At 65.1% G+C, this 44,048-nt stretch carries 47 protein-coding genes (1 of these 47 only partly in view); 15 read left to right on the plus strand and 32 right to left on the minus strand.

Translation table 11 applies throughout. From position 1 onward, the window contains the following. On the plus strand, positions 1-691 hold the 3' portion of the coding sequence (locus A5906_RS06900) for a glutamate synthase subunit beta (protein WP_080134502.1). Its footprint begins 761 nt before the window's first position; 691 of the gene's 1,452 nt are visible here — the last part of the coding sequence; the start codon falls outside the window, past its left edge; it ends in the stop codon at positions 689-691. Between the two features lie 210 nt (positions 692-901). On the opposite strand, the gene A5906_RS06905 is transcribed toward A5906_RS06900, so the two are convergent. Further along, a complete protein-coding gene (locus tag A5906_RS06905) occupies positions 902-2,644 on the minus strand; it encodes an outer membrane beta-barrel protein (RefSeq protein WP_080134503.1) in 1,743 nt (580 codons plus the stop codon). Between the two features lie 193 nt (positions 2,645-2,837). On the opposite strand from A5906_RS06905, the gene A5906_RS06910 reads away from it, so the two are divergent. Further along, positions 2,838-3,845: a KpsF/GutQ family sugar-phosphate isomerase gene (locus tag A5906_RS06910; RefSeq protein ID WP_080134504.1), complete on the plus strand. Its 1,008-nt coding sequence runs from the start codon at positions 2,838-2,840 to the stop codon at positions 3,843-3,845. 109 nt (positions 3,846-3,954) lie between these two features. Here the strand turns inward: A5906_RS06910 and A5906_RS06915 are convergent, their stop codons facing one another. Then, a complete protein-coding gene (locus tag A5906_RS06915) occupies positions 3,955-4,512 on the minus strand; it encodes a carboxymuconolactone decarboxylase family protein (RefSeq protein ID WP_080134505.1) in 558 nt (185 codons plus the stop codon). Positions 4,513-4,583: 71 nt separating this feature from the next. Here A5906_RS06915 and A5906_RS06920 point away from each other — a divergent pair, with 71 nt between their 5' ends. Next, positions 4,584-4,922 carry a winged helix-turn-helix transcriptional regulator gene (locus tag A5906_RS06920; protein WP_080134506.1) on the plus strand — a complete coding sequence of 113 codons (339 nt, stop codon included), beginning with the start codon at positions 4,584-4,586 and terminating at the stop codon, positions 4,920-4,922. Between the two features lie 117 nt (positions 4,923-5,039). Here A5906_RS06920 and A5906_RS06925 read toward each other — a convergent pair whose 3' ends face one another. From A5906_RS06925 to hemH, 4 genes are all read right to left on the minus strand, one after another. Then, entirely contained in the window at positions 5,040-5,483 is a 444-nt protein-coding gene (locus A5906_RS06925) for an NfeD family protein (protein WP_080134507.1), read from the minus strand. Between the two features lie 53 nt (positions 5,484-5,536). Continuing rightward, complete coding sequence (locus A5906_RS06930; protein ID WP_080134508.1) at positions 5,537-6,535, minus strand: SPFH domain-containing protein; 999 nt, start codon at positions 6,533-6,535, stop codon at positions 5,537-5,539. Between the two features lie 241 nt (positions 6,536-6,776). Continuing rightward, the gene (locus A5906_RS06935) at positions 6,777-7,745 is read right to left on the minus strand and encodes an ABC transporter substrate-binding protein (RefSeq protein WP_080134509.1); all 969 of its coding nucleotides are present in this window, start codon (positions 7,743-7,745) and stop codon (positions 6,777-6,779) included. A 23-nt stretch (positions 7,746-7,768) separates the two neighbouring features. After that, positions 7,769-8,806, minus strand: a complete 1,038-nt coding sequence (hemH, locus tag A5906_RS06940; RefSeq protein ID WP_080134510.1) for a ferrochelatase — start codon at positions 8,804-8,806, stop codon at positions 7,769-7,771. An 82-nt stretch (positions 8,807-8,888) separates the two neighbouring features. On the opposite strand from hemH, the gene A5906_RS06945 reads away from it, so the two are divergent. Further along, the gene (locus A5906_RS06945) at positions 8,889-9,287 is read left to right on the plus strand and encodes an MAPEG family protein (protein WP_080134511.1); all 399 of its coding nucleotides are present in this window, start codon (positions 8,889-8,891) and stop codon (positions 9,285-9,287) included. 126 nt (positions 9,288-9,413) lie between these two features. Here A5906_RS06945 and A5906_RS06950 read toward each other — a convergent pair whose 3' ends face one another. The 3 genes from A5906_RS06950 to A5906_RS06960 are packed head-to-tail and all read right to left on the minus strand — an operon-like array spanning position 9,414 to position 13,245. Continuing rightward, on the minus strand, positions 9,414-10,529 hold the full coding sequence (locus tag A5906_RS06950; RefSeq protein WP_136615026.1) for a nickel/cobalt transporter: 1,116 nt from the start codon (positions 10,527-10,529) through the stop codon (positions 9,414-9,416). Next, positions 10,526-11,164: a DUF1007 family protein gene (locus A5906_RS06955; RefSeq protein ID WP_080134513.1), complete on the minus strand. Its 639-nt coding sequence runs from the start codon at positions 11,162-11,164 to the stop codon at positions 10,526-10,528. Before A5906_RS06955 ends, A5906_RS06950 begins: the two co-directional genes overlap by 4 nt. Continuing rightward, entirely contained in the window at positions 11,164-13,245 is a 2,082-nt protein-coding gene (locus A5906_RS06960) for a M3 family metallopeptidase (RefSeq protein ID WP_080134514.1), read from the minus strand. The genes A5906_RS06955 and A5906_RS06960 overlap by 1 nt, the downstream gene beginning before the upstream one ends. A gap of 137 nt (positions 13,246-13,382) precedes the next feature. On the opposite strand from A5906_RS06960, the gene A5906_RS06965 reads away from it, so the two are divergent. From A5906_RS06965 to A5906_RS06985, 5 genes are all read left to right on the plus strand, one after another. Further along, positions 13,383-13,637, plus strand: a complete 255-nt coding sequence (locus tag A5906_RS06965; protein ID WP_080134515.1) for a hypothetical protein — start codon at positions 13,383-13,385, stop codon at positions 13,635-13,637. 674 nt (positions 13,638-14,311) lie between these two features. Next, entirely contained in the window at positions 14,312-15,454 is a 1,143-nt protein-coding gene (locus tag A5906_RS06970; protein ID WP_080134516.1) for a type III PLP-dependent enzyme, read from the plus strand. Between the two features lie 133 nt (positions 15,455-15,587). Beyond that, positions 15,588-16,175, plus strand: coding sequence for a GNAT family N-acetyltransferase (locus tag A5906_RS06975; protein ID WP_080134517.1), 588 nt, complete (start codon positions 15,588-15,590; stop codon positions 16,173-16,175). A gap of 145 nt (positions 16,176-16,320) precedes the next feature. After that, positions 16,321-16,710 carry a RidA family protein gene (locus tag A5906_RS06980; RefSeq protein ID WP_080135204.1) on the plus strand — a complete coding sequence of 130 codons (390 nt, stop codon included), beginning with the start codon at positions 16,321-16,323 and terminating at the stop codon, positions 16,708-16,710. A 66-nt stretch (positions 16,711-16,776) separates the two neighbouring features. Continuing rightward, positions 16,777-18,219: a homospermidine synthase gene (locus A5906_RS06985; RefSeq protein ID WP_080134518.1), complete on the plus strand. Its 1,443-nt coding sequence runs from the start codon at positions 16,777-16,779 to the stop codon at positions 18,217-18,219. 79 nt (positions 18,220-18,298) lie between these two features. On the opposite strand, the gene A5906_RS06990 is transcribed toward A5906_RS06985, so the two are convergent. From A5906_RS06990 to A5906_RS07040, 11 genes are all read right to left on the minus strand, one after another. Then, positions 18,299-18,631 (minus strand): hypothetical protein, encoded by a 333-nt coding sequence (locus tag A5906_RS06990; RefSeq protein ID WP_080135205.1) that lies wholly within the window; start codon positions 18,629-18,631, stop codon positions 18,299-18,301. A 91-nt stretch (positions 18,632-18,722) separates the two neighbouring features. Next, positions 18,723-19,439, minus strand: a complete 717-nt coding sequence (locus A5906_RS06995) for an MgtC/SapB family protein (RefSeq protein WP_080134519.1) — start codon at positions 19,437-19,439, stop codon at positions 18,723-18,725. A 30-nt stretch (positions 19,440-19,469) separates the two neighbouring features. Then, positions 19,470-20,489 carry a WD40 repeat domain-containing protein gene (locus A5906_RS07000; RefSeq protein ID WP_080134520.1) on the minus strand — a complete coding sequence of 340 codons (1,020 nt, stop codon included), beginning with the start codon at positions 20,487-20,489 and terminating at the stop codon, positions 19,470-19,472. After that, complete coding sequence (locus A5906_RS07005; protein WP_080134521.1) at positions 20,489-21,538, minus strand: CobW family GTP-binding protein; 1,050 nt, start codon at positions 21,536-21,538, stop codon at positions 20,489-20,491. Before A5906_RS07005 ends, A5906_RS07000 begins: the two co-directional genes overlap by 1 nt. A gap of 57 nt (positions 21,539-21,595) precedes the next feature. After that, positions 21,596-22,459, minus strand: coding sequence for a metal ABC transporter substrate-binding protein (locus tag A5906_RS07010; RefSeq protein WP_080134522.1), 864 nt, complete (start codon positions 22,457-22,459; stop codon positions 21,596-21,598). Positions 22,460-22,461: 2 nt separating this feature from the next. Then, complete coding sequence (locus tag A5906_RS07015; protein WP_080134523.1) at positions 22,462-23,331, minus strand: metal ABC transporter permease; 870 nt, start codon at positions 23,329-23,331, stop codon at positions 22,462-22,464. A gap of 6 nt (positions 23,332-23,337) precedes the next feature. Then, positions 23,338-24,090, minus strand: a complete 753-nt coding sequence (locus A5906_RS07020) for a metal ABC transporter ATP-binding protein (RefSeq protein ID WP_080134524.1) — start codon at positions 24,088-24,090, stop codon at positions 23,338-23,340. A 2-nt stretch (positions 24,091-24,092) separates the two neighbouring features. Next, complete coding sequence (locus A5906_RS44000) at positions 24,093-24,335, minus strand: hypothetical protein (RefSeq protein WP_080134525.1); 243 nt, start codon at positions 24,333-24,335, stop codon at positions 24,093-24,095. A 96-nt stretch (positions 24,336-24,431) separates the two neighbouring features. Then, complete coding sequence (locus tag A5906_RS07030) at positions 24,432-24,932, minus strand: hypothetical protein (RefSeq protein ID WP_080134526.1); 501 nt, start codon at positions 24,930-24,932, stop codon at positions 24,432-24,434. Then, positions 24,929-25,540: a permease gene (locus A5906_RS07035; protein WP_080134527.1), complete on the minus strand. Its 612-nt coding sequence runs from the start codon at positions 25,538-25,540 to the stop codon at positions 24,929-24,931. The genes A5906_RS07030 and A5906_RS07035 overlap by 4 nt, the downstream gene beginning before the upstream one ends. Before the next feature lie 255 nt (positions 25,541-25,795). After that, positions 25,796-26,392, minus strand: a complete 597-nt coding sequence (locus tag A5906_RS07040; RefSeq protein ID WP_026312923.1) for a superoxide dismutase — start codon at positions 26,390-26,392, stop codon at positions 25,796-25,798. 242 nt (positions 26,393-26,634) lie between these two features. Here A5906_RS07040 and A5906_RS07045 point away from each other — a divergent pair, with 242 nt between their 5' ends. The 3 genes from A5906_RS07045 to A5906_RS07055 all read left to right on the plus strand — a co-directional run bounded on the left by A5906_RS07045 (position 26,635) and on the right by A5906_RS07055 (position 29,161). Continuing rightward, on the plus strand, positions 26,635-27,162 hold the full coding sequence (locus tag A5906_RS07045; protein ID WP_080135206.1) for a GNAT family N-acetyltransferase: 528 nt from the start codon (positions 26,635-26,637) through the stop codon (positions 27,160-27,162). A gap of 83 nt (positions 27,163-27,245) precedes the next feature. After that, positions 27,246-28,631, plus strand: coding sequence for an MATE family efflux transporter (locus tag A5906_RS07050; RefSeq protein ID WP_080134528.1), 1,386 nt, complete (start codon positions 27,246-27,248; stop codon positions 28,629-28,631). Positions 28,632-28,726: 95 nt separating this feature from the next. After that, a complete protein-coding gene (locus A5906_RS07055; RefSeq protein WP_080134529.1) occupies positions 28,727-29,161 on the plus strand; it encodes a DUF2147 domain-containing protein in 435 nt (144 codons plus the stop codon). 168 nt (positions 29,162-29,329) lie between these two features. Here the strand turns inward: A5906_RS07055 and A5906_RS07060 are convergent, their stop codons facing one another. After that, on the minus strand, positions 29,330-30,475 hold the full coding sequence (locus A5906_RS07060) for a DUF3095 domain-containing protein (protein WP_080134530.1): 1,146 nt from the start codon (positions 30,473-30,475) through the stop codon (positions 29,330-29,332). Between the two features lie 204 nt (positions 30,476-30,679). Between A5906_RS07060 and A5906_RS07065 the strand changes: the two genes are divergently transcribed. After that, positions 30,680-31,069 carry a hypothetical protein gene (locus A5906_RS07065; protein WP_080134531.1) on the plus strand — a complete coding sequence of 130 codons (390 nt, stop codon included), beginning with the start codon at positions 30,680-30,682 and terminating at the stop codon, positions 31,067-31,069. Here A5906_RS07065 and A5906_RS07070 read toward each other — a convergent pair. The 5 genes from A5906_RS07070 to A5906_RS07090 all read right to left on the minus strand — a co-directional run bounded on the left by A5906_RS07070 (position 31,066) and on the right by A5906_RS07090 (position 35,698). Next, complete coding sequence (locus A5906_RS07070; protein WP_136615029.1) at positions 31,066-31,275, minus strand: hypothetical protein; 210 nt, start codon at positions 31,273-31,275, stop codon at positions 31,066-31,068. The genes A5906_RS07065 and A5906_RS07070 overlap by 4 nt on opposite strands. Positions 31,276-31,401: 126 nt before the next feature. Further along, positions 31,402-32,124: an SDR family NAD(P)-dependent oxidoreductase gene (locus A5906_RS07075; RefSeq protein ID WP_080134532.1), complete on the minus strand. Its 723-nt coding sequence runs from the start codon at positions 32,122-32,124 to the stop codon at positions 31,402-31,404. Next, the gene (locus A5906_RS07080) at positions 32,117-33,499 is read right to left on the minus strand and encodes a class I adenylate-forming enzyme family protein (RefSeq protein ID WP_080134533.1); all 1,383 of its coding nucleotides are present in this window, start codon (positions 33,497-33,499) and stop codon (positions 32,117-32,119) included. Before A5906_RS07080 ends, A5906_RS07075 begins: the two co-directional genes overlap by 8 nt. Then, positions 33,486-33,731 carry an acyl carrier protein gene (locus A5906_RS07085; protein ID WP_080134534.1) on the minus strand — a complete coding sequence of 82 codons (246 nt, stop codon included), beginning with the start codon at positions 33,729-33,731 and terminating at the stop codon, positions 33,486-33,488. The genes A5906_RS07080 and A5906_RS07085 overlap by 14 nt, the downstream gene beginning before the upstream one ends. 152 nt (positions 33,732-33,883) lie before the next feature. Then, on the minus strand, positions 33,884-35,698 hold the full coding sequence (locus tag A5906_RS07090) for a long-chain-acyl-CoA synthetase (protein WP_080134535.1): 1,815 nt from the start codon (positions 35,696-35,698) through the stop codon (positions 33,884-33,886). Between the two features lie 387 nt (positions 35,699-36,085). Between A5906_RS07090 and A5906_RS07095 the strand changes: the two genes are divergently transcribed. Both A5906_RS07095 and A5906_RS07100 read left to right on the plus strand, forming a co-directional pair. Continuing rightward, the gene (locus A5906_RS07095; protein WP_080135208.1) at positions 36,086-37,066 is read left to right on the plus strand and encodes a Bug family tripartite tricarboxylate transporter substrate binding protein; all 981 of its coding nucleotides are present in this window, start codon (positions 36,086-36,088) and stop codon (positions 37,064-37,066) included. Positions 37,067-37,150: 84 nt separating this feature from the next. Further along, on the plus strand, positions 37,151-37,855 hold the full coding sequence (locus A5906_RS07100) for an SGNH/GDSL hydrolase family protein (RefSeq protein ID WP_080134536.1): 705 nt from the start codon (positions 37,151-37,153) through the stop codon (positions 37,853-37,855). A 42-nt stretch (positions 37,856-37,897) separates the two neighbouring features. On the opposite strand, the gene A5906_RS07105 is transcribed toward A5906_RS07100, so the two are convergent. The 6 genes from A5906_RS07105 to yut all read right to left on the minus strand — a co-directional run. Next, positions 37,898-38,164, minus strand: coding sequence for a DUF3551 domain-containing protein (locus A5906_RS07105; RefSeq protein ID WP_080134537.1), 267 nt, complete (start codon positions 38,162-38,164; stop codon positions 37,898-37,900). Between the two features lie 27 nt (positions 38,165-38,191). Further along, a complete protein-coding gene (locus A5906_RS07110; RefSeq protein ID WP_080134538.1) occupies positions 38,192-38,470 on the minus strand; it encodes a DUF3551 domain-containing protein in 279 nt (92 codons plus the stop codon). 118 nt (positions 38,471-38,588) lie between these two features. Beyond that, entirely contained in the window at positions 38,589-40,463 is a 1,875-nt protein-coding gene (gene htpG, locus A5906_RS07115) for a molecular chaperone HtpG (RefSeq protein ID WP_080134539.1), read from the minus strand. A 126-nt stretch (positions 40,464-40,589) separates the two neighbouring features. Next, positions 40,590-41,003, minus strand: coding sequence for a hypothetical protein (locus A5906_RS07120; RefSeq protein WP_080134540.1), 414 nt, complete (start codon positions 41,001-41,003; stop codon positions 40,590-40,592). 520 nt (positions 41,004-41,523) lie between these two features. Continuing rightward, positions 41,524-42,969 carry a GntP family permease gene (locus tag A5906_RS07125; RefSeq protein WP_080134541.1) on the minus strand — a complete coding sequence of 482 codons (1,446 nt, stop codon included), beginning with the start codon at positions 42,967-42,969 and terminating at the stop codon, positions 41,524-41,526. 22 nt (positions 42,970-42,991) lie between these two features. After that, a partial coding sequence (yut, locus tag A5906_RS07130; protein WP_245326620.1) for an urea transporter occupies positions 42,992-44,048 on the minus strand: 1,057 nt, incomplete at its 5' end.

Raw genomic sequence — 44,048 nt, forward strand, 5'->3', positions numbered from 1 at the left:
CCTGCCGATCCCCGGCCGCGATCTCCAGGGCATCCACTACGCCATGGACTTCCTGCCGCAGCAGAACCGCCGCGTCTCCAGCGAGCCCCTGAACGGCGTCCAGGAGATTCTGGCCGGCGGCAAGCATGTCGTCGTCATCGGCGGCGGCGACACCGGCTCGGACTGCATCGGCACCTCGCTGCGCCAGGGCGCGCTGTCGGTGACCCAGCTCGAGATCATGCCCGCGCCGCCCGAGCGTGAGAACAAGGCCCTGACCTGGCCGAACTGGCCGCTGAAGATGCGCACCTCCTCCAGCCAGGCCGAAGGCGCCGTCCGCGAATACGCCGTGCTGACCCAGAAGTTCTCGGGCGAGAACGGCCAGGTCAAGAAGCTGCACTGCGTGCGCGTCGACGACAAGTTCAAGCCGATTGCCGGCACCGAGTTCGAGCTCGATGCCGAGCTCGTCTTGCTCGCCATGGGCTTCGTCCACCCCGTTCACGAGGGCCTGCTCAAGATGCTCGCGGTCGAGCTCGACCCGCGCGGCAACGTCAAGGCCAACACGCTGGACTACCAGACCTCGCGCCCGAACGTGTTCACCGCCGGCGACATGCGCCGAGGCCAGTCGCTGGTGGTCTGGGCCATCCGCGAGGGCCGGCTGTGTGCCCGGTCGATCGACACGTTCCTGATGGGGAAGACGGATCTGCCGCGCTGAGCGAGGCACTCGGCTCGCACCGCTGCTAGTTCAACAAACGGTGTCATCGCCCGGCTTGACCGGGCGATCCAGTATTCCAGAGAAGTCAAACGTATCCGGATAGGCCACGGCGTACTGGATGCCCCGGGCAAGCCGGGGCATGACAGCGGAGTGAGCAGAGAGAGCTGAGCCAACTAGGCCATACGCTCGAGCGCGCCTCAGCGTTGCCCCTCAATTCTGCAGCCTCACGCCCAGCATCACCACAGTCCCCTGCGAGCTTGACCCCGCCTGATTCGAATCAAGGATGTCGTGCCGCAGCGTGCCCTTGATCCAGACGTTGCGGTTTAGCTTGTAGATCAGATTGCCTTCGAGCGAGTAGGTTTTGTCGTTGCGGCCCTGGTTCTGGTAATCGTAGGTGCCGTAAGTGAACTTGCCTATTGCCGTGAGCCAGCGGCGGAAGTCGTGATCGACTTCGGCGGCGTAGGTGTGCACGAGCACGCCGGATGAGCCGGGGATCGTGGTCTCGTTGATCTGCGTGTCGGTGAAGAGTTTCACCGTGGTGAGGCCGCTCGCATTCCAGATCAGCGAGCCCGCGGTGAGGAAGCCGGAGAGCTGGCTGAGGCGCGGATCGGTATAGTTGCGTGCGGAGTAGCCGACCGAGATCTCGCCGGTGAGGATGCGCGAGAATTCGAAGGACGAGCCGACCTTCGCATAGCCGCCGTTCGAATCGCGCAAGAAGCCGTTGCGGTCGGCGGCCTGGTCGTGGACGCGGGTGTCGCCCTGGATCTCGACGAACGGCTTCAGCCCCGGCTTCAGCTCGTAGGAGAAGCGGCCGACGCCGCCATACTGGTTGAAGTCGCGGTCGTTGTTGCCAGAGGTCGAGCCGTCGGTGAGCTTCGAGTCCGTGTAGGCGGTGCGATCCACGGTGGCGCCGGCGGCGACCTGGAAGCGGTTGAAGGTCTGGTCGAAGCCGATCGTCGTGCCGTAGGCGGCGTAGACAGGATATTTCTGCAGGCCGGCCTGCACGTTGGGGCTGCCGGGATTGTCGGTGGCGAGCCGCAGACGGAGCTGCGAGGTCAGCTTGAGATCGCGGTCGACGTCGAGGCGGCCGTCGACATGGCCGGTGAAATCAGGACGGTCGATCTCGACCGGCGAGGGCGAGGCGAAGCCGTCGATGGTCGCCGGCATGTTGTTGGTGTAGCCCGAGAACGAGCCGCGCAGATCCGCGACCAGCGCGTGGCGCTCCCAGTCGGACGCGACAAGGAGATCAGGCGCGACGACATAGACCGGCGAGCCGACCGGCTTGTTCAGGCGCGCCGGGTTGGTGTCATAGCCGGCGGAGAGCTCGAGCCCGCCCTTGATCAGGAAGCTGCCGGCATAATCGCCGACCGCGCCGAAGGCGTCGTCATCGGCCTTGAGGCGGCGGCGCAGCGGCTGGCCCGGCACGTTGCCGGCCATCGCCGGGGCGACCGGCGTCTTGTGCGCATTCTCGGACGGCGGCGGCGCGATGCGCGGCGGTCCCAGCGTCCTGACCGGCGTTGCCGGCGGCGGCGGCGAACCCGGGCCGAGCGGGCGCTTCGGCTTCGATTGGCCAGGATAGAGTTTGGGCTGCTGCCGCTTGCGATTCAGCGAGTCGTAGCCGGAGCCGCTGGCCCCGTTGGCGGCTGGCAGGCCGTAGGTCGGGATCTGGCCGACACGGGAGGTCGCGGGCGCCTGCTGGCTCTTGCGCGGGTCGGCATTCGGATCGGGCAGCGTCGGCAGCGCATCCGAGGGCGCCTGCGGCACGGCCGCGGTACGGCGCGTCGGCAGCGTGTCGGGTGAGGCAAAGCCGCCGCGGCTGGGATTGAAAAGGTCGGGGGTGAGGCTCTGGGCGGCCGCCGGGGCGCTACCGAGGGCCGTCAGCGCGAAGCACGGCAAAGCGGCGCGCAGGAAATGCGCGCGTTTGCTCCGGCCCCTGCCTGGAGACGACCCCACGATAAAATAACTCCAACGAAATCAAGCACTTTCACGACGGCCTCCGACCGGCTGGCGGGAACCCATCGTTAATGGAGTTAAAACAATTATGGTTAATGACCGGTTGAGGGCATTGGCGCGCTCGTCGCCTCAAACGCGGCGGCGTGCTAAGCAGGCGCCAACGGGCGAACGCCCCTCCTCCCTGGACCTGAACATGCCGAGTTCGAAACCGCTGATGACCCAATCATCCGGCTCCATCCCTGACAGCGTCGTATCCGCGCTCCGCACCTTGGAGACGGAGAGCGGCGGTATCAACGCCCTCGCCGCCGCGCTGCGCGGCCCGCTGGGCGCGAGCTTCGCCAAGGCGGTGGACCTGATCCGCAACGCCAAGGGCCGCGTCATCGTCACCGGGCTCGGCAAGTCCGGCCACATGGCGCGCAAGATCGCGGCGACGCTGGCCTCGACCGGCACGCCGGCCTTCTTCGTCCACACCGCGGAGGCCGCCCATGGCGACCTCGGCATGATCACCACCGATGACGTCATCATGGCGCTGTCCTGGTCCGGCGAGCAGCCGGAGATGAAGACGCTGGTGAACTATTCGGCGCGCTTTGCGATTCCCATGATCGCGGTGACGTCGAACGCTGCGTCCTCGCTCGGCCAGGCCGCCGACATCGTGATCGAGCTGCCCAAGGCCCGCGAGGCCTGCCCGCACAATCTGGCGCCGACCACCTCGACCATGATGCAGGTGGCGATCGGCGATGCCATCGCGATCGCGCTGCTCGAAGGCCGCGGCTTCACCGCGCTGGAATTCGCCCATTTCCACCCCGGCGGCAAGCTGGGCGCGATGCTGAAATTCGTCCGCGACTACATGCGCACCGGCGCGGAGATCCCGCTCAAGCCCGAAGGCACCAAGATGTCGGACGCCGTCGTCGAGATGTCGGCGAAAGGCTTGGGGTGTGTCTGCATCGTCAACGACGCGGGCGAGGCCGTCGGCATCATCACCGACGGCGATCTGCGCCGCCACATGCGGCCCGACCTGCTGACCGTGACGGTCGACGAGATCATGACCAGGCAACCGAAGTCCGTGCCGCCCTCGATGCTGGCGAGCGAGATGATCGAGGTGCTGAACACCCGCAAGATCACCACGCTGCTGGTGACCGAGGCGAACAAGGTGGTGGGCATCGTGCATCTGCACGATCTGCTGCGCGCGGGTGTGGCTTAAGGCACGCTATTTCCGCCTCGTCATTGCGAGCGTAGCGAAGCAATCCAGATTGCCGCCGCGGAAGCACTCTGGATTGCTTCGTCGCAAGAGCTCCTCGCAATGACGGCGGTTAGAGCGGCGCCGAAAACCGCGCCGCCTTCTCCTCCAGCGGCAGCCGCAGCCCGTTCGCGAGATACGACACCGTGCGGTAGAAGCCGCACAAGAGCACGATCTCCAGGATCTGCGCCTCGTCGTAATGCGCCGAGAGTGCGGTGAACTCCTCGTCCGCGAATGTCGCGCGGTGATGCAGCGCATCGACGGCCGCGATCAACGCCTGCTCCGCCGGAGACCAACAGGCCGATGTCGCATCGCCCTGCACGGTGGCACGGACCTCCTCCTCGGTAAGCTTGGCCGGCCCGGCGAAAATCGCGACATGCACGCCCCATTCATATTCGCAACTGTTGAGCGCGCAGGTGCGATCGATGACGATCTCGCGCTGGCGCAGAGACAGCGGCCCGGGATCGAGCAGTCCGCCGGCGCGGAACTTGTCCCAGGCGCGACTGTGACCGGCGATCACCCGGAACAGCACCAGCGGCGGCGCGCCGCGCATGATGCGGTCGAACTGCGCCTGGATCTCCGGGGGATAAGGCGGAGTGAGCGGGGCAATGCGCGGCATGGCTTCGGACATGGGCCAATTCCCTTGCTACATTTATCGTAGCAGCACGCTACATTATATGTAGCACGACGCAAGAGGCGACGATAGTGAAACAGGCAAGCTCCAAGACACGCAGCGTCCGCGGCTCGCGCACGGGCCGGCCGATCATGGCGCTGCTCGACCTGCTCGGCCGGCGCTGGAGCTTGCGGATATTGTGGGAGTTGCGCGAAGAGCCCCTCACCTCGCGAGCCCTGCGCGCCGCCTGCGACGAGGCTTCGCCGACGGTGCTGCAAGCGCGGCTGACGGAGCTGCGCGAAGCGGGATTCGTCGAACTCGGCGACGGCGGCGGCTATGGGCTGACGGTACTGGGGCGGGAGTTGTGCGAGACGTTCATGCCACTGCACCGGTTTGCGGAGAGGTGGCGCAGCAAGAGCGGTGTCTGAATTTCGCGATGTCGCCTCAACAGACTCGTCATCGCGGGCGAAGCGAAGCAATCCAGAATCTCTCCGCGGAAGCAGTCTGGATTGCTTCGTCGCAAGAGCTCCTCGCAATGACGGCGGCTACGCCGCCGCGACCGTCAGGTTCGCGCCATCCACCTGCACCACCTTGACCCGCGTGCCCGCCGGCGTATCCGGGCCGGCAACGCGCCATACCGTATCGCCGATGCGCACGGTGCCGTTGCCGTCGATGATCGGCTTTTCCAGCGTGAACTCGCGCCCGAGCAGCGCCTCGGTGCGCTTGTTGAGGAACGGGCTTGCGCTCTCATCCACCTTGGGCCGCGCGAGGCGGCGCCAGACCGGGACGGCCGCGGCGGCGAACACCGCGAACATCACGAGCTGGATCTGCCAGGACAGATGGACGGCGAACGAGATCAGGCCCACCAGCAAGGCAGCGAGCCCGAGCCAGAACAGGAAGACGCCCGGCGCGATCGTCTCCAGCGCCATCAGGATGAAGCCGAAGATCAGCCAGTTCCAGGTGCCGAGCGATACGAACATGTCGGACATGACACGACCTCTTTGAAATGACGCAGGCCCCTTTTTGGCCGGCGCATCATCCGTTACTGCTGCGGCACGGACGGCGGTGTCGGGCCGGACGACGGCACCGAGCCGCCGCGGCGAGCCGCGGCTGCGGCCGAAGCCGCGCTTTCGCCGAACGTTGCCTTGGCGATCTCGCCGATGCCGGCGAGCGAGCCGAGCATGCTGGTGGCTTCCATCGGCAGCATGATGATTTTCTGGTTCGGCGCGTCCGCGAACTGACCGAATGCCTTGATATACTTGTCGGCGATGAAATAGTTCAACGCGGCAACGTCGCCCTTGGCAATGGCTTCCGACACCGCCTGCGTCGCCTTGGCTTCGGCCTCGGCCAGACGCTCGCGCGCCTCGGCGTCGCGGAAGGCGGCCTCGCGGCGGCCTTCGGCCTGGAGGATCTGGCCCTGCTTGGCGCCCTCGGCGCGCAAGATCTCCGACTGGCGCTGGCCCTCGGCGGCGAGGATGTCTGCGCGCTTGACGCGCTCGGCCTTCATCTGCCGGCCCATGGCCTCGACGAGATCGGCCGGCGGCACGATGTCCTTGATCTCGATGCGGTTGACCTTGACGCCCCAGGGCGAGACCGCGGCATCGACCACGCGCAAGAGGCGCTCGTTGATCTCGTCGCGGTGTGACAGCACCTGGTCGAGATCCATCGAGCCCATCACCGAGCGGATGTTGGTCATGGTCAGCACCGTGATGGCCTGGTTGAGATTGGCGACCTCATAGCTCGCTTTCGCGGCATCGAACACCTGGAAGAAGGCGACGCCGTCCACCGTCACCGTGGCGTTGTCCTTGGTGATCACCTCCTGCTCGGGAATGTCGATCACCTGCTCCATCATGTTGATCTTGCGTCCGACGCGATCGAAATAAGGCACGATCAAATTGAGCCCGGGGCTCAGCGTCTGGGTGTATTTGCCGAACCGCTCGATGGTCCAGTCATAGCCCTGCGGCACCGTTTTCACGCCGGCAATCAGCGTGACGATGACGAGCAACACCAGAACAATCGCAAAAATATCGAAACCGCTCATAACTCCTCCAAGGCGGAAAGGAAGCCGGGAAAAAGCCCTTTCCGGCGCTGTCATTGGTCGGGATCACGACCCTACCGGTTCAGCGGTCGCAATTCACGTCGGTATCAGCGCAATTCTGCACAAGACGTTGGGGAAGAGGATGGACACGATATGTATTTGCCGGCAGCTCTTGAAAGCGTGTAGCCGCAGACCTAGCAGCGGAAATTAACGAATTCGGACCTGACGTCGGCCGCGAACAGCTTCACTCGATGACCTCGTTCGCGACTGCGAGCAGTCCCGGGGAAAGTGTGACGCCGAGCGCCTTGGCCGCCTTGAGGTTGACCGCGAGCTCGAACTTAGTGGGGTTCTGGACTGGCAGGTCGGCTGCCTGCGCGCCCTTGAGGATACGGTCGATATAGCCCGCGGCGCGCCGCAGCTGCTCGGCGCTGTCGGTGCTGTAGGACATCAGCCCGCCCTCCTCGACGAAGGTGCGGCTCCAGAACACCGCCGGCACGCGCGCCTGCGCGATCGCCGCGAGGAGCTGCGCGCGGTTGGCCATGGTGAAGAAGTCCGGCAGGATCAGCAGCCCGCCGTCCTGCCGCGACGCCAGCGCCGCGATCGATGCGGCGCCATCGACCGGCGCAGGTTCGACCGCCACGTGAAGCGTCCGTGCAGCATCCTCGATCGTGCGCAGCATCAGGGGGGCGAACGGCGCGGTGGCGGGATTGTAGACAACGGAGACGCGGGACAGTTTCGGCGTGACCTGGGTCAGCATCTCCAGCCATTTGCCGGCCAGCGGGCCGTCGTAATCCGTAAAGCCGGTGATGTTGCCGCCGGGATGCGCGAGGTTTTTGACAAAGCCCTGGCTGACGGGGTCGGTGACCACAGCGAACACGATCGGGATCGTCGTGGTGCGCCGGCGCAGCTCTTCGACCGAGGGCGTGCCGACCGCGAGCAGGATGTCGGGCTTCAGCGCGATCAGCTCATCGGCGAGCTCGGCGATCCGCGCACGGTCGCCTGCGCCGCTCCGCCAGTCAACCTTGAGATTCGCGCTCTCCTTCCAGCCATGGGCCGCGAGCGCCTCGACCAGGATGGCGCTGCGCGTCTGCCCGATGGCATCGTCGGCGGCAGTGACCGAGAGTACGCCGAGCCGGCGTGCGGGCTGCTGCGCCAGCACCGATGACGGCAGCGCCGCGGCCATCCCAAGCGCCAGGAGCTCGCGGCGATTCACGGGCACTCTCTCCTCCAGGCTCGTTAGATCCAGCCCTGGAGCTCGCGCAGCACCAGGGAGCGGATCACGTCCATGCCTGGTTCGCTGTCGTTGAGACAGGGAATCGCGGAAAACTGTTCACCGCCATTGTGCTTGAAGATCTCGGCGTTCTCCTGCGCGATCTCCTCCAGCGTCTCCAGGCAGTCGGCGGAAAAGCCCGGCGTCACCACCGCGATGCGGCGCACGCCTTCCTTGCCAAGCCGCTCCATGGTCTTGTCGGTATAGGGCTGCAGCCACTCGTCATTGCCGAAGCGCGACTGGAAGGTCAGCAGCAGTTTTGTTGCATCCATGCCGAGCCGGCGGCGCAGCGCCTCGGTGGTGGCAATGCAGTGCTGCTGATAGGGATCGCCCTTGTCGACATAGGATTTCGGCATGCCGTGAAAGGAGGCGACGATCAGCTCGGGCTTGAACGGAAGCGTTGCCAGATGCGTCTCGATCGAGATGGCGAGCGCCTCGATATAGGTTTCGTCCTCGTAGTAAGGCGGCGTCACCCGCAGGGTCGGCTGGTTGCGCAGCCGCGCGAGCACGCGGAACACCTCGTCGCAGACGGTGGCCGAGGTCGAGGCGGAATATTGCGGATAGAGCGGCGCGGCGAGAATGCGCTCGCAACCCTCAGCGATCAGCGCGTCGATGCCCGCCTTGATCGAGGGATTGCCGTAGCGCATCGCCCAGTCCACCGCGACGTTGCTGCGATCCGACAGCGCGGCGGCAAGCTTGTGGGCTTGCGAGCGCGTGATGGTCTTCAGCGGCGACTCGTTCTTCTCGGTGTTCCAGATCTTGCGGTAGTCGAGCGCCTTGGTGCGGGGACGGCTGCGCAGGATGATTCCGTTCAGCACCAGCTTCCAGATCAGGCCCTGGTCCTCGATGACGCGGGCATCCGAGAGGAACTCCTTGAGGTAGACCCGGACGCCGGGGGCGTCAGCCGTATCGGGCGTGCCCAGATTGATCAGGAGCACGCCGACGCGCGGCAGGGCGGATCGGGTGGCCGGGTTCGCAGTCTCGAGGGGGACGACGCTGTTCATGGCTCGTTGGGTCGCGCGTTGGTCCGAACTTGTCAAGATGAGGGCGGTTTCGCTAGGGTCGCACCCAAGCGGGGGAGGGACGATGACGCTCGCGGAATGGTGCGTATTCGGGGCGCTACTGCTCTATCTGTCCACGATCGCCTCGATCAAATGGATCAGGTTTCGCCGCTTCGACAATTCACGGCCGCGCGATCCCGCCTTCTATGAGGACGCTATCGCACAGCGCGCCCTCGGCGCCCACCAGAACGGCATCGAGACCTTCCCGTTCTTCTCCTTCGCGGTGCTGCTCGCCGAATTCAGGGACTCGCCGCAACGCCTGATCGACGAGCTCGCCGCGTTGTTCCTGATCGTGCGCATCGCCTATGTGCTGACCTATCTCGGCAACCGCCCGACGCTGCGCTCGATCCTCTGGAGCATCGGCTTTGCGATCAATCTCGGGATCTTCTTCATGCCGCTGCTGAAGCGGTTTCTGCCGATGTGAGACAGTGTGTCCCGGACACGGTACAGCGCGCTTGCGCTGCTCCGCAGAGCCGGGACCCAGAAGGCCGGCTCTGCAGCGCACCGTCGAAGGGACGCTGCGCTGCGTCCGGGGCACGAGACCTTCGCCTCAAAAACACGTCGTCCGTTCGGCCGCGATGTAGCCGAACAAGAGGCCCGCGCCGAACAGCAGCACCAGCGCGGCGGCACCGAATTCGATGCCGCGCATGAACAGCGCGCCGCCGCCGTCGCGGCCGGCGCTGAGGCGCGCGGCGACGTCCTTGGCGGAGACGGCGATAACAGCGATGGCCGCGACCGTGATCGCGGTGCCGAGCCCCATCAGGAAGGTCGCGGCGATGCCGGCCCAGAACAGCCCCTGGGCCAGCGCAAACACCAGCACCAGGATCGCACCCGAGCAAGGGCGGATGCCGACGGTGAGGATGGCGGCAAAACCGCGCCGCCAGCCGCCGGGGCCGGCCAGCTCGCTCGGGGTCGGCCCATGGGAATGGCCGCAATGCTCCTCATGGACGTGGTCGTGCCCGTGATGGTCATGGGCGTGAGCATGATCGTGGTGGTGGTGATCATGGCCATGATGATCATGCGCGTCGTGATGATGGTGATGGCCGTGATCGTGGTCATGCGGCACGCCCGCCATCGCCGGCACCGGCTGGACCGCCTGCAGCGCGCGGAGGAAGGTGCGGCCCTTGACCCAGACGAGGCGCAGACCGAACAGCGCGATCAGGGCGTAGCTCGCGATCTCGATCACGCTCTCAGCCTTGCACATCGTCTTTGCGGTCGCATTCAGGATCCAGGCCGAAATGCCGACGATCAGGATCGCCACCAGCGACTGCATCAGCGCCGAGGCAAAGGACAGCGCGATGCCGCGCCGCGCGGTCTCGCGGTTGGCGACCAGGTAGGAGGCGATCACCGCCTTGCCGTGGCCGGGGCCGGCGGCATGGAAGATGCCATAGGCGAACGAGATGAAGAGCAGCGTCCACACCGCCGAGCCGTCGGACTTCGCCGCGCGGATGGTCGACGACATCTGCCGATAGAATTCGGACTGCTTCGCCAGAAGCCAGCCGATGAGGCCACTCGCTTCAGGCTCGGCCGCCTGCCCGGGCCGCGGTGCGCCGAACGGATTTTGCGCGAAGAGATCGTGAAACGCGGCATCGGCCACGATCACGACCAGCAGAACGGCGGCGCAGGCGATCAGCCCGCGGGTGAGCGGGGGGAGATGCTGCTTCAAGGGCAATCCACCGTGATCTTGTTGGCGAACATCATGCCGAAATTGCTGTTCTCGCCGTTCAGGAAGGTCTGCTCGTTGAGCTTCTGGGCGGTGGCCGAGCCGTCGCTGGGACGATCGAGCTTCATCTGGCAGCCCGCGGGCGCGCCGACCAGCTTGACCGGATTGTCCTTGGCCATCTGGAAGTCGATGAAGAACGAGCGGTCGAACACTTCGAGCACCAATTGCCTGGGCTTGACCGGGTTCTTCAGCGGCAGCGTGAAGTGCAGCGTCAGCACCGTGTCCTTGTAGTCGAGGAAATAGTCGACCGGCTCGTTGAACCGCTCCTTCTTGCCGTCAGCCTTGGCGAAGGTGAAATAGGCATATTCCTTCAGCGACTCGACATTGGTCTGCGCCAGCGGCCCGAGCTCCTCGCGCGTATAGGTGCCCTTGGTCTTGCTCTCGAGCCCCTGCACCGCATAGGCAGAGAACATGTCGTCGAAGGTCCAGGCGTGGCGCACACCGGTGATGCTGCCGTCCGGAGCGTAGACCAATTCGCTGGTCGCGGTGATCCAGACGTGCGGGTGCGCCTGCGCCGCACCCGCCGCGAGCGTGAGGCCGGCGGCAAGCAGCCATCCGAACAGGGCGCGCATCCGCATCAGGCCGCCTTGGCGTCGTCGAGCAGGCCGCGGCGGCGCAGCAGCGCGTCCGGCTCCGGCGGACGGCCGCGGAAGGCCTCGTAGGCCGCCTCCGGATCGACCGATCCGCCGCTCGAATAGATGTCGTCATGCAGGCGTTTGGCGACGGCCGGATCGAAGATGTCGCCGGCTTCCTCGAACGCGCCGAAGGCATCGGCGTCCATCACCTCCGACCACATGTAGCTGTAATAGCCGGCGGCGTAGTGGTCGCCGGTGAAGATGTGACCGAACTGCGTGGGACGGTGACGCAGCGCGATCTCCTCGGGCATGCCGATCTTCTCCAGCTCCTTTTTCTCGAAGGCCCGGACATCCTGCGCCGCGGCGGCCGGCTGGGTGTGGAATTCGAGATCGACCAGCGCCGAGGAGACGAACTCGACCGTGGCAAAGCCCTGGTTGAACTTTCGCGCGGCCAGGAAGCGCTGCAGCAGGTCGTCGGGCAGCGGCTCGCCGGTCTGGTAGTGACGGGCGAACTTCCGCAGCACCTCGGGCCGCTCCTGCCAATGCTCGTAGAGCTGGGACGGCAGCTCGACGAAGTCGGTGAACACGGATGTGCCCGACAGCGAGGGATAGGTCACGTTGGAGAGCATGCCGTGCAGGCCGTGGCCGAACTCGTGGAACAGGGTGCGTGCGTCATCGGGCGACAGCAGCGCGGGCTCGCCGTCGGCCCCCTTGGCGAAATTGCAGATGTTGAGAACCAGCGGCGTAACGTCGCCGTCGAGCTTCTGCTGGTCGCGCAGCGAGGTCATCCAGGCGCCGGAGCGTTTCGAGGGCCGGGCGAAGTAGTCGCCGTAGAACAGCGCCTTGTGCTTGCCGTCCGGCCCCTTCATCTCCCAGACCCGAACGTCGGGGTGCCAGACCGGGACGTCCTTGCGCTCCTCGAAGGTGACGCCGAACAGGCGCGTGGCACAGTCGAAGGCCGCGGCGATCATGTGGTCGAGGGCGAGATACGGCTTGATCGCGGAATCGTCGAAATTGGCACGCCGCAGGCGCAGCTTCTCGGCGTAGAAACGCCAGTCCCAGGGGGCGAGCTTGAAATTGCCGCCCTCCTCCGTGATCAGCGCCTGCATCTCGTCGCGGTCGGCGAGCGCCCGGGCGCGGGCCGGCTTCCAGACCCGCTCCAAAAGGCTCCGCACCGCCTCCGGCGTCTTGGCCATGGAATCCTCGAGCCGGTAGGCGGCGTAGGTCGGGTAGCCCAGAAGGTTGGCGCTCTCCTCGCGCAGCTTCAGGACCTCGACGATGGTCGCGTTGTTGTCGTTGGCATTGCCGTTGTCGCCGCGCGCGATGAAGGCCTTGTAGACCTTCTCGCGCAGGTCACGCCGGGCCGAGCTCTTCAGGAACGTCTCGACCGAGGAACGCGACAGCGTGACGATGGCCTTGCCGGCCATGCCGCGCTCTTCCGCCGCAGCCCTGGCGGCGGCGATGAAGCTCTCCGGCAGGCCCTGGCGGTCGGCCTCCCCGAGCTCCATGAACCAGTCCTGTTCGTCGCCGAGCAGATGATGGCTGAAGCCGGTGCCGAGCTGGGCCAGCCTCTCGTTGATCTCGGCCATCCGGGTCTTGGCCTCCTCCGAGAGGCCGGCGCCGGCGCGGTGAAAGCGGGTGTAGGTGCGCTCCAGCAGGCGGAGCTGCTCGGGCGTGAGGCCGAGATTGGCGCGGTTCTCGTGCAGCTGGGCGATGCGACCAAACAGCACGGCGTTCATCATGATCGGATTCCAGTGCCGCGCCATCCGCAAGGAGACCTCCTTGTCGATCTCCAGGATGGCCGGGTTGGAATGCGCCGAGACGAGGTCATAGAACACCGCCGCGACCTTGCTCAGCAGCTTGCCGGAGCGCTCCAGCGCCGTGATGGTGTTGGCGAAGTCGGCCGCAGCGGGATCATTGGTGATGGCCGCGATCTCGGCGGAGTGATCGGCGAAGGCCTGCTCGAAGGCCGGCAGGAAGTGCTCCGGCTTGAACTCGTCGAAGGGCGGGGTCGCAAACGGCGTCACCCAGGCCTTCAGCAGCGGATTGGTCCCGGAGTCCGTGGTTTGGCGGGGTTCTGACATCGCAAGTCCCAGTTTTTGTGGCTCGATTGTTGCGGCCAGCTATAGCACGCGATGGGGCTTTTTTGGGCCATTTGGCCTTGCTCCCGGCCGCCTTTTCGGAGAGATTGCGGCCCTCGAAGACAGGACCCCCGAGCCCCATGAACGCGCCTTCCTCGTCGTCCCGCCGGATCGTCTGGCCCAGCGTCATCACCGTCATCAGCGCCGCCATCCTGATCGGCGCGGAGGTGTTCGGCGCGGCCTTTGCCGGCGGCTGGGCGCTCGCGATCCTGTTCGGTCTCGGCGATCAAGGCGCCCACATCCTGCAGGCCGTGCTGTTTGCGCTCGGCGTGCTCGTGATGACCGCGTTCATCCGCGGCGCTCAACGCGTCGAGCCCTTCACGAAGCGCGGCTGACCCTCCACGCGCGTGAGCATCACGCGCAGCGCAGCGAAAACTTAACGCCCGTTCATCTTCCGCGTCGCTCGCGCAACACTGCGCAAGCAGATGTTAGGCAATTCTGTCCGCAGCCTAAAAAAATTCTTGCGAAGCAGAGTCAAAACGCTTATGTGCGCTCTTGCCCAATTTCGCACGTGCCTGTGGTCGTGTGTCAGTCGGTAGGTATCCGGACAAGAGGCCGGACAGCCGCCAAGGGGTGAAGAAGCCGAGGGGCTCTTCGGAAGTGCGGACGTCGAGGACTGAAAGGTCGAGCGACCGAAGCAAACCCGGAGCGTCCAGCATCTCTCTCAAAGAGATGCCTTGTCGAAGGTGACTTTGCTCTTTGCAACCGTGACTGGCAGCCGGAGGCGAACCGGCGCACCCCGCTCTCAACGGGGGACGCGACTTAAAGCAACGACGGATCGGGCTTTTTTGGTCTCTACCGGCAGTCCAACGCCGGCGCGGGCTACTGAAAAGGCTTGTCCTTCATTGCCAGGTGAGCGGGCGGGAAACTCTCCCAACCAATCCACGGCAGCACAGTCTGGTTTGAGTTTTTTGGCCTCAGCGCGCCTCCATCGCGCGATGTGGCCGAAGCACTCTCATCAGACGTCACGTTGATACGGCTCCCGTCGCTGGGACCGTTGGAGAGTGCCATGACCGAACGCATCCAGGAATTCCTGCGCAACCGCCGCAACGAAGGCCTCGACACCGAGCCGTGCCTCGTCGTCGACCTCGAGGTCGTGCGGGACAATTACCAGAGCTTCGCCAAGGCGCTGCCCGACAGCCGCGTGTTCTATGCCGTCAAGGCGAACCCGGCGCCGGAAGTGCTGGCGCTGCTGGCGTCCATGGGCTCCTGCTTCGACACCGCGACGGTCGCCGAGATCGAGATGGCGCTGGCCGCGGGTGCGACGCCCGACCGCATCTCCTTCGGCAACACGATCAAGAAGGAGCGGGACATCGCGCGCGCCTTCGCGCTCGGCATCCGGCTGTTCGCGGTCGACTGCGCCGCTGAGGTCGAGAAGGTCGCCCGTGCTGCCCCCGGCGCGAAGGTGTTTTGCCGCATCCTCTATGACTGCGCCGGCGCCGAATGGCCGCTCTCGCGCAAATTCGGCTGCGACCCGGAGATGGCGGTCGAGGTGCTCGACCTCGCCAAGCGCCTTCGCCTGGAGCCGTGCGGCATCTCCTTCCATGTCGGCTCGCAGCAACGCAAGGTGAAGGCGTGGGACCGTGCGCTGGCGATGGCCTCGCAGGTGTTCCGCGACTGCGCCGAGCGTGGCATCAACCTCACCATGGTCAACATGGGCGGCGGCTTCCCGACCAAGTACCTGAAGGACGTGCCGCCGGTCGTGACCTACGGCCGCTCGATCTTCCGCGCGCTGCGCAAGCACTTCGGCAACCAGATTCCGGAGACCATCATCGAGCCGGGCCGCGGCATGGTGGGCAACGCCGGCGTCATCGAATCCGAGGTCGTGCTCATCTCGAAGAAGAGCGACGAGGACGAGGTGCGCTGGGTGTATCTCGACATCGGCAAGTTCGGCGGTCTCGCCGAGACAATGGACGAGTCGATCCGATACGCCATCCGCACCCGTCACGACGGCGCGGACATGACGCCGTGCGTGCTCGCGGGTCCCACCTGCGACAGCGCCGACGTGCTGTACGAGAAGAACCCGTATCCGCTCCCCGTCACGCTCGAGATCGGCGACAAGGTTCTGATCGAAGGCACCGGGGCCTATACCTCGACCTACTCGTCGGTGGCGTTCAACGGCATCCCGCCGCTAAAGACGTATCACATCTGACCTGCCTCTTTGTCTGAGGCCTGACGAACCCGGGAGCCGGTCCGCCGGCTCCCTCCCTGACATCTACGATTTCTGACGACGTCTTGGACAGGCGTGCTGCTCGCACGCCGGTTCAAGCGGGGACTGATGTGCCATGACTGCTTTTCGGAAGTCACAGATCGCCCTCACCTCGAAAGCCGCTCCGTTCGTGATCCGTGCGGAACGTGCTGTCGACGTCGCCGCCCGTGAAGCGCTGCTGGATGCCAGCTTTGGCGAGGACCGCCATGGCCGCACCTGCCAGCGCCTGCGCGACGGACGTGCACCTGCCGCGGGCCTTGCCCTGTCGGCCGTGCGCGAGGGCAAGCTCGTGGGAACCGTGCGGCTGTGGCATGTCAGCGCCGGAGGCAGGCCCGCTCTGGTCCTCGGACCCCTGGCGGTGGACCCTGCCTGCCGCGAGCTCGGGATCGGCGCCGCGCTGATGCATCAAGCGCTGGCCGCCGCCCGGGCGCGCGGGCACGCCGCCGTGGTCCTGCTCGGCGATGCCCCCTATTACGCCCGGTTCGGCTTCTCGGCCGAGAAGACGGCCGAGCTCTCGCTGCCCGGCCCGTTCGAGCGCGACCGCCTGCTGGCGATCGAGTTCGCCGAAGGCGCGCTCGACGGCGCCGAGGGGATGATCGTCCCGACCGGCGCGGCCCTGCCCAAACGGAGGTCGGTTCGCGCCCTCCAGGCGCACGCGGCCTAACGGATCGCTCTGATAGCGAAGACCAAATCCGCATCGAGCGGCAATGCCCGGCCGCCTGCGCCAAGCCCGTTCCTTTGGGGTTGCGCAGGCGCCGGAAACACCCTTTAACCCCGCGAAACATCCCCTTCAGTCGAGGCCCATGACCATGTCCCGTCGCCTGATTTCCACCGGCTCCCCGCTCGAGAAGACCGTCGGCTACAGCCGCGCCGTGATCGACGGCGAGTTCGCCTTCGTCGCGGGAACCACCGGCTATGACTACACCACGATGGCGATGCCGGCCGATGTCACGAGCCAGTCACGCAACTGCTTCAAGACCATCGCAGCCGCCCTGAAGGAGGGCGGATTCGAGATGGCCGATATCGTCCGTGCGACCTACTACGTCACCGACGCCAGCTACATTGACGCCCACTTCGCCGTCTGCGGCGAGGTTCTCGGCGACATCAGGCCAGCTGCGACGTTGCTGGTCGTCACCGCTCTCGCCAAGCCCGAGATGAAGGTCGAGATCGAAGTCACCGCCAAGCGCCGCAGCGTCTGACAAGCGCCGCAGCGCCTGATCACCCCTCACCAATTGTCCGCCAGCACGTTCCGGAGAAACCATCCCATGAGCCCTCCCTCGCAGATCTACGCGAAGATCACTGGTCCCATCGTCATGGTCGGCTTCGGCTCCATCGGCAAAGGCACGTTGCCGATGATCGAGCGGCACCTCGATTACGACAAGTCGCGCATCACCGTAATCGACCCCAAGGACGAGGGCCGCAAGGCGCATTGCGAGAAGCAGAATGTGCGCTTCATCCAGAAGGCCGTGACCAAGGACAATTACCGCGAATTGCTGACCCCGCTGCTCACCGAAGGCGGCGGCCAGGGCTTTTGCGTCAATCTCTCTGTTGACACCGGCTCGACAGACATCATGGAGCTCTGCAACGAGCTCGGCGCGCTCTATATCGACACCGTCAACGAGCCCTGGCTCGGCTTCTACTTCGATGCCTCCAAGGGCCCGGAAGCGCGCTCCAACTATGCGCTGCGCGAAGTGACGCTGGCCGCCAAGCGGGCGCGCCCGGCCGGCTCGACCACGGCGGTCTCCTGTTGCGGCGCCAATCCCGGCATGGTCTCGTTCTTCGTCAAGCAGGCGCTGCTCAATGTCGCCGCCGACCTGAAGCTCAATGCCCCCCGGCCGAAGACCAAGGCCGAATGGGCGGACCTGATGCGGCAGGCCGGCATCAAGGGCATCCACATCGCCGAACGCGACACCCAGCGCGCGAAGAAGCCGAAGGAGCCCGACGTCTTCGTCAACACCTGGTCGGTGGAAGGTTTCCTGTCGGAGGGCATGCAGCCGTCAGAGCTCGGATGGGGCACCCATGAGAAGTGGATGCCCGAGAACGCGCATACCCATGAAGCCGGCTGCGGCGCCGCCATTTATCTGATGCAGCCCGGCGCCAACACGCGCGTGCGCACCTGGTGTCCGACCCGCGGCGCGCAGTACGGCTTCCTCGTCACCCACAACGAGTCGATCTCGATCTCCGATTACTTCACGGTGCGTGACGCATCGGGCAAGGCGATCTACCGTCCGACCTGCCACTACGCCTATCATCCGGCCGACGACGCCGTGCTGTCGCTGCACGAGCTCTTCGGCCGCGCCGGCAAGATGCAGGAGAAGCACCACATCCTCGAAGAGGACGAAATCGTCGACGGCATCGACGAGCTCGGCGTGCTGCTGTTCGGCCACGACAACAATGCCTATTGGTATGGCTCGCAGCTCTCGATCGAAGAGACCCGTGAGCTCGCGCCCTACCAGAATGCCACCGCCCTGCAGGTGACCTCCGCCGTGCTCGGCGGCATGGTGTGGGCGCTGGAGAACCCGAACGAGGGCATCGTCGAAGCCGACGAGATGGATTTCGATCGCCTGCTGGAAATCCAGCTGCCGTATCTCGGCCCGGTCAAGGGTTTCTACACCGACTGGACGCCGCTGACGGATCGTCCGGGACTGTTCCCGGAGGATATCGACACCAGCGATCCCTGGCAGTTCCGGAATATCCTGGTGCGGTGAGGTAACTCGTCATTCCGGGGCGAAGCGTAGCTTCGAGCTTCCGGGCTCGCGCTGCGCGCGCCCGGAATGACGGCGAAAACTACTTCTTCTCAATCGGCGGCGCGATCTTCTCGGCCGGTGCCGGCGGCAGCGCCGGCTTGGTCGCCGCGCCCTGCGTCTGCGGCTCAGGCCGCGCCGGCTCGGGGGCAGGCGTGGTCGGCCGGTCGCCGCCGGGCTTGGCTTCCGCGGGCGTCTTGCTCTGCTCGTCGGACGGGGTGCCCTGGAGCGGCTGCGTCGCCTGCGCCAGCTCGGTCCGGCTTTCCGCTCGGATCTGAGCCAGGGACATCACCGACACCACAACACCTGCTGCGAACAGCAAACCGGCAATTGTCAGGTCGAGCTTCAATCTGCGCTTGTCGTTTGGGCCGGGCATGTCGATCACCGCCTTTATCCGCGGGATCAACGAAACTGGGGCGCGCCGGTTCCGCGACGGGTAGGCCGGAACCGCCCGATCACGCACCCAATCACTCCGTCGTGCTGACTTCCCACGTGGCGTGACGCACGCCGGGCAGATGCTGCAAATCCGTCGCCACCGCGTTCAGCTCGTTCGGATCGACCGCAGTCGCGACCAGCTTTGCGACGATCTCCAGATTGTCCTCGCCGATCTCGGCGACCTCGACATCCGCGACCGGATATTTCGCAGCCTCGAGCTTGTCGACGAGGCTGTCGCGCATGTCGGGCAAGGCGTCGGTCGCGACCGCGAGCTTGAAGTAGTAGGTCGCCTCCAGCGCCTTCTCATTCAGCGGGATGCGGTTGATGGCGTTGACCAGCGGGCGCAGCATGGTGTTGCCGGCGATGACGAACACGGTCAGCACCGCGGCCTGGGCGACGAGGTCGGCGCCGGCGCAGGAGCCGACCGCGGCCGAGGCCCACAGCGTCGCCGCGGTATTGAGCCCGCGGACGTCCATGCCCTGCTTCATGATGACGCCGGCGCCGAGGAAGCCGATGCCGGAGACGACGTAGGAGATCACCCGCACCGCGCCATCGGCGCCGGTCAGATGCATCGCGAGATCGACGAAGGCGGCCGCGCCCACCGCGACCAGCACATTGGTGCGCAGGCCCGCCGTGCGCTGGCGATATTGCCGCTCGGCGCCGATCAGCGTGCCCAGCACAAAGGCCGTGGTCAGGCTGACCAGCGTGTCGGCGAAATCGGCAAGCTGGAAGGTCGTGAGAAACCGCATGGTCCCCTATACGGCGGGAACCATGACAGATTAAAGCTCCAGCAGGCCGCCATCCCCATTTTCGTCGGCGAACGCCAGCAGCGTGCCCTTGGCGTTCCAGGCAAGCGCGGCCACCGATGGCGTGCCGTTGCGGCGGACCAGGATCTCCGCGCCGTCTTCCAAACGCACCATCAGCACGGTGCCGTCGCTGTAGCCGGCAGCGAGGATATCGTTCTTCGGATGGCAGGCGACCACAGAGACGCGTGCCTGCAGCGGCGCGAGCATCGCGGGCTCCTTGCCCATTGGCCCGTCCTTGCTGGCGAACGGCCAGATGATGACGGTGTCGGCGCCCGAGGTCGCGAGCCCCTTGCCGCCGGCGCTCCAGGACATCGAGCGGACCCGGCCGGGATAACCGGTCATGCGCATGTGCCTGTTGTCTGCGAGCCGCCAGCCATGCAGCGCCGGCTCGTGCATCGCCGTGACCAGGAATTTGTTGTCGGGACTGAAGGTGACCGCGTGATGCGAGCCGGCCCAGGGCAGGAATTCGGCCGAGCCCTCCATGTTCGGAAACCACAGCGTCGCGCCGTTGTAATGCGCGATCGCCAGCCGCAGTCCCTTCGGCGCGAAGGCGAGACCGCCGACGGTCGAGGGCACCTCGAGCGACTTTTCCTCGCTCTTGCCGATCTTGACGGTTGCCGTCTTGCCGGCCGACCAGGCGAACGCGCCCTCGGCATGCAGTGCCACCGCGTCGATCCAACGCCGTTTCGGATCGGTGGCGAGCAGCGTCACCTCGCCCTTGGCGTCGATCGAGACGACCTTGCCGTCGTCGCCGCCCATCACGATGCGTTTGCCGTCGGAGGCGGTGGAGAGAATGCCGCCGCTGTGCACGGCGACCGTCGTGATCTCGCCCTCGCTGTCGACGAACTTGACGTTCTCCTCACCGCCGACGAAGGCGGCGCGGGGGCCTAGGAAATGCACGGACGTAACCGCCATGCCGAGCGCCACCTGTTTGACACGGTCGGTGACGGAGACGATCGAAGCGGAATCGGGGGGCGGCGTGAACTCTTTCATCACGAGACGATGCAGCTCTCGAAACCCTTCCGGATCGCCTCTTCCGGCAATTCGCGGCCGATGAAGACGAGGCGGCTCTCGCGCGGCTCGCCGTCCTTCCACTTCCGCTGGTGGTTGCCCTCCAGCATCATGTGGACGCCCTGGAAGACATAGCGGTCGTCATCGTCGTGGAAGGCGAGGATACCCTTGGAGCGCAGGATCTTGCCGCCCTCGACCTGCACTAGGTTCTGCAACCAGGGCATGAACACGTTGGGATCGAGCGGCTTGTCGGTCTTGAGCGAGAGCGACTGCATGTCCTCGTCGTGATAGTGCTTCAGGCCGTGACCATGTTCATGGTGGTGATGATCGTGGCCGTGATGGTGGTGATGATCATGGTCGTGGTCATGATCGTCGGCCTCCAGGAAATCCGGCTCGATGTCGAGGATGCGGTCGAGGTCGAACGCGCCGCGGTCGAGCACGTCGGCCAGCGCGACCGAACAGCGCTCGGTGCGATGGAGCTTCGCATAGGGGTTGATGCCGCGGATGCGGGCCTCGACCTCGGCAAGCTCGGGCTTGGTGACGAGGTCGGTCTTGTTGAGTACGATCACGTCGGCGAAGGCGATCTGGTTCTTGGCCTCGGGCGCGTCCTTGAGCCGGTCGGACAGCCATTTGGCGTCGGCGACGGTGACGACCGCGTCGAGACGGGCATTCTTTTGCACGTCCTCGTCGACAAAGAAGGTCTGGGCGACCGGCGCCGGATCGGCAAGGCCGGTGGTCTCGACGATGATGGCGTCGAACTTGCCCTTGCGCTTCATCAACCCGTCCATGATGCGAACGAGGTCGCCGCGCACGGTGCAGCAGATGCAGCCGTTGTTCATCTCGAACACTTCCTCATCGGCGCCGATGATGAGGTCGTTGTCGATGCCGATCTCACCGAATTCGTTGACGATGACGGCATATTTCTTGCCGTGGTTCTCCGACAAAATGCGGTTCAAAAGCGTGGTCTTGCCGGCGCCGAGATAGCCGGTCAGGACGGTCACGGGAATTTTCTGAGAGGTCGCTTCAGACATAACAACTCCGGACTATAAGGCTTTTTTCGCGCGACGCGAGGCGGGGTGGCCCCTGCCCTAATGGTCAAGCGCACTGGTCAGGGCCTTTATATTGTGCCTGACCATGTCAATGTAAGTGGGTGCAGGCCCCTTTTCGCCGGTCAAACCGTCCGAAATCAGGGTCCCGCCGACCCTGGCGCCGGTCTCGGCGGCGATCCGGCGGATCAGGCGGTCATCGCTGATATTTTCCAGGAAGACGGCCGGGATTTTCTGGGCCCTGATCTGGCCGATGATGGCCGCAATGTCCCGCGCGCTGGGCTCGGTTTCAGTGGAGACGCCGAGGGGGGCGATGAACTGGATCCCGTATTCGGCGGCGAAATAGCCGAACGCATCGTGGGTGGAGATCACCTTGCGCCGCTCCGGCGGGATTTTGCCAACGGTCTCGCGGACCTCGCGGTCCAGCGTTTCGAGCTTTTCCAGATAGGCTTTGGCCTGGGCGCGGAAGAAGTCAGCATCATCCGGGACGGCGGCAGCCAAGGCATTGGCGATGTCGGTCACGTAGATCCTGGCGTTGGGGACCGACTGCCAGGCATGGGGATCTGCGGCCGAGCCGAGTTTGAGCGGCGCAATGCCCGCGCTGGCGGTGACCACCTGGGCCTTGCTACCTGCGGACTGTACGAGGCGCGGCAGCCAGCCCTCCAGCCCAAGTCCGTTGACGATGACGAGCTTTGCCGCCGCGACCCGCTTCGCATCGGCTGGCGCCGGTGTGTAGACATGGACGTCGCTGTCGGGCCCAACCAGCGTGGTCAGGTTGATGCGGTCGCCACCGACATTGCGAACGAAATCGCCAAGGATCGAGAAGCTCGCAACGACGTTGAGCCGCTCCGCGGCGTGCAGCGGCGAGGCGATCAGCAGGAGCACGCAAACCAGGATACGCCGCATCGTCACGCTTCCAGATGCCGGCCGGGAAACAGCTGCCGGACGATGCCGCCGACGCGGCCGAACAGGACCGAGATGATGTAGAGCACCGTCGCCACCAGAATGATCGCCGGGCCCGAGGGCACCCGGGTCTGGAACGAGAGCACGAGGCCGGCATAACCCGCAACGGCGGCGGCGATAACCGCGATGCAGATCATCGCGGTGAGATCGCGCGACCAGAACCTTGCGATACCGGCCGGCAGGATCATCAGCCCCACCGCCAGCAGCGTACCCAGCGCCTGAAAGCCATTGACGAGGTTGATGACGACCAGCGCGAGGAAGGCGAGATGCGCAGGGCCCCCGGCGCGGCTCACGGTGCGCAGGAACAGCGGGTCGACACTCTCAATTACCAGCGGGCGGTAGATCACCGCGAGCACCAGCAGCGTCACCGTGGCGTTGAAGGCGACCACCAGCAGCGTCTGGTCGTCCATCGCGAGGATGTTGCCGAACAAGACATGGAGCAGGTCGATATTGGTGCCCTTGATCGAGACGATGGTGACGCCGAGCGCCAGCGAAGCCAGATAGAAGGTGGCGAGCGAGGCGTCCTCCTTCAGCCCGGTCGAGCGCGCGACGACGCCGGCGAGGATCGCGACCGCAAAGCCGGCGATCAGGCCGCCGGCCGTCATCGCGAACAAATTGAGGCCGGAGAGCAGGAAGCCAACAGCGGCGCCGGGCAGGATCGCATGCGCCATGGCATCGCCGACGAGGCTCATCCGCCGCAGCATCAGGAACACGCCGATCGGCGCGCCCGCCAGCGACAGCGCGATCACGGCGGCAAGCGCCCGCCGCATGAACTCGAACTCGGTGAAGGGACCGATCAGCGCGTCATAGACCATCTGGTGTCACGCCGCCTGCGAGCGCCCATCTTCGCCACAGGCCGCAGCACTATCGTCGAAGGCCTCGCACATCCGCATCGCGACCATCAGGTTCTCCGGCGTCAGCACCTCCGCCGTCGGCCCCCAGGCCACGGGACCGCGCGCCAGCACCAGCGTCTCGCTGAAATGGTTGCGCACCATCTCCATGTCGTGCAGCGCGGCGAGCACGGTGCGGCCCTCGCCGTGCCAGAGCTTGACCAGCGCGAGCAGGTCGGCGGTGGTCTTGCCGTCGATGGCGTTGAAGGGCTCATCGAGTACGATCAGGCTGGCGTCCTGGAGCAGCACGCGCGCGAACAGCACGCGCTGCATCTGGCCGCCGGAGAGCGTCCCGATCGGGCGGTTCTCGAAGCCATTGAGACCAACCGACGCGATCGCGCGCAGGATCTTTTCTCGCGCCGCCTTGCCGATGCCGCCGAACAGGCCCGTACCGCGCCACAGCCCGGTGCCGACGAAATCGAACACCGAAATCGGGAAGCTGCGGTCGATCTCCGCGCTCTGCGGCAGATAGGCGATGTCGCGGGCATCGAGCCCGCCGAGATGGATGCTGCCGTCGAGCGGCTTGAGGATGCCGACGATGCCGCGCAACAGGGTGGATTTGCCGGCACCGTTGGGGCCGATCACGGCGACAAGCGCGCCGGGAGCGACCTCGCCGCTGAGATGATGCACGGCGGGGTGCCGGTCATAGCCGAGCGTGACGTTGTGGAAATGCAGCGCCGCCATCCTCACCTCATCGCCAGGAAGACCACGCCCCAAAGCACGGCGCAGACGGCGAGCGCGGCCGTGAGGCGGCCGGCCATGGTCATCCGCAGGATCGACCAGGGCGCCGCCTGGGCCGGATGCGGCGAGGCTGCATCATGGACATGGGCGTGGGCGTGGGCGTGCCCATGCGCGTGGTCATGGGAATGGCCACGAGAGTGGCCATGGGCATGGTCGTGCTGGTGGGCGTGGGAGGCGGCGGGAACCATTTTGGAATGTTATATTATAACATCACGACTGTCCACGGCCGGGAGTGTCATTCCGGGGCGGCTCGAAGAGGCGAACCCGGAATGACGTCCGAATGCTCACGGTTTCCCAATCACCATGGCGATGGCGGCCGCCACGAACGGGAACGGCACCGAGACGGCGCAGCGAAACCAGACGAAACGGGCCGGCATGAACGGGATTTTCCACAGAATCACCCGCTGGAAGGCAAACAGCGCCCAAGCGACGACATAGGCGACCACCTGGGGCACGCCACCGCCCGACTTCAGCGCGACGGTCCCGATGGAGAAGCCGATCACCGGGCCGCCGGGGGTGGCCGCCCCAGCGACCACGGCGGTGGCAACCCCAAGCCAGCCGCTGTCCGGGCCGAGCCAGCCGGTGATGACTTCCTGCGGGATGATCGCGGCGATGTAGCCGGAGCCGATCACCCCGAGCGCAATCCGCGGCACGATGTTGATGAAGTCCATCGCGCCTTCGCGTAAGGACGCCTTGAACACCGGTGGGCCGCGGCGGAACGCGATCAACCCGACGCCGAACACCGAGCCCCACAGCAGGATGTCGATCAGGAGCGCTGCGCTCAACTCTCGTCGTCCTTCGCGAGCGGCTTCGAATAGAGCCGGACATAGACGAAGCGGCCGAGGGCGCCTGCGAGCACCGGCAGCGGCAGCGAGATCACGATCCGCCACAGCGTGAAATCGGTGCCCATGATCGGGATTTCCCAGGCGACCGCCCGGCCATAGCCGATCAGGGTCCAGCTCACGACCATGGCGATGGTGGCGCCGAAATCGGCGCCGACCGCGAGCAGCGCACTCGCCACCGGGTAGGCGGTGAAGGGACCGCCGGGCAGGACCGCACCGAAGGCGGTGCCGATCAGAAGCCCCATCAGCCCGGATTTCGGCCCGAGTGAGCGCGAGACTTTTTCGTGCGGCAGGATCTCGGAGATGAAGGCCCCTAACAGGCAGCCGGCCAGCACGCGCGGCAGGATGCCGCCGAACAGCGACAGATCGTGGGTGAGGATGTCGAGAACGCCGGCGCTGCCGTCGCGCTGCCAGACCAGGCCTGCGCTTACTGCCACCAAGGCCGCGATGATGATGGTCGACCAGCCGATCGGCTTGCGCACGCGCCCAGGCCGCGGCTCGGACTCCGCGTCCTCGGCAGGCGCCGGGGCTTTCGAGGGAAGTTCTGACAACGGCTGTGGAGCGGCTCGAGGGTGATGCCCATCCTGATTAAGGGCGCCGCCAGGGCGATGCAAACGGTACGATCACAGGCCGATGCGCGCAGCACGCAGGGCAATTCCGCACAGCAAAAAGGCGGCCGCGCATGCGACCGCCTTGTCTGTCATTCCGGGACGGCGAAGCCGAACCCGGAATCTCGAGATCCTCGGGTGCGCAACTGCGCACCATAGTTCGCTGCTGCGCATCGCCCCGGGATGACGGAGCAGAACTTACGCCTTGTCGAACAGCGACTCGACGTATTCCCAGTTCACGAGGTTCTCAACGAACGCCTTGAGATAGTCGGGACGGCGGTTGCGGTAGTCGATGTAGTAGGAGTGCTCCCAGACGTCGCAGCCGAGGATCGGGGTGGCGCCGTGCACCAGCGGATTCTCGCCGTTCGGGGTCTTGGAGATCTCGAGCTTGCCGTTCTTGACCTGGAGCCAGCACCAGCCGGAGCCGAACTGGCCGACACCCGCCGCCTGGAAGTCGGTCTTGAACTTCTCGAAGCCGCCGAGGTCCTCGTTGATCTTCTTCTCGAGCTTGCCCGGCAGCTTGGTGCCGCCGCCATTGGGCTTCATCCAGCTCCAGAAATGGATGTGGTTGTAGTGCTGGCCGGCATTGTTGAACACCGCGGGGTTCTTGCCGAACGAGCCCTTGACGATCTCTTCAAGGGACTTGCCTTCCCATTCGGTCCCCTTGAGCGCGTTGTTGCCGTTGGTGACGTAGGCCTGATGATGCTTGTCGTGGTGATATTCCAGCGTTTCCTTCGACATATACTGGCCGAGGGCGTCATAGGCGTAAGGGAGTGGGGGCAGCGTAAAGGTCATGGCTTCTTGTCCGCAACTGGTGGGGAACGTTTTAACGGTCACCCCTTATAGAAGGTTCCGCCGCTATTAAATACCTCTGAATTTGCGAAAAGGCGTGATGGTGGCGCCTTCCCCGAATGCACAAATTCGACGCAACGGGCCGCGGTCAATCAAAGCTGCGGTTCGCCATAAAATATTATTGCCTTTGAAGCGCTTAAGACAGACCAAACGCGCCACGAAGCGGAGCTGTGAAGGACGACGCCATGAGCATCGAAATCGACATTTTGAACGGCGAGGCTTCGTGGCCGATCGCCGAGCCGCTGCATCAGGCGGTCTGGGGACCGCAGTTGATCGCGGGCAAGCCCTGGGCTCACGTCAAATGGGCCAATGCCGACCTTCGCGTGCTGCTCGAGACGCCCGAGGACGGCCTCGTCTGCCATGTCGGCATCTACTTCCGCACCGTCACCTGGAACGGACAGAAGGTTCACGTCGGCGGCATCGGCGGCGTCTGCACGCGCGAGGACCAGCGCGGCCGCGGCTATGCGACCATCGCCATCGACGCGGCGGTGCATACCATGCGCGCCAACGAGGCGGTCCGCTTCGGGCTGCTGTTCTGCGAGCCGCACAATTTCGCGTTTTACGAGGCCCGCAAATGGCAACCCTTCAAAGGCGACGTCTATTGCGAGCAGCCGGAGGGACGCAATCGCTTCGACTACATGGCGCCGTACGTCTTCGAGATCGTCCGGGCGCCGACGCTGGGCACCATCGACCTATGCGGGCTGCCCTGGTGAGCCCTGCGTGAGATGAGGGCTGGCGCGGGCCTCGCGCGCCCTATAAGATGTCGAGCATCATTCAATATTCCGCACCGTGGCACATGACGATCGACGCCCCGATAGACGCCGTGCCGCCCCTGGCCCCGGTCGCCTCCCCCATCGCCGGCCTGCTGACGGCGCCGATCCTGCCGACGCTGTTGCGACTCGCGGTCCCCAACATGGTCGCGATGGTCGGCAGCACGCTGGTTGCGATTGCCGAGACCTCCTATATCGGCCGGCTCGGCACCATCCCGCTGGCCGCAATCGCGCTGGTGTTTCCATTCGCGATGCTGACGCAAATGATGAGCGCTGGCGCGATGGGCGGCGGCGTCTCGTCGGCGATCAGCCGCGCGCTCGGCGCCGGGAATCGCGAGCGTGCCGCGACGCTGGCACTCCATGCCGCCATCATCGGTCTCTGCGGCGGACTGTTCTTCACGGTGATGATGCTGGTGTTCGGCCGCTCGTTCTTCACCTTGCTCGGCGGCCGCGAGCGCGTGCTGGAGGAAGCCAGCGGCTATTCGCAGGTGCTGTTCTCCGGTGCGGTCGCGATCTGGCTCGTCAACACGCTGGCCTCCGTGATCCGCGGCACCGGCGACATGCGCCTGCCGTCGATGATTCTGATCGGGGCGAGCGTGCTCCAGATCGCGCTCGGCGGAACGCTGGGTCTCGGCCTGTTCGGCGTCAAGCAGTTCGGCATGCCGGGCGTTGCGAGCGGCCAGCTGATCGCATTCAGCTGCGCCGCGATCTTCTTCCTCTGGTATCTCCTGTCCGGCCGTAGCCGGCTGCAACTCGACTTCCGCACCTTCCATTTCGAGCGCGCAATGTTCCTGGACATCCTTAAAGTGGGTGCAGTCGCCTGCCTGTCGCCGCTCCAGACCGTGCTCACCATCCTCATCTTCACGAAAATTCTCGCGACCTTCGGCACCGAGATGCTGGCGGGCTACGGCATCGGCTCGAGGCTGGAATTTTTGCTGATCCCGATCACCTTCGCCTTCGGCATCGCATCGGTGCCGATGGTCGGCATGGCGATGGGCGCCGGACATGTCGCGCGCGCACGGCACGTGGCGTGGACGGCCGCGGCGGCCTCGGGGCTCACGGTCGGCACGATCGGCCTCATCGTCGCGCTCGATCCCGCGCTGTGGGTGTCGCTGTTCACGCGCGATCCCGGCGTCACGGCGGCGGCGCACAGCTATTTCCACTGGGCAGGTCCCGCCTTCGTGTTCTTCGGTATGGGCGTATCGCTGTACTTTTCCTCGCAAGGCGCGGCACGCGTCGGCGGCCCGGTGCTGGCCTCCACCGCGCGGCTATTGATCGTCGCGATCGGCGGTATCGGCCTCATGACGGCGCAAGCACCGGCCTGGACGTTGTTCGCGCTGGTCGGCGGCGCAATGGCCGTGTTCGGGCTCTTGACCGCAGCCTCGGTCGCGTTCGTCCGCTGGGGCAAATGAGCGCAGGCCAATCGCGCGCAGGAATGTGATTCAATCCGGCGTTGCACTATGCTGCCGGGCTGCTATGGAGGCGCTCCATTTTCGAGGTTCCCTCCATGACTTCCAGATTCGCTGCTCTCATCGTCATCCTGACTGCGCTGCTCGGCGCGACAGCCGCTCATGCGCAGAGCGCCGACGGGACCTGGCTCACCCAGGCCGGCGATGCGCGCGTCAAAATCAGCAAATGCGGCGGCGGCATCTGCGGCCACATCGTCTGGCTGCGTGAGCCCATGGACACCAATACCGGCCAGCCCGCGACCGACAGCAAGAATCCCAATCCCGCGCTCGCCAAGCGGCCGATGATCGGCCTGGCGCTGTTCAGCGGCATGCAGCCGGCAGGGCCAAGCAAATGGTCGGGCCAGATCTACAACGCCGATGACGGCAACACGTATGCGAGCAGCGTCTCGGTCACGGGTGCGGATTCGCTGCGGGTCGAAGGCTGCGTCGGCGCCCTCTGCGGCGGCGAGACCTGGACGCGCGCGGGGCGGTAAGATCGACGAACTCTCGTGCCCCGGACGCAGCGCAGCACAAAGTGATACGCTGCAGAGGCGGGGCCCATCGCGGTCTGGGTCGCGGCTCGGCGCAGCCTCACCATAGCGCGTCGAAAACGCGCGTGAACGCGCTTTCGGTGCCGCAGCGCGTCCGTGACACCAAATCTTTCACGCCATCATCGCCTTCAACGCCGTCGCCGCCGAGGCGTAGCCGCCGCGCGCGCCGTCGATGAAGTGCACGTGATCGCTGCGCAGCGCCGAGGGCGTGAAGCAGGTCATCATCGCGGCGTCCTGCTGAAAGAGGCCGTAGCGCACGATGCCGTCGCGCGCAGCGGCGGCGAGACGATCGCTCAGCGCGCGCTCGAGCTGCGGCGTGCAGTCGAGGATCATGCGCAGGCCGTCGTCATATTTGCGGAAGTCCGAGTTCTCGACCACCTGGCGCTTGTAGAGGCCGGGCACGAAGCCGCCGACCTTGAGGTCGAAACGCATGATCAGATAGACGAACAGCGTATAAGCCAGCACGCTGGCTCTGCGCGCGAGCAGCGGACCGCCGCGCTTGGTGCGGGCTTCGAAGTCCAGCCCCTGCGGCGGCCATTTCAGCGGCGGCCCCTGCGGCGGCACCGGGCGGCCGCCCTCCGGGCTGCGCTCGACGAGATAGATGACGTCCTCGATCACCTTGCGGAAGGCGTGCGGATCGGCGCCGCGCGCCGGCATCACCAACACGGACAGAATCAAACCGCGCGCGGACGGCATCACCTCGAAACGGCAGGACAAGCCGGAGAGGTCCGGCTGGGTGCCGGCGGGCGCTTCCGAGACCGCGAACTCGCCGCGCTTCATCGCGGCATCGGCCCAGGCTAGCCCGCCGCCGGAGAACATCGCGTAGGACAGGTTCGGCGACGGACCAAAGCGCGCGACGCGCACGTCGAGGCCCTGCGCCCGGACAGCACTCACCGGCACCAGCGCGACGCGCATCTTCAGATCGAGATCCTCCCGCACCCAGGTGGCGGTCGCCGCCAGCGCGTCGCGCGCCGCATCGAGATCGCCGGGCGCAACCGCGAAGCTCGCGCCGTCGCCGCCGAACACGAAGGGGAATTCCCGCCCCTCCAGCGCATTGGTCACCGCCGCGATCACGGCGGCGCCGGCCATGTTGACCGCCTTGTAGCGCTGCGCCGCGATCGCCTTGGTGGAATCGACGATGTCGGCGACACCGATGCTCCAATCGTCCGGCAGCGGCGCATAGAGCGCGGGATCCATCAGGCTGGTGAAGCCGCGGAAAACGGGAATGCCGCCGTAGAAGGATTCGCCAGATGTCATCGAGTGATGCCGGATGGTTGGGGAAGCGTCCGAAATCAGATACGTGGCAGGATCGGTCGGGGTTCGATTCCCGATCATTGGCCGAAATGGAGCCGGACAACAAGATCGCACCGCGCCGCAATGCCGCAGTTCGTCATTGATCAGCATCAAACAGCCGGCCGCAAATGACGTTTACGGTTGATCCATCTGTAACGGCGCGCGGGGATGATCGGGGTGTCTGATTTCGGCAGCAAGGACTCCGCTTCGCCGGTACGCCGGCGCACGGGGCTCGATGCGATCAGCGCGGTGAAAATGCCGGAGCTGCTCACCGCCGCCGTCGATGTCTGGGCCGAGGCTCATCAACTGTCGCGCTCGGATGCCATCTGCAAGCTGGTCGAGTTCGGCCTGCAATTCGCGCCCGCCGCTCCGGCATCAGCTCACTCGATCGCATCCGATGCTACCCGGATCGAGGAGCTCGCGGTGCACGAGATCGAGGGGCTGCTCGATCCCGCATTGCCTGAGGACGAACGCGAACGTCGCATCCGCCGCCTCACCGAAGGGCCGCCGGAATTCTCACACGAGCGGATTGACCTGCCAAAGCAGCATCGGACCTAGTGCAGCTTCTCGTCCTGGCGATTGCGCAGCACGGATGCGGGGACGTCGTGGCAACCGACCAGACGCACGAATTGCTGCGGATACATCTCATGGCCGTGATCGCCGGAATTCTGATGCGACATCGGCGGACAGCGGACGTCGTCCCGCTTCGCGCGCGATGGCTCTGTCAGAGCCTGACTTGCAGCGGTCATGTTTGAAGTGGCCATCGACTGCTCCCCTTCGATTAGGGCAGATCGATTGACGTAACCCAATCGATTGCGAGGCATCTTAAGACCAAATCCGGCTTGCTGTCATTGCGCCGGATCAACGCAATTGTGGCAGGTCGGGTTCCGCTACGCCGTATTCCCGGCGTCGATCGTGAACACGGTGCCGGTGACGTTGCGGCCGCCCTCGCCCAGGAGATATTCCACCATGCGCGCGACGTCATCCGTCTCCGGCAAACGGCGCAGCGCGCTGCGGCCGGCGATGCGCTTGCGGCCTTCGTCGGAGAGATTATGGGTGAGCTCGGTGTCGATGAAGCCCGGCGCGATCGCATTGACGGTGATGCCGAGCTTGCCGACCTCGCGCGCGAGCGACCGGGTGAAGCCGGTCGCGGCCGCCTTGGTCGCTCCATAGACGGAGAGGCCATTATAACCGGTCGTCGCGATGATCGAGGAGATGTTGATGATGCGGCCGGCGCCGTCAGCCATCATCTGCCGCGCCACATATTTGGTGAGGATGATCGGCGACAGCACGTTGAGCTGCACCAGCGCCTCGATCTCGGAATTGTGCATGGTGGCGAGCAGGCCTTCGGTGCCGAGGCCGGCATTGTTGACGAGGCCGTAGATCGGGCCGAATTCGTCGCGCACGAGCTTTGCGAAGGCGGGGATCGCGTCGATCACGGCGAGATCGCAGGCGCGGAAATGCAGGCGGCCGTCGGAGGCGGCGATGGCAGCCTTGAGCTCGTCGTTCTCGCGGCGCGCGGCCGCGATCACGTTGAAGCCGCCAGCGACCAGGCGCTTGCCGATCGCGAGCCCGATTCCGCGGCTGCCGCCGGTGACGAGGACATTATGCATCGGTGCGCGCCAGTTTGCCGGCGGAGGTGACGTCGAGCGCCTCGACGAAGCGGATCACCGCCGGGACCTTGTGGGATGCGAGCTGGGCGCGGCACTGCTCCAGGATCTGGTCGCGAATTTCCTTCACCCCCGCCTGATCCGTGCCCTCAGTGAGGATCACGTCGGCGACGACGATGCCGCCGGTGATCGGACTCTTGCGCGATTTCGCCCGCGACATCCGCACATCCGGATGACGATTGATCACCGCTTCGATCTCCTCGGGGTGGACCTTCAGTCCGCCGATATTGATGATGCCGCCGCGGCGGCCGACGAAATAATAGCGGTCGCCGCGCAGCTCGACAATGTCGCCGCTATCGACGAACCCGTCGGCATCAGTGAGCGCTGCAGCATTGCGGCCGATATAGGCATGGGCCGTGCGCGTCGAGCGGATGCGCAGCGAGCCGTCCACGACCTTCATCTCGACGCCGTTGCGGTTGCCGAGATAGTCGGCCGGAAAGCCTTCGAGCCCATCGTTGACGGCGAAGCCGACGCCGGCCTCGGTCGAGGCATAGGCATGGCCGACGGAGGCATTCGGGAACGCCGCCTTCAGGCCGTCGAGCACGGCCTGATCGGCGATCTCGCCGGACAGACGAACATATCCGGGAGCGAACTGCGCGGCCGAGCCGCTCATAAGCAGCTTGCGCCAATGCGAGGGCGTGCCGGAGATGTGCGAGACGCCGCGCGCGTTCAGCCGCGCGACGTGATCGGCGAGCGCCTCATGCGGATCGGACAGCACCATCGAGCCGCCGGAAAGAACGGCCCGAAGGAAGATCTGCAGGCCGCCATAGCGGCGGATGTCGTAGAACGTGGCCCACACCGGTGCGGGTCCGCGCGCTGGGCCCTCGGCGACGATCGCGCCGGTCAGCGCTTCCAGCGTATGGCCGGCGATCTTCGGCACGCCTGACGTGCCCGAGGTCAGCATCAGCCATTCGGTGGCGCGCTCGGTCCTGGCGGGCGGTGTGGCTCGAAGCGGCAATTGTGCGGTAACGACCAGCGGCAAGCCGGTGCCCGCCCAGCGATCGGCCTCGTCGGTGACGACGGCATCGATCCCGGCATCCGCGATCAAGGCGTCGAGATGCGCCGGATTGAGATCGGGAGGGCACAGCAACATGCGACGGGCGATGCCATCGAGCTCGATCATGGCAAGGCCCGACCGAAGCTGGTCGGACAGCTTGAGCAGCACGGCGCGGCCCGACAATTCGTTCAGGCGACCGCCCAGAACCGTGTGTGACAGGATGTCCGTCAGCGACACGACATCATGCGCATCGGAGATCGTGCGGCCCTTCAGCTCCGCGCCGAGATGGTCGCGAAGCGCGAAGATCTCACGCGGGGACATTTTCATAGGCTCGCACGAAATCGCCCACCGTGGCGGGGAACGCTGCGTCCTCGGAAATGGTGAAGGGGTCGACGCCGGTCTCGTCCTCGAGGCGGGCGACCAGGATGGCAAAGGCGAGCGAGTCGAAACCCGTCTCGTGCAGGGACAGATCGTCCGAGAGCGCGGGAAGCGTGACGTGCTGCTCCTTGGCGATCTGGTGGATCGCCTCAATGACCTTGGACCGTACCGACATGGCTTAATCGCCTCATGCTGAGTTAATCGATCGTGCTTCTTGTGGCGGCTCTTGATGACCGCCTCCCTATGCCCGTGTGTTTACCGGACAGAAGTAAATGGCCTCTTGGACAATTCAGATAAAATTGGACCTATCTGGCGGATTTCAACCGGTTACAGCCTGATTCCACCATCCAGGATTTGCGCATACGTCTTCCCATCGAGCGCAACATAGGCCCCGGATTTCGGCTCGAGCATGAACAGCGGATCGGAGACCGCGCCAGGGTCAAAGCCTTCGCGGGCGAGCTCCCCCTTCTTCTGCTTGAAGGTCTCGGTGGCATCGAGCTCGCGCGAGATGCGGATGAAGACCGGACGAGCGTAAGCCGGCAGGCGTTGCGCCAGATGCGCGGGCAGCGCCGTGATATCAAAGCCCTCGTTCACGACTATCGCGCTCATGCCGGCGCGGCCGTCCGTACCGGGGACGCCGACTCCATAGGTGGTGGCGTCGACCACGCCGGTGAAATCGCGCACGGCATCGTTGACCTCCGAGGTCGCGACGTTCTCGCCCTTCCAGCGGAACGTGTCGCCGATGCGGTCGACGAAATGGAAAAAGCCCTTGTCGTCGAGCCGCATCAGATCGCCGGTACGGAACCAGGCATCGCCCTTGGCGAAGACGTCGCGCAGGACCTTCTTCTCGGTCTCACCCGCATCGGTGTAGCCCTCGAAGCGGCCGCCGCCCTGGTCCGCGGTACCGATGCGGCCGATCGCTTCGCCGGCCTCGCCGCGGGAGCAGGCGAGGCAAAAGCCGTCTTCATTGCGCAACGGCGCGCCGCTGTCAGGATCGAGCTTGACGATAGCAGCCGGAAAGCGATGCGCGAGCAGCGGCGGGATGCGGCCGATCGCGCCGACCTGTCCCTCGACGTTGAACAGCGAGAAATTGCCTTCGGTGGCCGCATAGAATTCGAGGATGCGGGGAATGGCAAAACGCGCCTGAAAATCCTCCCAGAGGTCGCCGCGCAGGCCGTTACCACATGCAAGCCGCAGCCGGTGCCGGTTCTCGTATTCCGACGGCGGGGCCTTGAGCAGATAGCGACAGAGCTCGCCGATGTACTGGAACAGGGTGCAGTCGTGCTGGACAATGTCCGGCCAGAAATTCGACGCCGAGAATTTCTCCGCGATCACCACCGAGCCGCCCGCAGCAAGCATGCTGCATGGCGCGACGATGCCGCCGACCGAGTGGAACAGCGGAAGGCAGTCGTAGAGCCGGTCCTGCGGGCTCGCACCGGTGAGACCGGCGAACCAGAAACCCCAATTGAGGATGCGGCGATGGCTGATGCTGGCCGCCTTCGGCAGGCCCGTGGTGCCGGAAGTGTAGATCAGGAGCGCACGATCCTCGATGGTAACGTCACCGTGCTCCTCTGCCAGGAGCGGAGCGTCGTCGAGCGCGGCGAGCGCGACGTCGATGGCGCGCTCGCTGCGGGCATCGCCATGGGTCCAGATCTTCGCTTCGGTCTTCAGATGCGGCTTCGCGCTTTCCAGCATCTCCACCAGATCGTGCGCGACGATAATGTGCAGGGGCTTCCCGACATCGAGGCAATGCGCGAGCGATTGGCCGACGAGTTTCGTGTTGATCAGCGCGACCACGCCGCCAACGCGGCTGATGCCGAGCCAGGCGGCAACGTAATCGATGCCGTTCGGCATGATCAGGCCGACCGTATCGCCCTTGGCCACGCCGACCGAGCGCGCCCAGCGCGCATAGCGGTTGATGCGTTTCGACAGCTCTTCATAGTTCAGCGTTGAGTCGTCCGTGACCAGCGCGACGCGGTCGGGCTGGCGCCGTGCCCAATCGTCGACGACGTCGGCGAACAGACGGCCCGGCAGCGTCTCAATCCGCGCCGTGAGCTCGATCGCCTTCAGCCAGATTTTTGACGCCGATTGCGCGCGCGCGGCTTTCGGTTGCTCGATGACGCTGGTGGTCATGCCGTTCATTCTTTCGGAACGTGTCTGCTGGTGTCGGCAGCTTAGTCCACGGCGCCTGCCTAGGTGTTAAGAGACAAGGTAAAAGCCGGTTAGTGCGCGATTAACTCTAGTCATCCTTTACCAAGCCGATGGGAACGGCGTGCGGCCTGGGGCGATTCTTGCGATAGCAAGGTAACGAAGCCGAGCGGACGTCTAACTCCTCTCCCCTTGCGGAGAGGGTGGCGCGCGAGCACGATGGGTGAGGGGTCTCTCTCCGCACAGACAATCTCGCGAGTGGAGACAACTTCTCATCCGTCGCCATAGCCGAAGCCCTGCTTCGGCGTTCTTAAGAACGGCGGCCAAGGGCCCGCCGATGCCACCTTATCCCACAAGGGAAGAAAAGCGGGGATAAAGATGATGATCACCAGACGACATTTCCTTCAGACCGCCGTCTGCGCCGCAGCCTCGCTCGCCGCGCCGCGTACGTTTGCGCTCGGCAACCCCTCTTATCCCTCGCGCAGCGTGAAATGGGTGGTGCCTTATGCCCCGGGCGGCGCGACCGACGTGCTGTCGCGGCTGCTCTGCCAGCGCCTGTCCGACCGGCTCGGGCAGTCCTTCGTGGTCGAGAACAAGCCCGGCGCCGGCAGCAATATCGGAACGCAGGCCGTGATCGCCTCGGCCCCCGACGGCTATACGCTGCTGCTGACCTCGACCGCGAACGCGATCAATGCCTCGTTCGATCCGGCGCTGCCGTATGATTTCGCCAAGGGTATCGCGCCGGTTGCGGGTGTCGCGCGGATTCCTCTGGTGCTGGTCGTGGGCAACGACCTGCCGGTGAAGAGCGTTGCCGACTTCATCGCCTATGCCAAAGCCAATCCCGGCAAGATGTCGATCGCCTCCTCCGGCATCGGCACCTCGCTGCATCTGTCCGGCGAGCTGTTCAAGTCACTTGCGAGTGTGCAGTTCACCCACGTGCCCTATCGCGGCTCGGCGCCGGGCCTGACCGACGTGATGAGCGGCCAGATCCAGGGCATGTTCGACAACGTCACCTCGTCTTTCGAACTTGTGCGCGCCGGCAAGCTGCGCGCGCTGGGCGTCACCACGCGCGAGCGCGCGGAGGTCCTCCCCGACGTGCCGCCGATCGCCGATACGCTTGCGGGCTACGAGACGAGCTCGTTCTACGGCGTCGGCGCACCGCACGACACGCCGCGCGAGATCATCGACCTGCTCAACCGCGAGATCGACGCCGCGTTGTCCGACACCGAGATCAAGGCCCGCATCGCCGAGCTCGGCGCGATCCCGCTGCATGGCAGCGCAGCCGAGTTCGGCGGCATGCTGGCTGCGGAAACCGACCGTTGGCGCAAGGTGGTCGAGCTGTCGGGGATCAGGAAGGAGTAGGCCTCGCCATCCGCTAGGCGATGCCGGGCAAACGGGCTATTCTTTTCTACCCTGCGTTGTTGGATTCTGAAGAGGAGGCGCCCCGTGGCACTTGATTCCTTGGAGTTTCCGGTCCAGGTCGCACCGTTCGAGCAGCCGCTGACGAATTTCGCCAGGCGCGTGAAGGGTGGACAGGCCAGGGTGGTCGCGATCGGCTCATCGACCACGGCGGGCGAAGGCGGCATCGCGCCCTATCCGCAGCGGCTGCTGACGGATCTCCGGATCAAATATCCAAATGTCGCGATCGAGGTGATCAACCGCGGCGTCGGCGGCGAAGACGCGCCGTCGGAGCTGAAGCGGTTCGAACACGACGTCTTCGACCTGAAGCCCGATCTCGTCATCTGGCAGATCGGCACCAATACGGTATGGCAAGCCGATGGCCCCTCGTTCGAGGACACCACGAACGCCATCCGTGAAGGTGTCGACCAACTGCTCCGCGCCGGGCAGATCGACGTGATCCTTATGGACCTTCAATATGTGCCCGCGGTGCTGACACCGGCCAAGCGCCCGAAGGCGGAGGCCATGGTCGAGGCGATCAGCCAGATCGCGCACGAGAGGCACATGAACGTCTTCCGCCGTTTTGCGCTGATGGAGGGATGGCACGAGGTCGCGAAGATCTCGTTCGACCGCCTGGTCGACCCGGGCGATGATTCCAGGCTCCATGCCAGCGACTGGACCACGGACAAGATGACCTGGCAGTTGGCCGGCGCAATCGCGGACGCGACCAGCAAAGCGTCTCACGGCGCCTAGTCCTATGCCGCGTCGGATCGCGCGCCAAACGAACGGGGAGTGCTAGCCGCTTCTCCCGTGGCGCAAACGCGGCGGCACGTTGACGGGATAATATGGATTGAGATCGCAGGTCGCCGCGCGGCCCATCGCCGTGGCACGGCACTGCGGCAGCGAGGTGAAGGAGCAGTCGTACCACTCTCCGCCGCCGCCACTCGCGCCGGTATAGACATGCATGCAGACGGGAAAACCGGAGCCGAAGGTCTGCGCACGCGACGGCGCGGCCGCGAGCACCGCGCCGACGATCACGACCAAGCCGAACGAGAAACGCATGAAGAACGCTCCCACGCTCCGGATTGCTCAATACACCTTCTTGACACGCCTGCGCGGAGGCGGCGGGGGTTCATCGAAGGTGTAATAGGGATTGAGGTCGCAGCTCGCCGAGCGACCCGACGCCGTGGCGCGACATTGCGGCAGCGAGGTAAAGGAGCAATCGTAATAGTCGCCGCCACCGCCCCAGCCGCCGGGCGTGTACACGTGCATGCACACCGGATAGCGGGGATCATAGGTCTGGGCGCGCGCATCTGCCGCAGCGAACAGCGTGACAATCGCGGTGAGGGTCAGGATCGACAAACGCATGGAGACATCCTCGAATCGGTAGCGTCGGCAGCTCTGATGCCGACGGCCCCATATGGCATAACACCACGCCGGAAGCGACTGTTCCCAAGGACAGATGACGGCAAGGTGAGGCGCGCTGCTAGCCCAGCCCCTGCAGCACCAGCCGGTTCAACCTCGCCGCAAACGCGGCGGGGTCTTCCGGCAGCTCGCCGTCCAGGATCTGCGCCTGCTCGAGCAGAAGCAGGCTGAGATCATCGACGTCCCCGGAGCCGGCCTGGGCCCTGGTGATCGCTCCCACCATCGGATGGCGCAGATTGATCTCGAGCACCGGCTTGGTGCGCATGCCGCGATTCTGCTGCGACAGGATACGCTCGAGCTCGCGGCTCGGACCCTGGCTGTCGGCAACGAGGCAGGAGGCCGAGCTGGTCAGGCGCGTCGAAGCCTTGACGTCGCTGACGCGCTCGCCGAGCGCGGCCTTGATCACGGCGATGGTGGCGGCTTCATCGGCGACGGGCTCGTCCTTCTTCGCCTCATCCTTGTCGTCGAGGCGCGGGATGAGATCGAGGTTGAGATCGCCCTGGCTCAGCGACTTCAGCGGCTTGCCCTCGAACTCCGTCGGCATCGAGGTCCAGAAGGCATCGACGGGATCAGACAGCAGCAGCACCTCAATGCCGCGGGCGGTCGCAGCTTCGAGCCGCGGGTTGGACTTCAGCCGCTCGATGCTGTCGCCGACGAGATAATAGATCTCGGTCTGGTTCGGCTTGAAATCGGCGACGACCTCTTTCAGAGACCGCTTCTCGCCCGTCGTGGTAGTGAAGCGCGACAGCGCCAGCAGCTTCTCGCGCCGCTCGAAATCTTCGTAGATGCCTTCCTTCAGCACAGCGCCGAAGGCGTGCCAGATCTTGGCAAAATTCTCGGCGTCCTTGTCGGCGAGGCTTTCGAGCTCGGACACGACGCGGGTCGCGACGGCTTTCCGGATCTGCGCCAGCTGCGGATTGTTCTGTAGCATCTCGCGCGAGATGTTGAGCGGAAGATCCTCGCTGTCGACGACACCGCGGACGAAGCGCAGGTACCCCGGCAAGAGATCGGCATCGTCGGTGATGAAGACGCGGCGGACGTAGAGTTTTACGCGGCCCTTGCGGTTCGGCTCGAACAGGTCGAACGGCTTTGTCGAGGGCGCGAACAGCAGCACGGCGTAGGAATAGCGGCCCTCGGCGCGGTAATGCAGCGTCATCGCGGGATCGTCGAAGGCGGAGGCGATCTGCTGATAGGCCTTCTTGTAGTCCTCCGGCGTCAGCTCGGATTTCGAGCGCTGCCACAGCGCGCTCGCCGAGTTGATCTGGCGCGGCTCGCCCTCTTCCGGCACAAGTTCGATGGGAAACAGGATGTTGTCGGAATAGGCACCGACGATGCGCTCGATCTCGTAGGTCTCGAGATATTTCTTCGCGTCGTCCTTCAGGTGCAGAACGATCTCGGTGCCCCGTGCGACACGCGCCGCGTCCTCGTCGCTGGCGCGCGCGATCTCGAAGCCGGAGCCGCCGGAGGATGTCCAGGTCCAGACGTCGCTCTCGCCGGCGCGGCGGCTGATGACGACGATCCTGTCGGCGACCATGAAGGCTGAATAGAAGCCGACGCCGAACTGGCCGATCAGACCGAGGCCGTCCTTGGCCTCCTTCAGCTTGGACACGAAGGCCTTGGTACCGGAACGGGCGATGGTGCCGAGATGGTCGATCAGCTCCTGCCGCTCCATGCCGATGCCATTGTCGGCAATCGTGAGCGTTCCGGCCGTCTTGTTCGGGATGATCCGGATCTTGAGCGCATCGCCCTCGCCCAGCAGGGCCGGCGTTGCGATCGCCTCGTAGCGCAGCTTGTCGCAGGCATCAGAGGCGTTGGAGACGAGCTCGCGCAGGAAAATGTCCGTCTCCGAATAGACGGAATGCACCATGAGGTGCAGAAGCTCGGAAACCTCGGCCTGGAAGGGCTGCGTATGCACAGCCGTATCTGACGTCGTCATGCGTTTACCCGGTCAATTCAAAGGGGAAAGCCCGGATATAACGCGATGGGAGGACGGATCAAGAGGACGTGAAGCGTTTGGCCCCGGCCTGCGGCAGAGGCGATCCCGACCACGGACCAAGGGTGATCAGGTGACGCAACGGCCCGGCTGGAGCAGCTTGGCGACTTCGGTCAGCGCGCTGACCATCGGCTCGCAGGCAATCGTCGGCTTGTTGCGGTCCTGCTGCTTCTTCTGGTTCTGGAGCAGCACCGGCGGCTTGGCGTTGCCGGTCTCGATCACCGCGGGGACCCGCAGCAGCACAGAGGTATCGGGGAGGTCGTTCAGCCGCATCGAGACGGTGCGGGTGGGAACTGCTGTCGGCTTGAGCTCGGCCAGCCGGTCGGCCTTGCCGGCGCGATTGACGTTGTGACCAGGCTTGTCAGACTTGTCGGCGACCGCCTGCCAGCGGTCGGCCAGATCATGGCCGGAGGCCAGTTGCACGGCACCGAGCGTCGTGGCAATCGCGAAGGCGCCCAAAAATACCTTTTGAATCTGTGACATGGCTATCGATCCCTCGCCCCATGGCGATCACGGGAACAACGCGAGCCGACGACCGGGAGTTCTCGGCCGTCACGATCACTTAACCGTGTGCGAAAAGGTCGGGGCGCCCATGCAAAAAAATTCGCAACCGCCTGGAACGACTCCGGCAGTCGGGAGTCGTCTCAACAGCCGGCTATTCCCCCCTGCCCCATAAGCCGGCGACGTAGGGCGCGACTGTGGTGATGCCAGTCGCGCCTTACTTTTGTCTGCGGTTTTGCTTTTGTCTGCGGCTTTGGCGCCGTTTTAGGGTCCGCCCCAGCTTTGATGTTGATGTGCAGGGCCGCCTGGAGCGAGGTGGCCAGGGCCGAAAGACGCAGGCTCTCATACCCCTGGGACACTCACCAGCATTCCTAGGCGTATCCTCGGCCCGACAGCCCCGATTCCAGCATCCCCGACATGATCAGAACCCTCTGTCGGAAGGTGGCACACCGTCATCACAGCCGGCAGTTCGCCCTCAACCAGCGCCGGCAGGGATCGAACCTCAGAATGACCCGACTATCGAGCCGAGTATCAGGACAGCCACCAGTGCAATGATGCAACTGACAATCACGGTCATCACCATGTCGAGATAACTTTCACGGTGAGTGAGACCGCTAATTTGCAGGAGCAGTAACACAGTCCCGTTGTGCGGGAGGGCGTCGAGGGTGCCGGCGCTCATCGTCGTCACACGATGCATCAATTCCGGATCGAGGCCATGCTTGGCAGCAAGCTGCAGGAAGTCGTCACCAAATGCGTTGAGCACGATTGCCATGCCGCCGGAAGCCGTACCGGTCAGCCCCGCCAGCACGTTCATTGAGACGGCTAACGAGACGAGCGGCCCACCACCGATCGAAAACACCGCGTCGCGAACCGTCGCAAAGGCCGGCAACGCGGCCACGACCGCGCCGAAGCCAACAAGGCTGGCGATCATCAGCATCGGCAAGGCTGCAGAATTCGCGCCGGCATCGAGACTTTCACGTAAGGATGGTAAGCGCCGCAGGTTGATGAGTAGGACGGTCACGTTTGCCGCCGCGAGTGCCACGACAACCGACCAGACGCCCGACACGGCTCCGATCGTCGTTCCGCCCCACTGTTCGCTGGACAGGAACGAAAAATCGAGTCGCGGAAATATGAAGAGCGACATCAGGAAGTTCGTGACGATGACCACGATGAGGGGTAGTGCGGCCATGGCGAAGCTGGGTCCGCTCTCGGCGCGCTTGCCATGCGGCAACTCGGCCGGATCGAAGTCGCCCGCAGGCGCCGCCTGCTCGCGAACCTTCTCGGTGACGACGGGAGCAATGTCTGCATCGCCAGCGTAACTTTCGCCTGCCTTGCGCGCGGCTGCCTCGGCACGACCGAGCCACCACATGCCGAAGATGAAGATGATCGCCGACGCGATGATGCTCAGCCCGGGAGCGGCGAAGGTGGTGGTACCGAAGTACGGCATGGGAATGGCATTGTTGACTGAAGGCGTTCCCGGCATGACGGACATCGTAAAGGTAAAAGCGCCGAGGCCGACTGTAGCCGGAAGCAACCGGCGCGGGATGTTCGCGGCGCGGAACATCTCGTGAGCCATGGGCACCAGCACAAAGAACGCGACAAACACGCTCACGCCACCGTAGGTCACAATGGCCGAGGCGATTACCACCGCGAGAACCGTCCGCTTGGTCCCCAGCTTTTCGGTCAAATACTGCGCGATCGAGCTGATCGAGCCGCTGTCGCCCATGAGCTTTCCGAACAGCCCGCCCAGCATGAACATGGGGAACCACTGCGCGACGAACCGCGCCGCGCCGCTCATGAATGTCTGAGTCCAGTGGGCGAGCAGCGGTTCACCCGAAAACGCGGCTGCGACGAGCGCCGCGATTGGAGAGACCAGCAGCACACTTACTCCCCTGTAGGCGAGCCACATGAGCAGAGCCAAACCAAGCAATATTCCGAGCAATCCCATGGTTCACGCCTCCCAAGAGTACCTACCTAGTCGCGCGCGCTTTCACGGCATCGTCTGTGCCGGCCGCGGCCGGCTCGAAACATTGGCGAGGAAGAAGGAAGATCCATGTGACCAGCACAAAGGGCGCGGTCAGCGCGGGAATTGCGAAGGGCGTCAACGCAACGTTCAGCGCCGCTTGCGCGATGACCGTGACCACCGTGCCGAGCAGGGCATAGATCGCGACGCGCCAGTTCGTCTGGTAGAACACCGCGCCCAACGCGATGGCGGTCAGAACCGGACTGAAACCGAGAAGGCCGCCGGTGATCAACTCGCTCTCGGCTCCAAAAAGATGAGCCGTCAGAACGGCCACGATCGCACCCGCGATCGCGAAGGCGGCGGCCGCCGGCGAGTTCACGGCGAGGCCGATGACCAGCAGCAGGGCGGCCACGGCGCTCGCCTTCAGGAAAACCTGTGAGATGCTTTGCAGCACGCCTTGTACGAGGTCCATGAGCTTGAGCGGGCTGGCCTCATAGGAATGAAATGCCGCAACGACGTTGCCGGTCGGCAGCGCAGTCCCCACGAGCCCCGAAAACCCATACGTTGCCAGCAACAGGAGCCACGTCGTGAGAACGAATGGAAACGTGAGGCTGGATAGACCGAGGGGCTTGACGGCGTTGGCGGTCCCGAGCATCGCGATGGCCGAAACCGCACCCCCGATCACGACATACACCCACAAGAGCGCGTTCGGTGACAGAAACGTCGCCAAGGCAAGTCCGACCAGGATGCCGTTGTAGCCAAAGAGCCCGGCGTGAAGCGCCGTTCTGTCGACGCGAAGCCATAGCGCCGTCAGGTTTGCCACGACGAGCGCCAAGACGCCGGCAATGGCCACGTGGGGCACGCCAGCCGCGTAGGAGCCCCAGGCGATCGCCGCCAGGAAGAGAATCCCGGTGAGCGGGTTGTCCTGAAACATCACTTGTCCCGTGCTGCGCAGATTAATGTCAACAAACCGCAACGTGGACGACGAGGCGCAGAGGCTTTCCCAACCGGCCAATATCTTTTCCATTACCGCCTCCTCGAACGCGACGCGCGCTGCTGGCGGG

The sequence above is a fragment of the Bradyrhizobium sacchari genome (genome assembly GCF_002068095.1).
Taxonomy (GTDB): domain Bacteria; phylum Pseudomonadota; class Alphaproteobacteria; order Rhizobiales; family Xanthobacteraceae; genus Bradyrhizobium; species Bradyrhizobium sacchari.

Bases quoted from the DNA above. Each gene is read 5' to 3' on its own strand.
- A5906_RS07055 (WP_080134529.1), top strand. From the start codon at position 28,727: ATGACTTCCAGATTCGCTGCTCTCATCGTCATCCTGACTGCGCTGCTC.
- A5906_RS07045 (WP_080135206.1), top strand. From the start codon at position 26,635: ATGAGCATCGAAATCGACATTTTGAACGGCGAGGCTTCGTGGCCGATC.
- A5906_RS07020 (WP_080134524.1), bottom strand. From the start codon at position 24,090: ATGGCGGCGCTGCATTTCCACAACGTCACGCTCGGCTATGACCGGCAC.
- A5906_RS06925 (WP_080134507.1), bottom strand. From the start codon at position 5,483: ATGTCCGACATGTTCGTATCGCTCGGCACCTGGAACTGGCTGATCTTC.
- A5906_RS07065 (WP_080134531.1), top strand. From the start codon at position 30,680: ATGATCGGGGTGTCTGATTTCGGCAGCAAGGACTCCGCTTCGCCGGTA.
- A5906_RS06995 (WP_080134519.1), bottom strand. From the start codon at position 19,439: ATGCGGTTTCTCACGACCTTCCAGCTTGCCGATTTCGCCGACACGCTG.
- A5906_RS06965 (WP_080134515.1), top strand. From the start codon at position 13,383: ATGAACGCGCCTTCCTCGTCGTCCCGCCGGATCGTCTGGCCCAGCGTC.
- A5906_RS07095 (WP_080135208.1), top strand. From the start codon at position 36,086: ATGATCACCAGACGACATTTCCTTCAGACCGCCGTCTGCGCCGCAGCC.
- A5906_RS06985 (WP_080134518.1), top strand. From the start codon at position 16,777: ATGAGCCCTCCCTCGCAGATCTACGCGAAGATCACTGGTCCCATCGTC.
- A5906_RS06970 (WP_080134516.1), top strand. From the start codon at position 14,312: ATGACCGAACGCATCCAGGAATTCCTGCGCAACCGCCGCAACGAAGGC.
- A5906_RS07080 (WP_080134533.1), bottom strand. From the start codon at position 33,499: ATGTCCCCGCGTGAGATCTTCGCGCTTCGCGACCATCTCGGCGCGGAG.
- A5906_RS06955 (WP_080134513.1), bottom strand. From the start codon at position 11,164: ATGCGGATGCGCGCCCTGTTCGGATGGCTGCTTGCCGCCGGCCTCACG.
- htpG (WP_080134539.1), bottom strand. From the start codon at position 40,463: ATGACGACGTCAGATACGGCTGTGCATACGCAGCCCTTCCAGGCCGAG.
- A5906_RS06930 (WP_080134508.1), bottom strand. From the start codon at position 6,535: ATGAGCGGTTTCGATATTTTTGCGATTGTTCTGGTGTTGCTCGTCATC.
- A5906_RS07075 (WP_080134532.1), bottom strand. From the start codon at position 32,124: ATGCATAATGTCCTCGTCACCGGCGGCAGCCGCGGAATCGGGCTCGCG.
- A5906_RS06960 (WP_080134514.1), bottom strand. From the start codon at position 13,245: ATGTCAGAACCCCGCCAAACCACGGACTCCGGGACCAATCCGCTGCTG.
- A5906_RS06990 (WP_080135205.1), bottom strand. From the start codon at position 18,631: ATGCCCGGCCCAAACGACAAGCGCAGATTGAAGCTCGACCTGACAATT.
- A5906_RS07060 (WP_080134530.1), bottom strand. From the start codon at position 30,475: ATGACATCTGGCGAATCCTTCTACGGCGGCATTCCCGTTTTCCGCGGC.
- A5906_RS07085 (WP_080134534.1), bottom strand. From the start codon at position 33,731: ATGTCGGTACGGTCCAAGGTCATTGAGGCGATCCACCAGATCGCCAAG.
- A5906_RS07015 (WP_080134523.1), bottom strand. From the start codon at position 23,331: ATGGTCTATGACGCGCTGATCGGTCCCTTCACCGAGTTCGAGTTCATG.
- A5906_RS06975 (WP_080134517.1), top strand. From the start codon at position 15,588: ATGACTGCTTTTCGGAAGTCACAGATCGCCCTCACCTCGAAAGCCGCT.
- A5906_RS07105 (WP_080134537.1), bottom strand. From the start codon at position 38,164: ATGCGTTTCTCGTTCGGCTTGGTCGTGATCGTCGGCGCGGTGCTCGCG.
- A5906_RS06910 (WP_080134504.1), top strand. From the start codon at position 2,838: ATGCCGAGTTCGAAACCGCTGATGACCCAATCATCCGGCTCCATCCCT.
- hemH (WP_080134510.1), bottom strand. From the start codon at position 8,806: ATGAACAGCGTCGTCCCCCTCGAGACTGCGAACCCGGCCACCCGATCC.
- A5906_RS44000 (WP_080134525.1), bottom strand. From the start codon at position 24,335: ATGGTTCCCGCCGCCTCCCACGCCCACCAGCACGACCATGCCCATGGC.
- A5906_RS07110 (WP_080134538.1), bottom strand. From the start codon at position 38,470: ATGCGTTTGTCGATCCTGACCCTCACCGCGATTGTCACGCTGTTCGCT.
- A5906_RS07005 (WP_080134521.1), bottom strand. From the start codon at position 21,538: ATGTCTGAAGCGACCTCTCAGAAAATTCCCGTGACCGTCCTGACCGGC.
- A5906_RS07050 (WP_080134528.1), top strand. From the start codon at position 27,246: ATGACGATCGACGCCCCGATAGACGCCGTGCCGCCCCTGGCCCCGGTC.
- A5906_RS07070 (WP_136615029.1), bottom strand. From the start codon at position 31,275: ATGGCCACTTCAAACATGACCGCTGCAAGTCAGGCTCTGACAGAGCCA.
- A5906_RS07125 (WP_080134541.1), bottom strand. From the start codon at position 42,969: ATGGGATTGCTCGGAATATTGCTTGGTTTGGCTCTGCTCATGTGGCTC.
- A5906_RS07120 (WP_080134540.1), bottom strand. From the start codon at position 41,003: ATGTCACAGATTCAAAAGGTATTTTTGGGCGCCTTCGCGATTGCCACG.
- A5906_RS07000 (WP_080134520.1), bottom strand. From the start codon at position 20,489: ATGAAAGAGTTCACGCCGCCCCCCGATTCCGCTTCGATCGTCTCCGTC.
- A5906_RS07040 (WP_026312923.1), bottom strand. From the start codon at position 26,392: ATGACCTTTACGCTGCCCCCACTCCCTTACGCCTATGACGCCCTCGGC.
- A5906_RS07090 (WP_080134535.1), bottom strand. From the start codon at position 35,698: ATGAACGGCATGACCACCAGCGTCATCGAGCAACCGAAAGCCGCGCGC.
- A5906_RS06980 (WP_080135204.1), top strand. From the start codon at position 16,321: ATGTCCCGTCGCCTGATTTCCACCGGCTCCCCGCTCGAGAAGACCGTC.
- A5906_RS06915 (WP_080134505.1), bottom strand. From the start codon at position 4,512: ATGTCCGAAGCCATGCCGCGCATTGCCCCGCTCACTCCGCCTTATCCC.
- A5906_RS07010 (WP_080134522.1), bottom strand. From the start codon at position 22,459: ATGCGGCGTATCCTGGTTTGCGTGCTCCTGCTGATCGCCTCGCCGCTG.
- A5906_RS06945 (WP_080134511.1), top strand. From the start codon at position 8,889: ATGACGCTCGCGGAATGGTGCGTATTCGGGGCGCTACTGCTCTATCTG.